General features: G+C 64.2%; 50 protein-coding genes and 9 tRNA genes (1 of these 59 running past the window's edge). 45 read left to right on the top strand and 14 right to left on the bottom strand.

Translation table 11 applies throughout. The features are described from left to right. Positions 1-796: calcium-binding protein (locus tag ACYVGK_RS10635; RefSeq protein WP_460733497.1), on the top strand; the 796-nt coding region annotated here is incomplete at its 5' end. Between the two features lie 103 nt (positions 797-899). Here ACYVGK_RS10635 and ACYVGK_RS10640 read toward each other — a convergent pair. Next, positions 900-1961 (bottom strand): LysR family transcriptional regulator, encoded by a 1062-nt coding sequence (locus tag ACYVGK_RS10640; protein ID WP_460733499.1) that lies wholly within the window; start codon positions 1959-1961, stop codon positions 900-902. Positions 1962-2173: 212 nt separating this feature from the next. Here ACYVGK_RS10640 and ACYVGK_RS10645 point away from each other — a divergent pair, with 212 nt between their 5' ends. From ACYVGK_RS10645 to ACYVGK_RS10730, 18 genes are all read left to right on the top strand, one after another. Then, entirely contained in the window at positions 2174-2443 is a 270-nt protein-coding gene (locus ACYVGK_RS10645; protein ID WP_460733501.1) for a hypothetical protein, read from the top strand. Then, positions 2440-3369 (top strand): SDR family NAD(P)-dependent oxidoreductase, encoded by a 930-nt coding sequence (locus ACYVGK_RS10650; RefSeq protein ID WP_460733503.1) that lies wholly within the window; start codon positions 2440-2442, stop codon positions 3367-3369. Before ACYVGK_RS10645 ends, ACYVGK_RS10650 begins: the two co-directional genes overlap by 4 nt. Next, complete coding sequence (locus tag ACYVGK_RS10655) at positions 3366-4577, top strand: efflux RND transporter periplasmic adaptor subunit (RefSeq protein ID WP_460733505.1); 1212 nt, start codon at positions 3366-3368, stop codon at positions 4575-4577. Before ACYVGK_RS10650 ends, ACYVGK_RS10655 begins: the two co-directional genes overlap by 4 nt. A 307-nt stretch (positions 4578-4884) precedes the next feature. Then, the gene (locus tag ACYVGK_RS10660; protein ID WP_460733508.1) at positions 4885-8070 is read left to right on the top strand and encodes an efflux RND transporter permease subunit; all 3186 of its coding nucleotides are present in this window, start codon (positions 4885-4887) and stop codon (positions 8068-8070) included. A gap of 83 nt (positions 8071-8153) precedes the next feature. After that, positions 8154-8891, top strand: coding sequence for an SDR family oxidoreductase (locus ACYVGK_RS10665; RefSeq protein ID WP_460733510.1), 738 nt, complete (start codon positions 8154-8156; stop codon positions 8889-8891). A 2-nt stretch (positions 8892-8893) separates the two neighbouring features. Continuing rightward, complete coding sequence (locus tag ACYVGK_RS10670; protein WP_460733512.1) at positions 8894-10369, top strand: efflux transporter outer membrane subunit; 1476 nt, start codon at positions 8894-8896, stop codon at positions 10367-10369. Between the two features lie 267 nt (positions 10370-10636). Continuing rightward, complete coding sequence (locus ACYVGK_RS10675) at positions 10637-11044, top strand: GFA family protein (protein WP_460733514.1); 408 nt, start codon at positions 10637-10639, stop codon at positions 11042-11044. Positions 11045-11332: 288 nt separating this feature from the next. Next, positions 11333-13234 carry a threonine--tRNA ligase gene (gene thrS / locus ACYVGK_RS10680; RefSeq protein WP_460733516.1) on the top strand — a complete coding sequence of 634 codons (1902 nt, stop codon included), beginning with the start codon at positions 11333-11335 and terminating at the stop codon, positions 13232-13234. Between the two features lie 33 nt (positions 13235-13267). Continuing rightward, the gene (infC, locus tag ACYVGK_RS10685; RefSeq protein ID WP_460734405.1) at positions 13268-13813 is read left to right on the top strand and encodes a translation initiation factor IF-3; all 546 of its coding nucleotides are present in this window, start codon (positions 13268-13270) and stop codon (positions 13811-13813) included. Between the two features lie 98 nt (positions 13814-13911). Next, positions 13912-14973, top strand: coding sequence for a glycoside hydrolase family 99 protein (locus ACYVGK_RS10690; RefSeq protein ID WP_460733518.1), 1062 nt, complete (start codon positions 13912-13914; stop codon positions 14971-14973). A gap of 258 nt (positions 14974-15231) precedes the next feature. Further along, entirely contained in the window at positions 15232-15429 is a 198-nt protein-coding gene (rpmI, locus tag ACYVGK_RS10695) for a 50S ribosomal protein L35 (protein WP_027083463.1), read from the top strand. 12 nt (positions 15430-15441) lie between these two features. Continuing rightward, positions 15442-15801 (top strand): 50S ribosomal protein L20, encoded by a 360-nt coding sequence (rplT, locus tag ACYVGK_RS10700; protein ID WP_460733520.1) that lies wholly within the window; start codon positions 15442-15444, stop codon positions 15799-15801. A gap of 243 nt (positions 15802-16044) precedes the next feature. Then, positions 16045-17040, top strand: a complete 996-nt coding sequence (gene pheS / locus ACYVGK_RS10705) for a phenylalanine--tRNA ligase subunit alpha (RefSeq protein ID WP_460733522.1) — start codon at positions 16045-16047, stop codon at positions 17038-17040. Positions 17041-17205: 165 nt separating this feature from the next. Continuing rightward, complete coding sequence (gene pheT, locus ACYVGK_RS10710) at positions 17206-19593, top strand: phenylalanine--tRNA ligase subunit beta (RefSeq protein ID WP_460733524.1); 2388 nt, start codon at positions 17206-17208, stop codon at positions 19591-19593. A 34-nt stretch (positions 19594-19627) separates the two neighbouring features. Continuing rightward, a complete protein-coding gene (locus tag ACYVGK_RS10715) occupies positions 19628-19930 on the top strand; it encodes an integration host factor subunit alpha (protein WP_460733526.1) in 303 nt (100 codons plus the stop codon). Continuing rightward, on the top strand, positions 19923-20279 hold the full coding sequence (locus ACYVGK_RS10720; RefSeq protein ID WP_460733528.1) for a MerR family transcriptional regulator: 357 nt from the start codon (positions 19923-19925) through the stop codon (positions 20277-20279). The genes ACYVGK_RS10715 and ACYVGK_RS10720 overlap by 8 nt, the downstream gene beginning before the upstream one ends. A 121-nt stretch (positions 20280-20400) precedes the next feature. Further along, positions 20401-20477 (top strand) — tRNA-Pro (locus ACYVGK_RS10725). Positions 20478-20663: 186 nt separating this feature from the next. Next, positions 20664-21668, top strand: coding sequence for a TraB/GumN family protein (locus ACYVGK_RS10730; RefSeq protein WP_460733530.1), 1005 nt, complete (start codon positions 20664-20666; stop codon positions 21666-21668). A gap of 38 nt (positions 21669-21706) precedes the next feature. Here ACYVGK_RS10730 and ppx read toward each other — a convergent pair whose 3' ends face one another. From ppx to ACYVGK_RS10755, 5 genes are all read right to left on the bottom strand, one after another. Further along, positions 21707-23236, bottom strand: coding sequence for an exopolyphosphatase (gene ppx / locus ACYVGK_RS10735; RefSeq protein WP_460733532.1), 1530 nt, complete (start codon positions 23234-23236; stop codon positions 21707-21709). Between the two features lie 150 nt (positions 23237-23386). Then, complete coding sequence (gene ppk1 / locus ACYVGK_RS10740) at positions 23387-25504, bottom strand: polyphosphate kinase 1 (protein ID WP_460733534.1); 2118 nt, start codon at positions 25502-25504, stop codon at positions 23387-23389. After that, positions 25501-26859: a phosphate regulon sensor histidine kinase PhoR gene (gene phoR / locus ACYVGK_RS10745; RefSeq protein WP_460733536.1), complete on the bottom strand. Its 1359-nt coding sequence runs from the start codon at positions 26857-26859 to the stop codon at positions 25501-25503. The genes ppk1 and phoR overlap by 4 nt, the downstream gene beginning before the upstream one ends. A gap of 179 nt (positions 26860-27038) precedes the next feature. Then, on the bottom strand, positions 27039-27746 hold the full coding sequence (gene phoB / locus ACYVGK_RS10750) for a phosphate regulon transcriptional regulator PhoB (protein WP_460733538.1): 708 nt from the start codon (positions 27744-27746) through the stop codon (positions 27039-27041). Positions 27747-27851: 105 nt separating this feature from the next. Then, on the bottom strand, positions 27852-29432 hold the full coding sequence (locus ACYVGK_RS10755) for a M48 family metalloprotease (RefSeq protein ID WP_460733540.1): 1581 nt from the start codon (positions 29430-29432) through the stop codon (positions 27852-27854). Positions 29433-29647: 215 nt separating this feature from the next. On the opposite strand from ACYVGK_RS10755, the gene grxC reads away from it, so the two are divergent. The 4 genes from grxC (at position 29648) to ACYVGK_RS10775 (ending at position 33032) form a co-directional block, all read left to right on the top strand. Then, the gene (grxC, locus tag ACYVGK_RS10760) at positions 29648-29917 is read left to right on the top strand and encodes a glutaredoxin 3 (protein ID WP_460733542.1); all 270 of its coding nucleotides are present in this window, start codon (positions 29648-29650) and stop codon (positions 29915-29917) included. Then, the gene (locus tag ACYVGK_RS10765) at positions 29914-30321 is read left to right on the top strand and encodes a carboxymuconolactone decarboxylase family protein (RefSeq protein ID WP_460733544.1); all 408 of its coding nucleotides are present in this window, start codon (positions 29914-29916) and stop codon (positions 30319-30321) included. Before grxC ends, ACYVGK_RS10765 begins: the two co-directional genes overlap by 4 nt. Positions 30322-30507: 186 nt before the next feature. After that, positions 30508-31512: an isocitrate dehydrogenase gene (locus ACYVGK_RS10770; protein WP_460733546.1), complete on the top strand. Its 1005-nt coding sequence runs from the start codon at positions 30508-30510 to the stop codon at positions 31510-31512. A 161-nt stretch (positions 31513-31673) separates the two neighbouring features. Further along, positions 31674-33032: a Na+/H+ antiporter NhaC family protein gene (locus tag ACYVGK_RS10775; protein ID WP_460733548.1), complete on the top strand. Its 1359-nt coding sequence runs from the start codon at positions 31674-31676 to the stop codon at positions 33030-33032. A 59-nt stretch (positions 33033-33091) separates the two neighbouring features. Here ACYVGK_RS10775 and ACYVGK_RS10780 read toward each other — a convergent pair whose 3' ends face one another. Further along, complete coding sequence (locus ACYVGK_RS10780; RefSeq protein ID WP_460733550.1) at positions 33092-33856, bottom strand: Bax inhibitor-1/YccA family protein; 765 nt, start codon at positions 33854-33856, stop codon at positions 33092-33094. Positions 33857-33998: 142 nt separating this feature from the next. Here ACYVGK_RS10780 and ACYVGK_RS10785 point away from each other — a divergent pair. The 14 genes from ACYVGK_RS10785 (at position 33999) to ACYVGK_RS10850 (ending at position 45271) form a co-directional block, all read left to right on the top strand. Further along, positions 33999-34075, top strand: a tRNA-Pro gene (locus ACYVGK_RS10785). A gap of 67 nt (positions 34076-34142) precedes the next feature. After that, positions 34143-34219 (top strand) — tRNA-Arg (locus ACYVGK_RS10790). A 25-nt stretch (positions 34220-34244) separates the two neighbouring features. Continuing rightward, positions 34245-34321: transfer RNA gene (locus ACYVGK_RS10795), tRNA-His, on the top strand. Positions 34322-34385: 64 nt separating this feature from the next. Next, positions 34386-34461 (top strand) — tRNA-Lys (locus tag ACYVGK_RS10800). A 132-nt stretch (positions 34462-34593) separates the two neighbouring features. After that, positions 34594-34678 (top strand) — tRNA-Leu (locus ACYVGK_RS10805). Between the two features lie 547 nt (positions 34679-35225). After that, positions 35226-36521 (top strand): trigger factor, encoded by a 1296-nt coding sequence (gene tig, locus ACYVGK_RS10810; RefSeq protein ID WP_460733552.1) that lies wholly within the window; start codon positions 35226-35228, stop codon positions 36519-36521. Positions 36522-36715: 194 nt separating this feature from the next. Then, positions 36716-37342 carry an ATP-dependent Clp endopeptidase proteolytic subunit ClpP gene (gene clpP / locus ACYVGK_RS10815; RefSeq protein WP_460733554.1) on the top strand — a complete coding sequence of 209 codons (627 nt, stop codon included), beginning with the start codon at positions 36716-36718 and terminating at the stop codon, positions 37340-37342. 165 nt (positions 37343-37507) lie between these two features. Further along, on the top strand, positions 37508-38791 hold the full coding sequence (clpX, locus tag ACYVGK_RS10820) for an ATP-dependent Clp protease ATP-binding subunit ClpX (protein WP_460733556.1): 1284 nt from the start codon (positions 37508-37510) through the stop codon (positions 38789-38791). A 361-nt stretch (positions 38792-39152) separates the two neighbouring features. After that, a complete protein-coding gene (gene lon, locus ACYVGK_RS10825; RefSeq protein WP_460733558.1) occupies positions 39153-41591 on the top strand; it encodes an endopeptidase La in 2439 nt (812 codons plus the stop codon). Between the two features lie 228 nt (positions 41592-41819). Next, entirely contained in the window at positions 41820-42092 is a 273-nt protein-coding gene (locus ACYVGK_RS10830) for an HU family DNA-binding protein (RefSeq protein ID WP_460713922.1), read from the top strand. Between the two features lie 160 nt (positions 42093-42252). Beyond that, positions 42253-42327, top strand: a tRNA-Val gene (locus ACYVGK_RS10835). A gap of 68 nt (positions 42328-42395) precedes the next feature. Further along, positions 42396-42472: transfer RNA gene (locus ACYVGK_RS10840), tRNA-Asp, on the top strand. A gap of 179 nt (positions 42473-42651) precedes the next feature. Next, on the top strand, positions 42652-44625 hold the full coding sequence (locus ACYVGK_RS10845; protein WP_460733560.1) for a peptidylprolyl isomerase: 1974 nt from the start codon (positions 42652-42654) through the stop codon (positions 44623-44625). Between the two features lie 175 nt (positions 44626-44800). Beyond that, positions 44801-45271 carry a hypothetical protein gene (locus ACYVGK_RS10850; RefSeq protein ID WP_460733562.1) on the top strand — a complete coding sequence of 157 codons (471 nt, stop codon included), beginning with the start codon at positions 44801-44803 and terminating at the stop codon, positions 45269-45271. A 101-nt stretch (positions 45272-45372) separates the two neighbouring features. Here the strand turns inward: ACYVGK_RS10850 and ACYVGK_RS10855 are convergent, their stop codons facing one another. The 3 genes from ACYVGK_RS10855 to gloB form a co-directional block, all read right to left on the bottom strand. Further along, complete coding sequence (locus ACYVGK_RS10855; RefSeq protein WP_460733564.1) at positions 45373-46170, bottom strand: enoyl-ACP reductase FabI; 798 nt, start codon at positions 46168-46170, stop codon at positions 45373-45375. A gap of 150 nt (positions 46171-46320) precedes the next feature. Next, positions 46321-47526 carry a lytic transglycosylase domain-containing protein gene (locus tag ACYVGK_RS10860; RefSeq protein ID WP_460733566.1) on the bottom strand — a complete coding sequence of 402 codons (1206 nt, stop codon included), beginning with the start codon at positions 47524-47526 and terminating at the stop codon, positions 46321-46323. Further along, positions 47523-48287: a hydroxyacylglutathione hydrolase gene (gene gloB / locus ACYVGK_RS10865; protein WP_460733568.1), complete on the bottom strand. Its 765-nt coding sequence runs from the start codon at positions 48285-48287 to the stop codon at positions 47523-47525. Before gloB ends, ACYVGK_RS10860 begins: the two co-directional genes overlap by 4 nt. Positions 48288-48326: 39 nt before the next feature. On the opposite strand from gloB, the gene ACYVGK_RS10870 reads away from it, so the two are divergent. The 3 genes from ACYVGK_RS10870 to dnaQ are packed head-to-tail and all read left to right on the top strand — an operon-like array spanning position 48327 to position 50323. Next, complete coding sequence (locus ACYVGK_RS10870) at positions 48327-49073, top strand: methyltransferase domain-containing protein (protein WP_460733570.1); 747 nt, start codon at positions 48327-48329, stop codon at positions 49071-49073. Further along, complete coding sequence (rnhA, locus tag ACYVGK_RS10875) at positions 49070-49534, top strand: ribonuclease HI (RefSeq protein WP_460733572.1); 465 nt, start codon at positions 49070-49072, stop codon at positions 49532-49534. Before ACYVGK_RS10870 ends, rnhA begins: the two co-directional genes overlap by 4 nt. A 48-nt stretch (positions 49535-49582) precedes the next feature. Next, entirely contained in the window at positions 49583-50323 is a 741-nt protein-coding gene (gene dnaQ / locus ACYVGK_RS10880) for a DNA polymerase III subunit epsilon (RefSeq protein WP_460733574.1), read from the top strand. Positions 50324-50333: 10 nt separating this feature from the next. Here the strand turns inward: dnaQ and ACYVGK_RS10885 are convergent, their stop codons facing one another. Together ACYVGK_RS10885 and ACYVGK_RS10890 are read right to left on the bottom strand one after the other, a co-directional pair. Beyond that, a complete protein-coding gene (locus ACYVGK_RS10885) occupies positions 50334-51038 on the bottom strand; it encodes a PP2C family protein-serine/threonine phosphatase (protein ID WP_460733576.1) in 705 nt (234 codons plus the stop codon). A gap of 146 nt (positions 51039-51184) precedes the next feature. Then, positions 51185-51275, bottom strand: a tRNA-Ser gene (locus tag ACYVGK_RS10890). Between the two features lie 147 nt (positions 51276-51422). Here ACYVGK_RS10890 and ACYVGK_RS10895 point away from each other — a divergent pair. Next, positions 51423-51830: a DUF6165 family protein gene (locus ACYVGK_RS10895; RefSeq protein ID WP_460733578.1), complete on the top strand. Its 408-nt coding sequence runs from the start codon at positions 51423-51425 to the stop codon at positions 51828-51830. A 7-nt stretch (positions 51831-51837) separates the two neighbouring features. On the opposite strand, the gene ACYVGK_RS10900 is transcribed toward ACYVGK_RS10895, so the two are convergent. Next, the gene (locus ACYVGK_RS10900; RefSeq protein WP_460733580.1) at positions 51838-52287 is read right to left on the bottom strand and encodes a nuclear transport factor 2 family protein; all 450 of its coding nucleotides are present in this window, start codon (positions 52285-52287) and stop codon (positions 51838-51840) included. 13 nt (positions 52288-52300) lie between these two features. After that, positions 52301-53359, bottom strand: coding sequence for a glycosyltransferase family 9 protein (locus tag ACYVGK_RS10905; RefSeq protein WP_460733582.1), 1059 nt, complete (start codon positions 53357-53359; stop codon positions 52301-52303). Positions 53360-53380: 21 nt separating this feature from the next. Here ACYVGK_RS10905 and ACYVGK_RS10910 point away from each other — a divergent pair, with 21 nt between their 5' ends. The 4 genes in view from ACYVGK_RS10910 to moaC are tightly spaced (at most 38 nt apart) and all read left to right on the top strand, a layout consistent with a single transcriptional unit that may run on beyond the window. Beyond that, entirely contained in the window at positions 53381-54130 is a 750-nt protein-coding gene (locus ACYVGK_RS10910) for a 3-deoxy-D-manno-octulosonic acid kinase (protein WP_460733584.1), read from the top strand. Then, a complete protein-coding gene (locus tag ACYVGK_RS10915) occupies positions 54130-54885 on the top strand; it encodes an MBL fold metallo-hydrolase (protein ID WP_460733586.1) in 756 nt (251 codons plus the stop codon). The genes ACYVGK_RS10910 and ACYVGK_RS10915 overlap by 1 nt, the downstream gene beginning before the upstream one ends. 26 nt (positions 54886-54911) lie before the next feature. Next, positions 54912-55913, top strand: a complete 1002-nt coding sequence (moaA, locus tag ACYVGK_RS10920) for a GTP 3',8-cyclase MoaA (protein WP_460734407.1) — start codon at positions 54912-54914, stop codon at positions 55911-55913. Positions 55914-55951: 38 nt separating this feature from the next. Continuing rightward, on the top strand, positions 55952-56312 hold the 5' portion of the coding sequence (moaC, locus tag ACYVGK_RS10925; protein ID WP_460733588.1) for a cyclic pyranopterin monophosphate synthase MoaC. The gene runs 131 nt beyond the window's last position; only the first 361 of its 492 coding nucleotides appear in the window; the start codon lies at positions 55952-55954; the stop codon falls past the right edge of the window.

Here is a 56312-nt window from a genome sequence, read left to right on the forward strand (position 1 = left end):
CAACGACCTGGTGCTGACGCTGGCCAATGGCACGGACAAGGTGACGGTGAAGAACTGGTTCACCGGTCAGGAGAACTGGCTGGAAGAGGTGGTGTTCGCCGACGGCACGGTGTGGACGGGTTTCGATGTCACCTACAACCGTGCGCTGGCCGGGACCAATGCGAACGACACGCTGGCGACCGTATACGGTACCGACGGCGTGCTGCACGGCGGCAACGGTAACGACACGCTGACCGGCAACAATGGCAATGACACGCTGTACGGCGATGCCGGCAACGACGTGCTGAATGGCGGCACCGGCATCAACCTGCTGTACGGTGGCGCCGGCGACGACACCTTGACCGCGGACTACTACGGCGGCGTGGGCAACTCGTTCGAAGGTGGCACCGGCAACGACACGATCACCGGCACGTGGTACGCGGACAAATACGTGTTCAACCTGGGCGATGGCCAGGACGTGATCACCGATAACGGCTACGTCTCGACCTCGACGACCTACAAGGACGTCCTGCAATTCGGCACTGGCATCACCAAGGACGATCTCTGGTTCCACCGCGTCGGCAACGACATGGTGTTGTCCGCGATCAATGGAACGGATGCGGTGACGGTGAAGGACTGGTACGTCAGTGCGGAGCGGAAGATCGAGAGCACCGTGTTTGCCAACGGAACGACTCTGACCTCGAGTCAGGTCGAAGCCCTCGTGGATGCCATGGCGAGCTATTCGCCTCCGGCTTCCCAGTCCAGCCATGGCAGTGTCAACGAGAGCTCCATGCTGACGCTGAGCCAACCCGCCTGACCGGCGACGCCCTGGGCCGATGCATTGTCGGCCTAGGGCAACTCTTCCAATCGGACAACGGCGCGATCCTCGGATCGCGCCGTTTGTTTTTGGCGCGGATCGTTCAGACCAGTTCCAGGTCTTCTTCCTCGCGGTCGTCAGCGTCGTTCGTCGCCGCGACGGCGGCGCGCTTCTTCTTCGTCCGCTCCCCGGTGGCTTCGCGGGTCCGTTCCTGCTGCAGCTCCTGCTGACGCTTGAAGATCGGGCACAGCTCTTCCATGTAGTTGGCGTCGAAGTTCAGGCGCTCGACCAGGAAGTCCACGAACGCGCGCACCTTGGGTGATTGCGTCATGCCGCGCGGGAACACCGCGTTGAATTCGTACTCCGGCCCAGTCCAGCCGGCAAGCACGCGCTGCACGAAGCCGTGCTCTGCAAGCGGCTTCATCATCACGTCCGCGGCCAACATCAGGCCTTCGCCACACAGCAACGCGCCCTTGATCGCGCCGTAGTCGTTGGCGACGAAGACGGGATCGATGCGGTAGTCGGCGGAACGCTCGCCATCGCTCAGCGTCCAGGCGAAACCGTTGCCGTTGCGCCGCGCCTTGTGCATCGCCAGCGTGGAGTGATGCACGAGGTCGTCGGGATGCAGCGGCTCGCCATGGCGCTTGATGTATTCGGGGCTGGCGAAGATCTGGGTGCGGAATGTCGCGAGGCGGCGCGCAACGAGGTTGGAGTCGGGCAGGTTGCCGACGCGCAGGGCGACGTCGATTTCCTTGTCGATCAGATCCAGTGGTTCGTTGCTGAGCAGCATTTCCACGCGCACTTCAGGATGACGTGTGCGGAATTCGCCCAGCAACGGCGCGATCTTGTCGATGCCGAGCGAGTAGGGCGCGGTGAAACGCAGCCAGCCGCGCGGGCCGCTCTGCAGCTGGCCTACGGCGCTCTCGGCTTCGTCCAGTTCGCGCGCGATGCGCTGGCAGTGTTCGAAGTAGATGTTGCCGGCTTCGGTCAGGCCGAGCTTGCGCGTGGTGCGATGCAGGAGCTGCGCGCCCAGGCGCGTTTCGAGTTCCTGCACCTTGCGGCTGACCGTGGTCTTGGGAAGGCGCAGCGAGCGCGCCGCGGAAATGAAGCTGCCGTGTTCGACCACCTTGACGAAGATCAGGGTGTCGTTGAGATCGCGGTTCATGGATGGGGCCTGCTAAGGCCTTGAATGGGCGCTGCTGCACTCCCGCGGGAAGGGTGAGGCTGCCGCAGGTGCGTCCATGGAAGGCGGGTGGGGAAGGAAACGCCTTGAACTACCGATTGGACCGATTTCGGGACAATTATTCCCTTAATCAACGGCTAATCAAGTGCCATCCACGGGACTAATGTGCACGCCAGTCCCCCGGTGTTGCAGCCATGTTGTCCTCGCCCCGCGCACGATTCGCCTACGTACTGACCATGCTGGCAGCTTTCGCCGGCGTGCTTGGGCTGGCCGTAATCGCCCTCAAGCAGGCCATTTCCGCCGGAACGGCCGAGGGTTTGATGATGGCCGGGGTCCTGGCGGTGGTCGTTGGCCTGCCGCTCGCCTTGGTGCTGCTGCCTGTGGCCAGCTGGGTGCAGCAGCGCGCCCATCGTTACATCATCGTCCCGAATACGGGAGAAAACGTCCCGGGAGCGGAACAATGAAACCCGCGGTCCTGATTCTTGGCGCAACTGGGACAGTCGGTCGCGGAATCGTCCAGGCCGTCGTCGAAGCCGGCTGGCCGGTGGTGGCCGTGGCACGGGAAGCGAAGGCCCTCGAGCAACTGCGGCTCCAGTACCCCCAAGCCCAGCTGCGGACTCTGGTGGGCTCCGTGGCCGACGACACGAATGCAGCGGCCCTCGTGACCGAGCTGCGCAAGCTCACGCTGCCTTTCCTGGGGGTGGTTGCCGCGCTCGGTACGGGTAGCGAACGCGGGCGCTTGATGGACCAGGATTCCTCGCGACTACGCGACAGTTTTGACGAGGCCGTGGTGCCGCACCTGGTAGCCGCACGCCATTTGCTTCCATGGCTTGCTGAAACCGGGCGCAACTGCGGCTATGTCGTGATCGGTGGGCCCGGTGGCCGTTACCCCTGGGCGGGGTACGGCCACCGTTCGATCGCGGCTGCCGCGTTGCAGATGCTCGCACGGGTGTTGCACAGCGAAGCCCGGCAATTCTCGGTGCGCCTGCAGCTACTGGAGGTCGAATCTCCGGTGCGCACCGACGCCAACGAGAAGCACGCGTGCCAGCAATGGCCCTGCGTCAGTCATATCGGTCGCAAGGCATTGGGCCTGCTGAAACACCGCAACGACGCGCACTGCACCGAAGCCGTCGTCGATTACCGCAGTGAGGCTTGTACCGGGCAATCCGAATCCAGCGAAGCCGCTCTGCAATCCGAACGGCCGGTCGAATTCACCCCCACTCATTCGTCGCCTTCAGCAGAAGACGAATCTGCAGGCGCGACACCGCAAGAAATGGATAGCGACGCCTCGCTGCTGCCAGCACGCTGTCTGCAGGACGTCCGCAAGCTGCTCGACGCCTTTACTCCATCCAAAAACGCCACGAAGAAGAAGCAGGAGCGCACCAAATGAGCCGCAGGAAATTCTCCCGTTCAGGACTGTTCCGGCCAGCAGCCGGATTGACATGGCTGGCCCTCGCGGCCGGCGTCACCATCGTTCTCGCGCTGGTCGGCTGCGGCAGCCAGGCCGCGCCCAATGCCGGCATGCCGCCCCCGCCGGAAGTCAGCGTCGCCAACGTGCTGTCCAAGCCTGTGCACCAGTGGGACGAATTCACCGGCCGCGTAGCGGCGGTGGAAACCGTCGAGCTGCGGCCGCGCGTCAGTGGTTACGTGCAACGCGTGGCGTATGCGGAAGGAGAGGAGGTCCATAAGGGCGACCTGCTCTTCGTGATCGATCCACGCCCGTACCGTGCCGCGTTGGACCGGGCGCAGGCCGAACTCGAACGTGCCCGTGCCGACTCTCGCCTGGCCCAGGCGCAGGACGCCCGTGCGCAGACGCTGATCGAAGCCAAGGCGATCTCGCGCGAGGAGTTCGAACAGCGTAAGGCGAACACGTCCGGCACGAACGCTTCCGTTCGTGCTGCCGAAGCTGCCGTCGCCGCCGCGCAACTCGATCTGCAGTTCACCCAGGTGCGTTCGCCGATCGAAGGTCGCGCCGGCCGTGCGCTGGTGACCGAAGGCAATCTTGCCCAGGCCGACAGCACGCTGCTGACCACGGTGGTGTCGCAGGATCCGATGTACGTCTACTTCGAAAGCGACGAGCAGAGCTTCCTGCGTTATGCCGAACTCGCGCGTAAGGGCGAGCGCAGCGACACCAGGAACCCAGTGCGCGTGGGCCTGGCCAGCGAAACCGGCTATCCGCACGAAGGCACGGTCGATTTCGTCGACAACCAGGTGGATCCCAAGACCGGCACCATTCGCGCACGCGCCGTGTTGAAGAACCCCGATCGTCAGTTCACCCCGGGTTTGTTCGCCCGCGTGCAGCTGCAGGGCAGTGGCCGGTTCAACGCGCTACTGATCGACGACAAGGCCGTGCTCACCGACCAGGATCGCAAGTACGTCTACGTGCTTGGGCCGAAGAACGCAGCAGTGCGCAAGGACGTGGTGCTCGGTCGCAACATCGATGGTCTGCGCGTAGTCCAGTCGGGTCTGACACAGGCCGACAAGGTGATCGTGCACGGCGTGCAGAAGGTGTTCTTCCCGGGCATGCCGGTGGCGCCGAAGCTGATCGCGATGGGTGCTCCGCCGTCGTCGCCCGCAGGTGCCGCTGGCGCGAAGTAAGTGCTGTCGGGGTCAGTCATCGGTTTCGACTGACTCGTAGTTCGCAGGCCGCCGATCCTCCCCGCGGATCTTTCCCCTGAGATCCAATCCCTCCCCCTGCGCGGGGAGGGTCGGGCCGGCCATTTGCTTTAGCTCCCTCCCTTTCGCCGAAGGCGAAGGGGAGGGTTGGGGAGGGTGCTTTTGCTGTTGCTGTTGAGTTCGATGAAGAGCAACAGCAAAAGCACCCCCTCCCGACCTCCCCCTGTGCTGCGCACAAGGGGAGGGGCAAAGCCCTTCATTCCTGCTTTGCAGTCCAAAAGGAATCCACATGGACTTCTCCAAATTCTTCATCGACCGGCCAATCTTCGCCGCGGTGTTGTCGATCGTGATCTTCGCCGCCGGCCTGATCGCGATCCCGCTGCTGCCGATCGGCGAATACCCGGAAGTGGTGCCGCCCTCGGTGGTGGTGTACACGGTCTATCCGGGCGCCAATCCCAAGGTCATCGCCGAAACCGTCGCCACGCCGCTGGAGGAATCGATCCGCGGTGTCGAAGGCATGATGTACATGAAGTCGGTCGCCAGCTCCGATGGCTCGCTACTGACCACGGTGACCTTCAACGCCGACGTCGACCCCGACGAGGCGACCGTGCGCGTGCAGAACCGCGTAAGCCAGGCGCTCGCGCGACTGCCTGAGGATGTGCGCCGGCAGGGCGTCACCACGCAGAAGACGTCGCCCGTGTTCCTGATGGTCGTGCATCTGACCTCGCCCAACGGCAAATACGACACCCTGTACCTGCGCAACTACCTGCGCCTGCACGTCAAGGACCAGTTGGCGAGCATTCCCGGGGTGGGCGATGCACGGGCGTTCGGCGGTGGCGATTACGCGATGCGCGTCTGGCTCGATCCGGACAAGGTCGCCTCACGCGGCCTTACAGCCGGTGACGTGGTGAATGCGATCCGCGAGCAGAACATGCAGGTGTCCGCCGGTCAGCTCGGTGCCGAACCGATGCCGAACGGCAGCGACTTCCTGACGCTGATCAATGCCAAGGGCCGGCTGAGCACGACCGAGGAATTCGGCAATGTCGTGATCAAGTCCGGCGCGGAAGGCGAAGTCGTGCGCCTGTCGGACGTGGCCCGCATCGAACTGGCCGCGGGCGACTACAGCATGCGCGCCCGTCTCGACGGCGAGAACGCGGCGGCGATCGGCATCTTCCAGGCCCCGGGCGCCAACGCGCTACAGATCCGTGACGAAGTCATCCGTCGCATGGATGAAATGTCCAAAAGCTTCCCGCCGGGCATGGAATACAAGTCGGTCTACGACACCACGATCTTCGTTCGCGATTCGATCAAGGCCGTCGTGACCACGCTGCTGGAAGCGACCTTGCTGGTCGTGCTGGTGGTCATTCTGTTCCTGCAGACCTGGCGCGCTTCGGTCATTCCGCTGATCGCGGTACCCGTGTCGGTCATCGGTACCTTTGCGGCGCTGTACCTGCTCGGCTTCTCGATCAACACGCTGACGCTGTTCGGTCTGGTGCTGGCGATCGGCATCGTGGTGGATGACGCGATCGTGGTGGTGGAGAACGTCGAGCGCCATATCGAAGACGGTGCCACACCGTTGCATGCCGCGCATCTGGCGATGAAGGAAGTTTCCGGCCCGATCATCGCGATTGCGCTGGTGCTGTGCGCGGTGTTCGTACCGATGGCATTTCTGTCGGGCGTGACCGGTCAGTTCTACAAGCAGTTCGCGGTGACCATCGCGATCTCGACGGTGATCTCGGCGATCAACTCGCTGACGCTGTCGCCGGCATTGGCTGCGCGCCTGCTCAAGCCGCATGGCGCGGCCAAGGATGCGCCGTCGCGTCTGATCGATCGCCTGTTCGGCTGGATCTTCCGTCCGTTCAACCGCTTCTTCACCAAGAATGCCGAGCGTTACCAGCATGGCGTGTCGAAGGCGCTGGGCCGTCGCGGTGCCGTGTTCGTGGTCTACGCGGTCTTGTTGCTGGCCACGGGGCTGATGTTCCAGATCGTGCCGAAGGGCTTCATCCCGGTGCAGGACAAGTCCTACATCATCGCGGGCATCAAGATGCCGGAAGGTTCCTCGATCGAGCGTACGGATGCAGCGCTGAAGAAGATCGGCCAGATCGCGATGAGCATCGAAGGCACGCAGAACGACGTCGCCTTCCCGGGCTTCAATCCGCTGCAGTTCATCAACACGCCCAACTACGGCGTGACCTTCATCAACCTCAAGCCTTTCGGCCAGCGTCATCGCACTGCGAAGGAGATCAGCGATGAGCTCAACATGAAGATCCAGGGCGTCCAGGAAGGTTTCGCGTTCGCGCTGATGCCGCCGCCGATCCAGGGTCTTGGTAATGGTTCGGGCTATTCGTTCTTCATCGAGGACCGCGGCAATCTCGGCTACGGCGCATTGCAGAGCGCGGTGCAGGCCTTCCAGGGCGCGGGTTCGCAGACGCCGGGTCTCGGCTTCCCGAACAGCAGCTACCAGGCCAACGTGCCGCAGCTCGATGCCGAAGTGGATCGCGTCAAGGCCAAGGCCCAGGGCGTGCCGCTGACGGAATTGTTCGGCACGTTGCAGACCTACCTGGGCTCGGCCTACGTCAACGACTTCAACATGTTCGGCCGCACCTGGCAGGTGATCGCGCAGGCCGATGGCCAGTACCGCGACAGCGTCGAAGACATCGCCAACCTGCGTACCCGCAACGTCAACGGCGAGATGGTGCCGATCGGCAGCATGGTGAAGGTTACCCAGACCTTCGGTCCTGACCCGGTGATCCGCTACAACGGCTATCCGGCGGCCGATATCCTCGGCGAAGCCGACCCGCGTGTGCTGTCGTCCGCGCAGGCGATGGAGAAGCTGGAGGAGCTGTCGAAGCAGGTATTGCCGAATGGCATGGGCATCGAATGGACCGATCTGAGCTATCAGCAGTCGTCGCAGGGTAATGCCGCGCTGGTGGTGTTCCCGCTAGCGGTACTGCTGGCATTCCTGGTGCTGGCCGCGCTGTACGAAAGCTGGACGCTGCCGCTTGCGGTGATCCTGATCGTGCCGATCGTGATGCTGTCCGCGCTGCTCGGCGTGTGGCTGACCGGCGACAACAACGTCTTCGTGCAAGTCGGCTTGGTGGTGCTGATGGGCCTGGCGTGCAAGAACGCGATCCTGATCGTCGAGTTCGCCCGTGAGCTGGAAATGCAGGGCAAGGGCATCGTCGAAGCGGCGCTGGAAGCCTGCCGCCTGCGTCTGCGCCCGATCGTGATGACTTCGATCGCGTTCATCGCCGGCACCGTGCCGCTGGTGCTGTCGCATGGCGCCGGTGCGGAAGTCCGCTCGGTCACCGGCATCACCGTGTTCTCCGGAATGCTCGGCGTGACGCTGTTCGGTCTGTTCCTCACCCCGGTGTTCTACGTCGCGCTGCGCAAGCTCGCCGGCAAGGAACTGGTGCGTCACGACGAACCGAAGTCGCTGGCGGCCCATTCGATCACCGCATCGTCCGTGCTGTAACAGACAAACCCGTCGGGCGGGCTCCGGCCCGCTTCGCGGAAATTCACGGCGGGCCTCGGCCCGCCCTAAGCAGGAATTCCCCCATGTCTTCCCAGAACGTTTCCAAGATTGCCCTCGTCACCGGCGCCACCCGCGGTATCGGTCTTGAAACTGTGCGTCAGCTCGCTAGCAATGGCGTGCACGTGCTGCTCGCCGGCCGCGATCGCGCCAAGGCGGTCGAAGCCTCGCTGAAGCTGCAATCGGAAGGATTGTCGGTCGAAGCCATCGCGCTCGACGTCACCCGCCCCGAAACGATCCTTGCCGCCGCGAAGGAAGTCGCGAACAAGCACGGAAAGCTCGACATCCTCGTCAACAACGCCGGTGTCTTTCGCGACGACGTACAGCTCAAGCCCTCGGAACAATCGCTCGACACCTGGCGCGAAACCTTCGACACCAACGTGTTCGGCGTGATTGCGACCACGCAGACCTTCCTGCCGCTGCTCAAGCTCGCGCCGTCCGCCCGTATCGTCAACGTATCGAGCCTGCTCGGCTCGGTCGCTGCCAATGCCGATCCGGCGTCGCCGATCTATGACTTCAAGGTGCCGGCCTACAACGTCTCCAAGAGTGCGGTGAACGCGTGGACCGTGCAGCTCGCGCACGAACTGCGCGACACCAACATCAAGGTCAATGCCGTGCACCCGGGTTCGGTCAAGACCGACATGAACTCGCAGGGCGAGATCGAAGTCGCCGACGGCGCCAAGACCAGCGTGCGCATGGCCCTGCTCGATGACGCCGGCCCGAACGGCGGCTTCGTCTACTTCGAGGACACGCTGCCATGGTGAACATGCCGTTGAAGTTCCGTTCGCTGGTCATCGGTATCGCCTCGGCGATGCTGGCGGCATGCGCGGTCGGACCGGATTTCGTCCGGCCCGACATGCCGGTGCCGGAACAGTTCACGCAGGTGGCGGCTTCATCGGTCGAAGGCGGTGCGACCGCGGCCCAGAGCGGCAGCTTCGTACTCACTACCGACAGCGAGTTCTGGCGTGGCTTCAATGATCCGTTGCTGACGCGGCTGGTCGAGGACGCGCTGAAGGCAAATCACGATCTGCGTATCGCACTGGCGAACTACGATCGCGCCAATGCGCTGCTGCGTGGCGCGAAGTTCGACTATTTCCCCACGATTACCGGTCATGCCGAAGCGTCGGACGGACGGGCCAGTACCGACCAGGCGCCGGGCGTGTCCCGTGCCGACCGCGACGCCGAGAGCTACAGCGCCAACGCTCAGGTGTCGTGGGAGCTGGATCTGTTCGGTCGCGTGCGCCGTGGCGTGGAAGCCTCGCGCGCGGGAGCGGCGGCGTCGGCGGCCGACCTGCAGGCGATGCAGGTGACGATCGTTGGCGAGGTCGCGCGCAGTTATGTTGATCTGCGGGGCCTGCAGGAACGGCTGCGCGTCGCACGTGAGAACTCGGACAACCAGCAGGAAACGCTACGGTTGGTCGACGCCCGCTTCAACGCGGGGCGCGGCACCGAGTTTGATACGTCGCGCGCACGTGCGCAGCTGGAAGCCACGCGTTCACGCGTGCCAGCGTTGGAGGCGCAAGTTGCGGTGACGATGCATCGCATCGCCGTGTTGACCGGCCGCACGCCGGATGCGCTGGTCGCCGAGCTGGAACCGCAGCAAGCCTTGCCGCCGCTGCCGGCGCGGATCGACCCGGCGGCACCGGGTGATCTGCTTCGCCAACGCCCGGATGTCGCAGCGGCGGAGCAGCGCCTGCATGCGGCGACGGCGCGGATCGGTGTAGCTACGGCCGATCTGTTCCCGCGCTTCACCCTGGGTGGATTGATCGGTTCGCAGGCGGTCGACAGCAGTGCGCTGTTCGAACGTGACAGCGAGACGCGGCTGGTGGCGCTGGGCATCGACTGGTCGTTCCTCGACATCGGCCGGGTGCGTGCGCGCATCAAGGCTGCGGATGCGGACGCTGAGGGTGAGCTGGCGCGATACGAGCAAACCGTGTTGCTGGCACTGGAAGACACCGAGAACGCGCTGGTGCGTCATGCGCGTGCGCGTGTGGAAGACCAGCACCTGGAGCAGGCGGCGCTCGACAGTGCGAAGGCTGCGCAGCTGGCACGCGTGCGGTTCGAGGCGGGTGCGGCGGATCTTTTCGAAGTGCTCGATGCCGAACGCACGCAGTTGCAGGCGCAGGATGCGTTTGCCGACGGTCGCACGCGCAGCGTCAACAGCGCGGTTGCGTTGTACAAGGCGCTCGCGGGTGGTTGGCCTGAGCGGATGCCGGAGCGGAAGAAGGTGGCGGGGCGGTAGACCTGCCCGCGAGCGGGCTTGTCCTTCTCCCCGCAAGGCGGGGAGAAGGTGCCCAACGGGCGGATGAGGGGCGCTGTTGCTTCGCCTACGCCCCCTCACCCTGCGTTGCTTCGCAACGCTGTCCCTCGCTGAGCCCCCGGCCCTTGCGCGTAGCGCAAGGGCGTTCAGTCAGGCGTGCGCCAGTGGCGCACAAACGCCCGCCTTCACCCCGCAAGCGGGGCGAGGGGCGAGAATCGCGATGGCTAGCGACGACCAATGGAGAGAAACATGCACACCGGAAGCTGTCTTTGCGGCAGCGTGCGTTACGAAATCCGCGGCGACATCGGCGCCGGCTTCTATTGCCATTGCACCCGCTGCCGCAAAGCAGGCGGTTCGGCCTTCGCATCGAATTCGGTCGTCGAGATCCAAGACTTCGTCGTGACGGCAGGCGCGGACACGCTGAAGACCTTCACCGCCGAATCCGGCCTGCACCGCTCGTTCTGCGGCAACTGCGGCTCGCCGATCATCAGCCGTCGCGAGGGCGTCCCACAGGTGCGTGTGCGCCTGGGCACCCTTGATACGCCCTTGGGGCAAGGGCCCCACGCGCATATCTACGTGGACTCGAAGGCGGACTGGTGGGAGATCCACGACGAACTCCCGCAGCACGCGGAAGCGCCCCCGAGACCCGGGAAATAGGGCTCGGAGCTTGTGGCCGGGGGCAGGCGAGTTGACTTGCCCCGCACCGTCGCCAACCATTAGCGCCTGTCGCGGCTTCCGTCGCGGCGCTTCTCGACACAGGATCCAGGTGGCCCGCGCCAAACCCGCCGGCCGAGCGTGCGACATGAGCACTACCACCGCCCATTGCTGAAACGCTCCGAGGTCCCGTTGAACGGCGCCCTCGTGGCGCCGTTTTCGTTTCTGGGGTTTCCGAGCCCGGAAGCAGCGCCTCGATCCCACTTTCCGAATTACCGAATCCGCTTCCCTATGATCGCCATCACGCTCCCCGACGGCAGCCGCCGTGAGTTCGACAATCCCGTGACGGTCGGCGATGTCGCCGCCTCCATCGGCGCCGGCCTGGCCAAGGCCGCGCTCGCCGGCCGCGTCGACGGCCGCCTGGTCGACACCAGCTTCCGCATCGACCAGGACGCCGCGCTCGAAATCGTCACCGACAAGAGCCCCGATGCCCTCGACGTGCTGCGCCACTCCACCGCGCATCTACTGGCACAGGCCGTGCAGCGCCTGTTCCCGGGCGCGCAGGTCACCATCGGCCCGGTGATCGACAACGGCTTCTATTACGACTTCGCCTACGAGCGCCCGTTCACGCCGGAAGACTTGCCGGCGATCGAGGCGGAAATGCAGAAGATCGTGAAGGAAGCGCTACCCGTCGCGCGCAGCGTGAAGTCGCGCGATGACGCGGTCGCCTTCTTCAAGGGCATGGGCGAGGCCTACAAGGCCGAGATCATCGAATCGATCCCGGCCAACGAAGACCTGTCGCTCTACAGCCAGGGCGAATTCACCGACCTGTGCCGCGGCCCGCACGTGCCGAGCACCGACAAGCTGCGCGCGTTCAAGCTGATGAAGGTCGCCGGCGCCTACTGGCGCGGCGATTCCAACAACCAGATGCTCAGCCGCATCTACGGCACGGCCTGGATCAACGACAAGGACCTCAAGGCCTACCTGACCCAGCTGGAAGAAGCCGAGAAGCGCGACCACCGCAAGATCGCCAAGCAGCAGGACCTGTTCCACCTGCAGGAAGAGGGCCCCGGCCTGATCTTCTGGCATCCCAAGGGCTGGTCGATCTGGCAGGTCGTCGAGCAGTACATGCGCAAGGTCTACCGCGACAGCGGCTACCAGGAAGTGCGCTGCCCGCAGATCCTTGACGTGTCGCTGTGGCAGAAGTCCGGCCACTGGGACAACTACAAGGACAACATGTTCTTCACCGAGTCGGAGAAGCGCACGTATGCGCTGAAGCCGATGAACTGCCCGGGCCATGTCCAGGTATTCAACCAGGGCCTGCATAGCTACCGCGACCTGCCGATCCGCTACGGTGAATTCGGTGCCTGCCATCGCAACGAGCCCTCGGGCGCGCTGCACGGCATCCTGCGCGTGCGCGGCTTTACCCAGGACGATGGCCACATCTTCTGCACCGAGGACCAGATCGAGGCCGAAGTCCGCGCCTTCCACCAGCAGGCGCTGGCGGTCTACGACGCATTCGGCTTCAGCGACATCCAGATCAAGATCGCCCTGCGCCCCGAGTCGCGCCTCGGCGACGACACCACCTGGGACAAGGCCGAGAACGCCCTGCGTTCGGCCCTGCGCGCCGCCGGCGTGGAGTGGGAGGAGCTGCCGGGCGAGGGTGCCTTCTACGGGCCGAAGATCGAATACCACCTCAAGGACGCCATCGGCCGTACCTGGCAGCTGGGCACGATGCAGGTCGATTTCATGATGCCGGGCCGCCTGGGCGCCGAATATGTCGACGAACACAGCCAGAAGCGGCATCCGGTGATGTTGCACCGGGCCATCGTGGGCTCGATGGAGCGCTTCATCGGCATTCTGATCGAGCACCATGCCGGCCAGTTCCCCTCCTGGCTGGCTCCGGTCCAGGCGGTGGTCATGAATATCACCGACGCCCAGGGCGATTACGTCGAGGAAGTTCGGAAAACCCTTACGAATCAAGGCTTCCGGGTCCAGTCGGATTTGCGGAACGAAAAGATCGGCTATAAGATTCGCGAGCACACGCTGCAGCGCCTGCCGTACCTGCTGGTGGTCGGAGACCGCGAAAAGGAAAATGGCCTGGTCGCTGTGCGTACGCGGGGAGGGGAAGATCTCGGTTCGATGTCCGTCGCCGATTTCGCCTCGCGTTTGCGCAGTGAGAGCGTTCAGTAGTGTTTGAACCCCGGTCGCCAGAGGGCGGCCGGCATTCTTCTTCTTGGAGATTGCAACATCAGTACCCCCGAAAAGCCCAATCGAAAGAACAACGAAATCCGTGTACCGCGCGTACGCGTGATCGGCAGTGATGGCGAGATGATCGGCGTGCTTACGCGCGACGAAGCCCTGCGCATGGCCGAGGACGAAGACCTCGATCTCGTGGAAATCCAGCCGAACGCCGATCCGCCGGTCTGCAAGATCATGGATTTCGGCAAGTTCAAGTTCGAGATGCAGAAGAAGGCGAACGAGGCCAAGAAGAAGCAGAAGCAGGTCGAGATCAAGGAACTCAAGTTCCGGCCGGTCACCGACGAAGGTGACTACCAGATCAAGATGCGCAACATCCGTCGCTTCCTCGAGGAAGGCGACAAGGTCAAGATCAACATCCGCTTCCGTGGTCGCGAAATGAGCCACCAGGAACTGGGTCGCGAGATGGCCGCGCGCATCGAGGCCGACCTGGGCGACGAGATCGTGATCGAGTCGCGTCCGCGCCTGGAAGGGCGGCAGATGGTCATGATGATCGCGCCGAAGAAGAAGTAAGGATCAACTTGATCCAGCACGCGCCCGCTTTCGGCTCAGCCGATGGCGGGCGTTTTGCTTTGGGCGGGTGGCGCGACTGGGCGCGACAAGTCGGCTTGGTGTTATTGCTTGCTCTGTTGCCGACCATCGCGCAGGCGGCTGCGCTGAATTACCGCGCGATCGCGTTCTACTACAATTGGTATGGCGACGTGGCGCACGACGGCGCACAGTTGCACTGGGCCCACGACGTCCTGCGCAAGAACGATCGCGATACGACCACGCGGCGGATCCCGGGCGGTGGCGACATCGCCGCCAACTTCTATCCGCAACTGGGCGAATACAGCAGCGCCGATCCGGCCGTGGTCGAGCGGCACATGGCGATGATCGCGCGCGCCCGCATCGGCGTGATCGCAGTGACCTGGCTGGGCGCGGACGATCCCAGTTTTCGCAGCGTCGATACGATTCTCGCTGCCGCCAACCGGCATCACATCAAGGTCTGTTTCCAGATCGAGCCAAGAGTGCGCAAGACCGCGCGCAGCACGGCCGAGGCTATTGGCGAACTGATCGGGCGCTACGGTTCGAATCCCGCCTTTTACCGCAATCCGGACAGCGGGCGGCCGCTGTTCTTCGTCTACGACTCCTACGTCATTCCTGCGCAGGAGTGGGCCGAGGTGCTGGGGAAGCCGGGGGCGCACAGCATCCGCGGCACGCCGTTCGACGCCGACGTGCTGGGGCTGTGGGTGGGGCCGGGCGAACACGCCTTCTTTGAGACCTCCGGCTTCGACGGCATCTACACCTACTTCGCCAGTCGCGGCTTCAGCTGGGGCAGCACGCCCGAGCACTGGCCGGAACTCCAGCGCTGGGCGGCGGAGCGGGGCAAGTTGTTCGTGCCTTCGGTCGGACCCGGCTACATCGATACCCGGGTCCGGCCCTGGAACGCGAAGAACACCAAGGACCGAGGGGCGGGGAGCTACTACGACGGGATGTTCGAAGCCGCCATTGCCAGTGGCGCCCCTTTCGTCGGGGTTACCTCGTTCAACGAGTGGCACGAGGGCACCCAGATCGAGCCGGCCGTGCCGACCCGTTCGGCCGCCTTTCCCTACCTGGACTATGGCCCCCGGGCGCCGGATTACTACCTGAAGCGGACTGCGTACTGGCTGCGTCGCTTCCACCAGCCCTGACGGGGCAGGGCGTCGGGATTGGGCAAGACCCTGATTTGCATGGGAATCCCGTCTCCCGCATAATGCGCGGCCCGGTTCGCCGGGTTTGCAGTACGCAGTATCACGGAACCTGTCGGGATCCCTTGCGGATCAACGACTTACAAGCCGGCACGGGCAGGACGGAAAGACCGGGCTTTTTGGGGTCTTGGCGACGAAGTCGCAAAGACAACCAAAAAGTCGGCGCCCAGGCCAGTCATCGAAATCCGAAAGGACATCGCAATGCCCAAGATTAAGACCAATCGGGCGGCGGCCAAGCGCTTCCGGAAGACCGCTTCCGGCAAGTACAAGTGCGGCCACGCCAACAAGAGCCACATCCTCACCAAGAAGGCGACCAAGCGGAAGCGCAACCTGCGGCAGACGAACCATGTTCGTGCCGAGGACGCAGGCCGTCTGGATCGCATGCTTCCGTATTTGTGAGGAGAATAGAAAATGGCACGAGTTAAGCGTGGTGTAACGGCACGAGCCCGTCACAAGAAAATCCTGAAGGCTGCCAAGGGCTACTACAACGCCCGTCGCAAGGTCTTCCGCGTCGCCAAGCAGGCGGTCACCAAGGCACTGCAGTACGCCTACATTGGCCGCAAGCAGAAGAAGCGCAATTTCCGTTCGCTGTGGATCACCCGTATCAATGCGGCTGCCCGCATCAACGGCATGAGCTACAGCCGATTTATCAACGGCCTGCTGAAGGCCGGCATCACCCTTGACCGCAAGGTGCTGGCGGACATCGCCGTGCACGACGCGAAGGGTTTTGCGGCGCTGGCAGAGAAGGCGAAGAGCGCACTCGCAGCGTAAGTTGATCGGCCGACCCCGCACCGCGGACCGTCGGACGTACAACGCAATACACGCATGGGGAAGGGCGCAAGTCCTTCCCCATGTTTCGTTTTGGGACTGTTGTTTTTGCCGTCATCCCGGCGAACGCCGGGATCCAGCTTTTGGGTTTGCGCTCACGAGCGTGGTTCGAGCCAGGGCAAGAGCAGAGGCAACAGCTGGATCCCGGCATTCGCCGGGATGACGACTTGAAGGTTTGAGGTTCGAATGAGTGGAATCGAATCACTGACGCAGCAGGCGCTGAGCGACATCGCCTCGGCGGAAACGCCTGACGCCATCGAATCGCTGCGCGTCGCACTTCTCGGCAAGAGCGGCAGCGTCACCGCCCAGCTCAAGCAGCTGGGCGCACTGCCGCCCGACCAGCGCAAGACCGCTGGCGAAGCGATCAATCAGGCGCGCGACGTGCTCACCACCGCGCTGCACGAACGAAAGACGGTGCTGGAAGACAGTGCGCTCGATGCGCGTCTCGCCTCCGAATCCATCGACGTCACCCTGCCGGGCATCGACGCCGTGCGGGGCGGCCTGCATCCGGTCAGCCGCACGATGGAGCGCATCGCCGACATCTTCGGTCGCCTCGGCTTCGAGCTGAGCAACGGTCCGGAAATCGAGGACGACTGGCACAACTTCGAAGCGCTGAACTTCCCGCCGCACCATCCGGCGCGTGCGATGCACGACACCTTCTACTTCGGCGACGGCCGCCTGCTGCGCACGCATACCTCGGGTGTGCAGGTGCGCTACATGCTTGGGAACAAGCCGCCGCTGCGCATGATCGCGCTGGGCAAGGTGTATCGCTCCGACAGCGACCAGACCCACACGCCGATGTTCCACCAGTGCGAAGGCCTGCTGGTCGACGAGCACGCGAGCTTCGCCGACCTCAAGGGCACACTGGCCGAATTCGTGCGCGCGTTCTTCGAGCGCGACTTCGAAATGCGTTTCCGTCCGAGCTACTTCCCCTTCACCGAGCCATCGGCCGAAGTCGACATCGCCTGGCAGCAGCCTGACGGTTCGACGCGCTGGCTGGAGGTTCTCGGCTGCGGCATGGTCCATCCGAACGTGCTGCGCAATGTCGGCATCGATCCGGAGAAGTACACCGGTTATGCCTTCGGCCTCGGCGTGGAGCGCTTCGCGATGCTGCGCTACGGCGTCGATGACCTGCGCAGCTTCTTCGAGAACGACGTGCGGTTTCTGAAGCAGTTCGCGTAATCCGATTTCGTCATTCCAGCGGCTTCCAGCAGCGAAGCTGATCAAGCTGGAACCCATTTTGACTTCGTGTCAGCTGCGGAGTCGCCGGGTTTCAGCGGAGTGGCAAGTCAAAATGGATCCCGGCTTGCGCCGGGATGACGAAGCAAAATCGAGACTGTTTCGACAATGAAATTCTCCGAAAACTGGCTGCGCCACCACGTCCCCACGACTGCCACGCGCGACGAACTCGCCGCGACGCTGACCGCGATCGGGCTGGAAGTCGAAGACATGACCGTGCTCGGCGAATCGCTCGACGGTGTGGTCGTCGCGCAGATCATCAGCGCGGAAAAGCATCCCGAAGCCGACCGCCTGCAGGTCTGTCAAGTCGACACCGGCAACGGCACCGTGCAGATCGTGTGCGGTGCGCCCAACGCGCGCGCCGGCCTGAAGGCGCCGCTCGCTACCGTCGGTGCGAACCTGCCGGGCGGCATGGCGATCAAGGCCGCGAAGCTGCGTGGCGTCGAATCCTTCGGCATGTTGTGCTCGGCGAAGGAATTGGGTGTCGATCCGGATGCATCGGGCCTGCTCGAACTGCCGGCCGATGCGCCGGTCGGCGCAAAGCTCGTCGACTTCCTCGGTCTGCCCGATGCCACGATCGAGCTGAAGCTCACGCCCAATCGCGCTGACTGCTTCAGCGTGCGCGGCATCGCCTTTGACGTCGCCGCTGCCCTTGGCAGTGAGGTCAAGCCGCTGGAAGCCACCGCCGTGCCGGCGCGCAGCGACAGCGTCATTGACGTCGAACTCGAGGCGGGCGCCAAGGTGCCGCGCTTCGCCGGTCGCGTGATTGAAGGCATCGATCCGTCCGTCGCGACGCCTTCGTGGATGGCCGAGCGCCTGCGCCGCAGTGGCGTGCGCCCGATCAGTTTCCTGGTCGACGTCACCCAGTACGTGATGCTCGAACTCGGGCAGCCGATGCACGCGTTCGACAAGGACACGCTGGAAGGCGCGATCGTGGTGCGTCCCGCGCGGGCGGGCGAAGAGCTCAAGCTGCTCGACGGCCGCAGCGTGGCACTCGATGACGACTTCCTGGTGGTTTCCGATAGTCGCGGCGGCAAGGCCGCACGCGCAGCCGCGCTCGGTGGAATAATGGGTGGTTTCGACACCCGTGTGACTGACCAGACGCGCAACGTATTCCTGGAAGCCGCGCACTGGATTCCCTCGGCCATCATTGGCCGCAGCCGCAAGCTGGGCATGCACACCGACGCTGGGCACCGCTTCGAGCGCGGCGTCGATCCGGAACTGCCGCCGATCGCGATCGAATACGCGACGAAGCTGATCATCGAAATCGCCGGTGGTGTGCCGGGCCCGCTAATCGACGTGGTCCGCGACGGCGACATGCCCAAGCCGCAGACCGTCGGCCTACGCCGCGAGCGTCTCGCGCGCGTGCTCGGCGTGCGCGTGGCCGATGCGGAAGTAGAGCGCATCCTGCGTGCGCTGGGTCTGGGCGTGGAAGCCACGGGCGAGGGCTGGAGCGTGAGCGCGCCGACGCGCCGCTTCGATCTGGCGATCGAGGAGGATCTCATCGAGGAAATCGCCCGCATCTTCGGCTATGACCGCATTCCCACGACGCTACCGGCGGGTGCCGCGCGCCTGATCGCACCATCGGAAACCAGCATCGATGAGGCCACGGCGCGTCGACAGCTCGCCGCGCGCGATTATCTGGAAGCGGTGAACTACGCCTTCGTCGATGCCGACCTGCTGGCGAAGTGGGGCGTGACCGACGGTGCGGTGCCGCTAGCGAATCCGCTGAGTGCGGAGCTGGGTGTCATGCGCACCGCGTTGCTGCCCGGCCTGGTCGCTGCGCTCGCGCGCAATGCGGCGCGCCAGCAATCGCGTGTGCGCCTGTTCGAACTGGGCAATGCCTTTGCCGCCAATGGCGCGGGATCGCCGCTGGAAACCCAGCGCATCGCCGCGGCCGCCTGTGGTCCGGCGGGTACCGAACAGTGGTCGGGCAAGTCGCAGCCGATCGGCTTCCACGACCTCAAGGGCGATCTCGAAAGTCTCGCCGCGGCCGCCGGCGCACAGCTCGAATACCGCGCCTCGCAGCCGGCCTGGGGCCATCCGGGACGTTCCGCCGACATCTACCGCGACGGCGTGAAGCTTGGCTGGATCGGCCAGCTGCACCCGCGCCTGCAGCGCACCCTGGACATCGATGCCGAAGTGATGGCGTTCGAGCTGGACCTTGCCGGCCTGCTGGCGCGCGCAATTCCGAAGGCCGGTTCGCTGTCGCGCTACCCGTCCGTCCGCCGCGACCTTGCGTTCGTCGTTGCCGAAGCTACCCCCTGGGCGGCCGTCTCGGCGACCGTGAGACAGGCTGCAGGCCCGTCGTTGCGGGACCTGCTGCTGTTCGACCGCTATGCCGGCAAGGGCGTGGAAACCGGATTCAAGAGTCTGGCTATGGGCTTGATTCTGCAGGAAGAATCCCGCACCCTGACTGAGCGCGACGTGGATGCGGCAGTGGCAGCGGTGACCGCCGCGCTGCAGCAGGAACACGGCGCAGCGATTCGCGGTTAAGGCGGGCAGTTGAGGCAGGCAAGGGGCAGGACTGATGGCATTGACCAAGGCTGAAATGGCCGAGCGGTTGTTCGACGAAGTCGGGCTGAACAAGCGCGAGGCCAAGGAATTCGTCGACGCGTTCTTCGACGCGCTGCGCGAAGCCCTTGAACATGGCCGCCAGGTCAAGCTGTCCGGCTTCGGCAATTTCGACCTGCGCCGCAAGAACCAGCGCCCCGGTCGCAACCCCAAGACGGGCGAGGAGATTCCGATCTCTGCCCGTACCGTGGTGACCTTCCGCACCGGCCAGAAGCTGAAGGAGCGCGTCGAGGCTTACTCGGGAGCGCAACATGCTTGATCCCGGCAGCAACCGCGAACTCCCGCCGATCCCCGCCAAGCGTTACTTCACGATCGGCGAAGTCAGTGAGCTGTGCGAGGTCAAGCCGCATGTGCTGCGCTATTGGGAAACCGAATTCCCGATGCTCAGCCCGGTCAAGCGTCGAGGCAATCGTCGCTATTACCAGCGCCATGAAGTGCTGATGGTCCGCCAGATTCGTGGCCTGCTGTACGAACAGGGCTACACCATCGGTGGCGCGCGTCTGCGCCTGGAAGGCGAATCGGCGAAGGAAGAGTCCGCCCTGAGTTCGCAGATCATCCGGCAGGTCAGAATGGAGCTTGAGGAAGTGTTGCAACTGCTGAGGCGCTAGGCCCCGGTTGTTTGCCGTTCCCACGCGCTGCGGCGCGTTCGAGTTTCCTGCAAACCTACTGGATCGCGGCGCGGCAGCGGGTATACTTGCCGCCCCGCTTCATCCAGTACCAGCAGTTTTTCGGGGTATAGCGCAGCCTGGTAGCGCATCTGCCTGGGGGGCAGAGGGTCGTCGGTTCGAATCCGGCTACCCCGACCAATTCGTTTGAACACAACGCCCGGCCTGTGCCGGGCGTTGTCGTTTCAGCTGAACCAAGTCCGATATGTCTTCAGTCATGAGTTCGGTTTGCACGCTCATCCGCGGCTGGCTGATGTCACGATTGCGTGAACTCGGGCGACGTCGCGATGTCGGAGATGCCCGGAAGACAAGCGAAGGAGAGTAGGGATGCGTTGGAATGTATTGGCTGTCGCGCTGTTGGCATGCAGCTTCGCGGCCCCCGTCATGGCAAAGGGCGCTGCAGCTGCTGCGAGCATGCCGATCCGCGACGAGGCCCCGGTCGTGGTGACCGGTGCGCTGCCCGGACCAGGCATGTGGAAGGTTTCGCGCAATGGTCACGAGATGCAGATCCTTGGCACGGTCTCGCCATTGCCCAAGGGATTGGAGTGGATTCCCCGCGATGTCGAGAAGGCGCTCGCGCAATCAGCCGAAGTCGTTTTCTTGCCGTCCTACGTCGTCGACGCGGACGTGGGCTTTTTCGGCAAGATCGCGCTGCTGCCCTCGCTGATCGGCGTCCGCAAGAACCCCGATGACGCGATGCTCAAGGACGTGGTGCCCGCGGAATCGTACGCGCGTTGGCTGATGCTCAAGCAGCGCTATATCGGCCACGACAACGGCGTCGAAAAGATGCGCCCGATCTTCGCCGCGTTCGAGCTTTACCAGGCGGCGATCGAGGACAGCGGCCTCAGCGGCAAGCGCGTCGTGTCGCCGGTGATCGATGCGGCGATCAAGGAGCACAAGATCAAGCGCACCCAGCCGGAGATCAAGGTCAAGGTCAAGGATCCCAAGAAGATGCTGAAGGAGTTCCGCGGGGAACAACTCAGTGACTTGGCGTGCTTCGACAAGATGCTGCAGAACCTCGAAACCGACGTCGGCCGCATGGTCGAGCGTGGCAACGCCTGGGCTGTGGGCGATGTCGATACGCTGCGGGCTCTGCCGCTGGGCGATCAATACCAGGCGTGCCAGGACGCGCTGATGCAGGCGTCGGTGGCGCAGAAGAATGGTATTGGCAATGCCGAGGCCGAAGTGCGCACTGCGTGGCTGGCGGCTGCCGAAACCGCGATTGCGAACAACACCAGCAGTTTCGCGGTATTGCCGATGTCCGAGCTGTTGAAGCCTGATGGCTACCTGGCGGCACTACAGGCGAAGGGCTACACCGTCGAGGCACCCTGACGGCGGGCACGGCGGACGCAGTGAGCGTCCGCCGTGAGTCATGCCGCGATGATTTCGAGCTGGATGCCGAGCCCGGCCATGTCGTCGGGCTCGCCCTGCAGATCCGCCTTTACCAGCGGACGCGCTTCCAGCCATTTCTTCGACACGGTTAGGGTCAGACGGCTGCCGTCGGCCTTGAGGTCCAGGCGCGGGATCTCGCCGTTCTCGTGCGAGCGGTGCAGCAATACCGCGAGCCGCAGCAGCGCCGCGCTGCGACGGGCGGCGGATTGCAGGCGGTCGGGGAGGGCATCGAAGGCCGCTTTCGGTACACCGCGCCGATGCGTGCGGATCAATGCGGCCAAGAAGCGCTGCTGCTGCTGTGAGAAGCCGGCGATATCGGAATTCTCGACCACGTAGGAACCGTGCACGTGGTACTGGCTGTGCGCGATCACCAGGCCCAGTTCGTGCAGACGTGCTGCACGCGTGAGCATCAGGCGATCGTCGGGATCCAGCGCCCAGTCCCTGGCCACCTGATCGAACAGGTGCTTCAGCGAGTTCTCCACCCGCGCCGCCTGCTTCTTGTCGATCGCGTAGCGCACCATCAGCGCTTCGACCGAGGAATCGCGCGGATCGTGCTCACCGCCGCGACCGAGCATGTCGTACAGGATGCCTTCCCGCATCGCGGCCTTGCTCACGGCCATGCGCTGCAAGTTGAGTGCAGCGAACGCGGCTTCGAGCACCAGCACGCCGCCGGCGATCACCGGCCGGCGTTCCGCGGAGAGGCTGGGCAGGTCGATGTCATCGATATGGTCGGCCTGCAACAGACGGTCGCGCACCTGCGGCAGTGCTTCGGCGGTGACCGCGCCCTTGGTGAGCTTCATCGCCGCGCAGATTTCGCCAATGGCCTTGTTGGTGCCCGACGAACCGATCACCTCGTGCCAGCCCAGCGCGCGGTAAGTGCCGGTGAATTGCTGGAATTCCGCGGTGACTTCGGTCAGCGCATCGCGCCACTTCTTCTTCGACAGCTTGCCGCTGGGGAAGAAGCGGCGGGTGCTCGCGACGCAGCCCAACTGCAGGCTTTCGCGTTCGATCGCCTCGAAGCCGGCGCCGATGATGCATTCGGTCGAGCCGCCACCGATGTCGATGACCAGGCGCAGTTCGCCGGGCTTCGACGGTTGCGCATGGGCGACACCCAGGTAAACCAGGCGTGCCTCCTCACGGCCCGAGACGACTTCGATCGCATGACCGAGCGCGGCTTCCGCCGGGACCAGGAACGACTGCGGCTGCGCCAGGCTGCGTACGGTATTGGTCGCGATGGCGCGAATGCGCTGCGGCGCGATGTCCTTCACCCGCTGCCCGAAACGGGCCAGGCAATCGATCGCGCGCTGGCGCACGACCGGGTCGAGGCCACCCTTTCCGTCAAGGCCTTCGGCGAGGCGGACGGTCTCGCGCAGGCGGTCGACGATGCGCAACTGCCCGAGCAGGTAGCGCGCGACCACCATGTGGAAACTGTTGGAGCCGAGATCGACGGCCGCGAGCATGTCACCGTCTTCGAGGGGAAGGCGGGTGCTCGGGTAGAGGTCATTCATGTGCACATGATCCCATTTTCGACGCGGTCCGCCCACCGCGAACCAGACGTGCGACAGGGCCAGGGCCGCGCGCGCGGCCGGTGATAACGAGGTGCGGTCTGGAAGTCACCGGTAACGGATCCTTGCTCCGTACCGGCTCCCTGACTCACGTCAGCCGCAAATCTTCGCCAACAACGCCGCCTGCGCCGAATGCGCCGCCGCGCCGTCAGGCTGCCGCCGCTCGTAACCGCCGTCGGCGTGCAGTTCCCACGCACTCACGTTGTCAGCCAGGTAGTTCGCCAACGCTTCATCGAATACACGTTGTGACAGGTCATGGGCGAGCACGGGGAACGCCGTCTCCACGCGTCGCAACAGGTTGCGTTCCAGCCAGTCCGCGCTGGAGCAGAACAGATCGGGCGTCCCATCGTTGGCGAACCAGTACACGCGATGGTGCTCGAGGAAACGACCAACAATCGAGCGCACGCGGATGTTTTCCGATACGCCGGGTATGCCCGGGCGCAGAGTGCAGGCGCCACGCACGATGAGGTCGATCTGCACGCCCGCCAGCGAAGCCTGGTAAAGCGCACGAACCACCTGCGGCTCGTTCAAGGCATTCATCTTGGCGACGATGCGCGCGGGCTTGCCGGCCTTCGCATGCTTCGTCTCGCGATCGATGCGCTTGAGCACGCCTGCGTGCAGCGTGAAGGGCGATTGCAGCAGACGCTTGAGCTTTACCGCCGGGGCGAGACCGGAGATCTGCTGGAAGATCTGATGCACGTCGCTGCCGATGTCCGGATCGGCGGTGAGCAGGCCGAAGTCGGTGTACACGCGCGCCGTGCCGCTATGGTAGTTGCCCGTTCCCATGTGCACGTAACGACGCAGCTTGCGGCCTTCGCGGCGCACGATCAGCAGCATCTTCGCGTGGGTCTTGTAGCCGACAACGCCGTACACGACCTGTACGCCGGCATCCTGCAGTCGATCGGCGAGGCCGAGATTGGCTTCTTCATCGAAGCGGGCGCGCAGCTCGACCACCACCGTGACGTCCTTGCCGTTGCGTGCGGCCTGGACGAGATGATCGACGATCTGCGATTCCTTGCCGGTACGGTACAGGGTCTGCTTGATCGCGAGGACGTTGGGATCTTCCGCAGCCTGCTTGATCAGCTCGAGCACCGGTGCGAAGGAATCGAAGGGGTGGTGCAGGAGCACGTCGCGCTCGCCGACCATGTCGAACATGTTTTCCAAGCCAGCCAGTACGCGCGGCTGGAACGGCGGGAATTTCAGTTCCGGCCGCTGCACCAGGTCGTAGACCTGGATGACGCGATTGAGGTTGACCGGGCCATTGATCCGGTAGACCGCATTCTCCGGCAGATCGAAGTTCTCCAGCAGCGTGCGCACGATCGGCATCGGGCACTGCTCGGCGATCTCCAGGCGCACCGCGCGCAGGTAGCCTCGGCCGGCGAGCTCGTCACGCAGCGCCAGAGCGATGTTGTCGACTTCTTCCTCGTCGACGATCAGCTCGGAATTGCGGGTGACGCGGAACTGGTAGGCGCCTTCGACCTTCATGCCTGGGAACAGTTCGTCGACGAAGGCCGACAGCACCGCGGACAGGAACACGAAGTCGTTCGGACCGCCCGACACGTCTTCTGGCAGCTGGATGATGCGAGGCAGCGAACGCGGCGCGCGTACGATCGCCAGATGCCCGGCGCGGCCGAAGGCATCGCGGCCCTTGAGCACGACCACGATGTTCAGCGACTTGTTGAGGATCTTGGGGAACGGGTGCGCTGGATCGAGGCCGAGCGGCGACAGCACCGGCATGATCTCTTCGCGGAAGTAGTTGCGCAGCCACTCGGTCTGTTTGTCGCTCCAGTGATCCCTATGCAGCACGCGCACGCCGGCATCGTCCAGCGTCGGGCGCAGCAGCTGGTTCCAGCACTCGTATTGCGCGGCGACGAGCTCGGCGGCGCGTTCGTGGATGCGCGCGAGCACTGCAGCCGGCGAGAGGCCATCGGCGCCCGGCGTCAGGCCGAGGTCCTGCGCATGGCGCAGCGAGCCGGCGCGGATCTCGAAGAACTCGTCGAGGTTGGTGCAGGAGATGCACAGGTAGCGCAGGCGTTCGAGCAGCGGAATGCCCGGATCCTGCGCCTGCGCTAGCACGCGGAAATTGAAATCGAGCTGCGAGAGTTCGCGGTTGAAGTACAGCGATGGGTCACGCAGGCGGTCGCCTTCCTGGCCGGCTTCGTAGCTGGCAGCGTTTGCCGCAGTGGCGACGAGGTCGGCAGGAGCTTTCATGGGAGGGCAATATCCAGGGGTTCGCGCGGGCGCACGCGTTCGGCGCCGAAGTGACAGGAGAAGGTACTACCACGGCCGACTTCGCTGGTGATTTCCAGACGGGCCTGGTGCAGGTTCAGCACGTGCTTGACGATCGACAGGCCCAGGCCGGTGCCGCCGCTTTCGCGCGAACGACTGTTCGATACGCGGTAGAAGCGTTCGGTGATGCGCGGCAGATGGGTGGCGGGAATGCCATAGCCGGTGTCGGCGACTTCGAGAACTACGCCGACGTGCTTGGCCAGTACGCCGCTGCTGAGGCGCTCGGGGCGGTCGTTACGGAAGCGGATGGTGATGTGCCCGCCGGCAGGTGTGTAGCGGATCGCATTGCTCACCAGGTTGGAGAATGCGCTGTGCAGCTCCTTGTTGGAACCGAACAGGTCCACGCCCGTGCTGTCTTCGACATTGATTTCGTGCCGGTTCTGGCTCAGTGCGAGCGCCTCGCGACGCAGCGTGTTCAACATGCTCGACATGGCGACGATTTCCTCGTTCGCCAGATGATCGGCCGATTCCAGTCGCGACAGCGTCAGCAGGTCCTCGACCAGCTGGGTCATGCGCTGCGACTGGCGCTGCATCTCGGCGAGCATCGGTGCCCAATCGGGATGTTCGGTCGGGTCCAGCATGTCGAGATAGCCGTGCACGACGGTCAACGGCGTACGCAACTCGTGTGAAACATTGGCGACGAAGTCACGCCGCATCTGCTCCAGCTGCAACAGCCGGGTGACATCGCGTGCGACCAGCAGCCATAGGTTTTCGGAATACGGGATCAGGCGCAGGCTGAGCGTGACCGTGGAATTCCATGGCGAAGTCACGTCCAGCGGTTCGGCATTACGGCCGGCTGCAAGCCAGTGCGCCAGCTGCAGCGGCTGCAGGCGGTTGGCGATCGACGCGCCGATGTCGTGCGGGTATTCCAGGTGAAGCAGGCTGTGCGCGGCTTCGTTGAACCATTGGATGCGCTGGCTGTTGCGCTCTACCACGACGATCGCGTCGGGCAATGCGGCCGCGGCGGCGCGATAGGCGCGCAGCATCTCGATCAGTCGACGCTTGCGGGCGCGCATTTCCTGCTGCCCACGGAAGAGCAGGCGGTCGAGCTCGTTCCAGGTGCCCTCGCCCAGTGGTGGGGTGTGCCGTTGCCGGGCGGTAAGGCGCATCAACAGTTTGCGCAGGCGCCAGTAGTGCCACGCGACCACGCCGAGCGCGGCGAAGGTCAGTACTTGCCAGGGGTGCTGGATCAGCAGGCCGATGAGCGCCGCTGCTGCCAGGATCAGGATGAGCTGACCCAGGGTACGGAACCAGGCAGAGCGGGCGCGGGGTGGCATAGGCGGAGTTTAGTTGTTGCGGGTCGGTCGATGGTTGACAGGGCGATCAGTTCAAACAGGTCTGTCGAAGCGATCGCTGCGAATGGACCTGTCCTGTCTTCGCCCGGATGACGGCGGGTCCTTCGCCGTCGCCGGAACTCGCCGACCTGTTGTCGCCAAACCAGCGACGTAGCCGGTACTCAGGCTTCCACTGCTGCCGAGAACCGGTAGCCGGCGCCACGTACGGTCTGCACCATGCCGTCGAGCTGGTGCGGTTCCAGGGTCTTGCGCAGTCGGCGGATGTGCACGTCGACGGTGCGCTCTTCGACATAGACGCTGCCCCCCCACACATGGTCGAGCAGCTGGGTGCGCGAATACACGCGCTCCGGGTGGGTCATGAAGAAGTGCAGCAGCCGGTATTCGGTCGGACCGATCTGCACCGGCTGCTCGCTGCCATCGGTGTGGGCGAAGACACGGTGCGCGGCGCCATCGATGCGCAGCGGGCCGACGCCGACGCTGCCGTCTTCGTCGTCCTCGCGCGAGCGGCGCAGCACGGCGCGGATGCGGGCGAGCAGTTCGCGGGCCGAGAAGGGCTTGACGACATAGTCGTCGACACCGGCTTCCAAGCCACCCACGCGATCGTTCTCCTCGCCGCGGGCGGTGAGCATGATGATGGGAACTTCGCGGGTGAGCTGTTCCTTGCGCCAGCGGCGCGCGAGCTCAAGGCCGCTGGTGCCCGGGAGCATCCAGTCGAGCAGGATCAGGTCGGGAACCCGGTCGGCGATGGCGGCTTGCGCCTCGCGGGCGTCGCCCGCGTGGACGGGGTCGTATTCGCCCTTGCGCAGGGCGAAGGACACCATGTCACGGATCGCGGGTTCGTCTTCAACGATGAGGATGCGCTTCTGCACGGGGCACCGGTCGGGGGAAAGGGCGGGGAAGCCTGAAGCCGCGCCAGTACACTACCGTTTTGTGACCGCTCCATGACACGCCACAGGGCGTCGTGACGATGTCATCTAGTTACGGTGCAGGTCCTCGTCGCGGATACCCTGGCGTTTTAGCTCCAGCACGGTCGGCGTGATCGCGGCGATGCGGGCATCGATGCGGGCGCGGGCGTAGTAGTCGAGATCCGACCGCCGCTTCAGCGTGTTGAGCTGGACCAGAGCCTGCTCGGCGCGGCCATTCAGGTACGCGGCTTCCGCATAGGCTTCGCCGGCACGGACCGGATCGCCGGCGATCTCGCTGGCGCGGGCGAAGACCTGCTGGAACTCGGGATCCTCGCTGGACTGGCCCAGCAACGGCCGGAGCACCGCCTGGGCGCGCTTGCCTGCCAGCGGCGTATTGCGCTCCGCGAGCACGCGCGCGTAGGTGAGCGCGGCCGCGCGATTCTGGGGCATGGACTTAAGAACCGACTCGAACCGCGCATCCGCGGCATCGGCCTTGCCGGAGCGGGCTTCGGCCTCGCCCATGGCTAGCGTCAGCCACAGATCGCCCGGATGCTTATCCAGCAGCTCCGCCAGCGCGGCGGCGGCAGCGGATCCCTGGTTAGCGCGCAGCTTGGCGACGGCCAATCCATAACGCTGGGCTTCATTGAGCGGTTTGGCCTTGGCCAGTCGTTCGTATTCGTGCATCGCATCGCTGGGACTGTCGGCGCTGAGCACACGCAGGCGCTCGCGCGCATAGTCGAACTGCCCGGTGCTTCCGTGCGTCATCGCGGTTCCGATCTTGAGCCCTCCGGGCAGCAGCGGATTGTCGCTTTGCAGATCGGGAGCATCGAAGCGCGAAGGCGCCCGCGCCATTTTTTCGGCCAGGGCCTTGGCTTCGCTGATGCGGGTCGTGGTGACGGGATGCGTCATCAGGTAGCCCGGCGTCTCGCCGTAATATCCCGCGCGGTTGGCACGCGATCGTGAGTTCAAGGTGCTGAAGAAGCCGGCCATCGCCGTAGTGTCGTAATGGCTGCGCGACAGCGTCTGGATGCCGATGCGATCGGCTTCGGCCTCGTTGGAGCGGGTGTAGTCGATCTGGCGCTGGACCATCAGGCCTTGCGCGGAAACGACCGCGGCCTGGATCGCATCGTCCGCCGAATTGCCGCCTGCGGCCTGTGCCGCGACGACTGCACCAAGCATCGCCAGCAGGATCGGTACGCTGTCGCGTTGCGCGCGTTCGACCGCGCGCAGCACGTGCTGCTGGGTGACGTGGGCGATCTCATGGGAAAGCACGGCGGCGACTTCGTCCTCGCGCTCGGCCGCGAGCACCAGGCCCGTATTCACGCCGACGTAGCCGCCCAGCGTGGCAAACGCGTTGATCTGGCGTTCGCGCAGCATGAAAAACGTGAAGGCCTGCTGGGGCTTGTCGCTGTTGGCCACGAGCCGGGTTCCCAGCGTGTCCAGCCAGCTCGCGATCAGTGGGTCGTCCAGCGTGTAGTCGTAGTGGCGCAGCTGGGCCAGCATCATCGCGCCGTATTCCTGCTGCTTGCGTGGGGTGAGCAGTTCGCCGGCGGAGGAACCGATGTCGGGCAGGCGCGATTCCTGCGCGTTGGCGCAGAGAGTTCCCAAGGCAAAGACGACAGCGGCGGAAAGCAGGGTGATGCGGCGCAAGCAGGAATCCTCGTGGCTACCGGCCGGGGCAGGATGGGGGCAGGGGCGCCCGGCGGTGTGAATCATGGGTTAATCGAAGGGCGCTCGTTTGTAGCGACTGGTTTCCTTCACGCAAGTCACCGTTCCGCTGGCAAGGTGGATGCAGGCTGGAAAATGGTCAGCCCGGAGCCCATATTTCGACCGTCATTTGATCAGCAAGTTTCCAGGAGACGGTCTTGAGCGATACCTCGCGCATTCTCATCTACACCACGGCGGTCTGCCCCTACTGCGTAGCCGCCAAGAATTTTCTCAAGAGCAAGGGCCAGTCGTGGACGGAAGTCCGCGTCGATACCGACCCGGCCGAGCGCGAGAAGATGATCGCCCTGACCAGGCGCACCAGCGTGCCGCAGATCTTCATCGGCGACACGCATGTGGGCGGCTACGACGACATGATCGCGCTGCATCGCGCCGGTGGACTCGAGCCCTTGCTGGAGAGCGTGGCATGAGCGCGGGCAACGAGAAGGACGCGCAAGGCAAGGATCGGGTTGCCGAATTCACCGCGTTCCGCAAGCGGATGAACGAGCGCATCCTCGCCGAACCCAACCAGGTAGTCCGTCGCTTCTTCGCCCTCGACACCCAGACCTACCAGGCCGGCGCGCTCGACGTGAAGACCAAGGAGTTGCTGGGTCTGGTGGCCTCGCTGGTCCTGCGTTGCGACGACTGCATCAGTTACCACGTGGCCCAGTGCAAGGAAGCGGGTGTGAACCGCGACGAGATGTTCGAGACCTTCTCGGTCGGCCTGGTGGTTGGCGGCTCGATCGTGATCCCTCACCTACGCCGGGCGGTGGATTTCCTCGATCAGCTGGAGAACGGCGCGGCGGCAGCGCCTGGGGAACATGATCACGGCTGAGGGGCGGGCCGGATCGCCAGATAGCGCAAAATCCCGGCCGGATAGCCGCTTTTCCCGGCGTTGAGCGGGGCGTTCCGGTGTTAGGGGACTGTCAAAGAACCCCGCGGCGCGGCATAATTTTTGGTTCTAAGTCTCCCTCCCGGCGCCACGCCCTCGAGCGTGGCGTCCGCCTGTCTGGAAATCTCAATGACGACGATTACTGTCATCCGCGGCGACGGCATCGGCCCGGAAATCATGGACGCCACCCTGCATGTGCTGGATTCGATGCAGCTTGGCCTGCAGTACGAATTCGCCGACGCCGGCCTGGTCGCGCTCGAAAAGCACGGCGAGCTGCTGCCCACGGCGACCATGGATTCCATCCGCAAGAACCGCGTCGCACTGAAGTCGCCGCTGACCACGCCGGTGGGTGAAGGCTTCTCGTCGATCAATGTCGAGCTGCGCAAGCGTTTCGACCTGTACGCGAACGTGCGTCCGGCCAAGTCGTTCCCGAACACCAAGTCGCGCTTCCCGAGCGGCGTGGACCTGATCACGGTCCGCGAGAACACCGAAGGCGCCTACATCGGTGAAGGCCAGTCGCTGTCCGAGGACGGCGAGACCGCGCTGCTGACCCAGAAGGTCACGCGCCGCGGTTCCGAGCGCATCGTCCGCTACGCCTTCGAGCTGGCCCGCAAGACCGGTCGCAAAAAGGTCACCGTGGTGCACAAGGCCAACATCCTGAAGTCGACCTCGGGCCTGTTCCTCAAGACTGCGCGTGCAGTGGCGGCGGAATATCCCGACATCCAGTGCAACGAGATGATCGTCGACAACACCTGCATGCAGCTGGTGATGAAGCCGGAGCAGTTCGACATCATCGTCACCACCAACCTGTTCGGCGACATCATTTCCGATCTTTGCGCCGGTTTGGTCGGTGGCCTGGGTCTCGCTCCGGGGGCCAACATCGGTACCGACGCGGCGATCTTCGAGGCCGTGCACGGTTCGGCACCCGACATCGCCGGCAAGGGCATCGCCAATCCGTGCGCGCTGCTGCTGGGTGCGGCGCAGATGCTCGACCACCTGGGCATGGTCGACAAGGCCGAGCGCCTGCGCGCGGCGATCATTGCCACGCTGGAAGCCAAGGATTCGCTGACCCCGGACCTGGGCGGCGAGGGCAACACCCTGAGCTTCGCCAAGGCGATCGCCAGCCGGATCTGATCTCCCGGCCGTTTTGGACCAGAACGGGGCGCCTGTGGCGCCCCGTTTTCGTTTCGGGCGCCCTTATGCCAGCGCAGTCGCGGGGTATTCCAAATCGGCAGTCGACAGGGCAGATGCTGCGCTGCAATATGAGTTAAATATTTCTTCATCCGGATGAAAAGATGAATAACTCGGCGGGCGCCGCGAATACTGCTCCCAGCGCCCTGGCTCTCACCCCTCTATTGCTGTTCCTTGCGCTGTTCTTCGGGGCCGGGCTGTATTTCACCGCGCACGGCGAAGCCATGGGCTTCTATCAGTTGCGCGCACCCGTAGCGATCCTGCCGGCCTTGGCGCTGGCCGCTTTGATCGCCTGGCGCCGTGGGCTGAAGCCACTGGAAACGCTGCTGCAGGGAATGGGCGATTCCAATGTGTCGCTGATGTGCCTGATCTTCCTGCTGGCGGGCGGCTTCGTTGAAGTCTCCAAAGCGATCGGCGCAGTGGATGCGATCGTTTCGCTGGGCATCGGCAATGTGCATCCGGCGCTCCTGCTGCCGGCGTTGTTCGTGGTGGCAGGTTTCATCTCGCTATCGCTGGGTACTTCGATGGGCACCATCGCAGCTGTGGCGCCTATTGCCCTGGGCGTCAGCGATGCATCGGGTCTGGATCGCACGCTTGTGCTCGGCGCCGTTATCGGCGGAGCGACATTCGGCGACAACCTTTCGGTGATTTCCGACACGGCCATCGTTGCCAGCCGCACCCAGGGGTGCACGATGCGCGCGAAGTTCCGCGAGAACTTCAAGCTGGCGCTGCCCGCCGCAATCCTGACCTTGCTGGTGCTGGGTTTCGCGGGCGACACCGCACCGGTACAACCGTTGGCGCCGGCGTCTCCGTGGCTGGTTCTTCCGTATCTGGTTGTGCTGGTCCTGGCCTTGTTGGGGCTCGATGTGATCCTTGTGCTGGGCCTGGGGCTGGTCCTGTCGGGAGTGATTGGTGCCTTCCTGGCCGATGACTTCGGCCTGGCGGCTTACGCCGCGCATGTGTGGGGCGGTTTCGAATCCATGGTCGAAATCACGCTGCTGTCCCTGCTTGTCGGCGGGCTGGGCGCTCTGATGAAGGCCACCGGCGGGCTCGCGTGGCTTGCGCAGACCATCGGTCGCTTCGCGCGCGGGCACAAGAGTCGGCGTGTGGGTGAAATAAGCATTGCTGCGCTGTCGGCGACCACGGATGCATTCACCGCCAACAACACCGTGGCCATTCTGATCAGCGGCAATCTCGCCCGGGACATCGCCATCGAACATGGCGCGTCGCCGGCGCGTGCAGCAAGCGTGCTCGATGTCTTCGCTTGCGTCACGCAGGGGCTGTTGCCCTATGGCGCCCAGATCCTGCTCGCAGCGTCGCTGGGTTCGGTGTCGCCGCTTGCGCTCGCGGGTAGCGTGCACTACGCATGGCTGCTGGGTGCGGTAGCGATCGGCTTCATGCTGTGGCCGTCGCGGGAGTCGGTGCAGGTGGTGCAGGCCGAAGCACTGCCCGCCGAGTCATGACGCTGGCATGAAAAAAGGGCGCCTAAGGCGCCCTTTTTCGTATTACGGAGAAAACCGAGTCAATTGCGCGACTGCAGTTTCGACAGCAGGCGCAGGAACTCGATGTACAGCCACACCAGCGTGACCATGAGGCCGAATGCGCCGTACCACTCCATGTACTTCGGCGCACCCTGCTCGACGCCCGATTCGATGAAGTCGAAATCCAGCACCAGGTTCAGGGCCGCGATCACAACGACGAACAGGCTGAAGCCGATGCCGACGATGCCCGACTCGTGAATCATCGGGATGTTGATGTTGAAGAAGCCCAGGACCATCGTTGCGAGATAGACCAGGGCGATGCCGCCGGTCGCAGCGACCACGCCAAGCTTGAAATTCTCCGTCGCCTTGATCAGGCCGGAACGGTAAGCGAACAGCAGCGCGAACAGGGTGCCGAACGTCAGCAGCACCGCCTGGAGCACGATGCCCTCGTAGCGGTGGTTGTACATGGCCGAGATCGAGCCGAGGAAGAAGCCCTCGACGATCGCGTACAGGGGAGCGGTGACCGGGGCCCATTCCTTCTTGAAGATGGTCGCCAGCGCGAACACCAGGCCGCCGATGGCGCCACCCAGCATGTACGGCATGGCACCGATCGGGCCTTCCGGCGTGAATTCGATCTGGTTCCAGGCGAATGCCGCGGTAAGGATTGCGAGCAGCAGGAGCAGGCCCGTCTTGTTGACCGTGCCGTTCAGCGTCATGGCGGAACCGGCGCCCCGTACTACGGAGCCGGTGCCAAGGTCGAGAAAGGTGGATTCCTTGAGGGCCGGATTGCCGCTGCGCGCGATCATGGGGTTTGTTCCGTGTTCCGTTTGGCGAAGAGGCGAGCATACACAACGCCTCGATATCGCCTCTCGTGATTGACACTTCGGGAATGTGCGACCAAAATGTGCGGCCTTTCGCAGCGTTGGTGCGCAACGAAAGTACCGGCTTCGGGGTATAGCTCAGCCTGGTAGAGCGCCAGCTTTGGGAGCTGGATGTCGTGGGTTCGAATCCCTCTGCCCCGACCATCCGATCCTTTGTTTGGTTCGGCAGGAAGAAAGGTTGAAATCGCGGGTCGGCTAAGATGCGAATCTGGCGCCTGTAGCTCAACCGGATAGAGCACCGGCCTTCTAAGCCGGTGGTTGTGGGTTCGAGTCCCGCCGGGCGCGCCAAATTGCAGTGAAAAAATGTTTTACGGTGGCTGTAGCTCAGTTGGTTAGAGTACTGGATTGTGATTCCAGATGTCGGGGGTTCGAGTCCCCTCAGCCACCCCAGTTTTTGCGAAATTGGTTTGCCAAACAGAAACAGTTTGCTTACAATTCCGCTCCTTGTTGTTCGGGGCCGTTAGCTCAGTTGGTAGAGCAGTTGACTCTTAATCAATAGGTCCAAGGTTCGAATCCTTGACGGCCCACCAAACCCCGAAACGCCCGGCCTAGCCGGGCGTTTTCTTTTTTGTCCACTGCGCCATGCTGGTCGCGGCGGCATCCGCCCATAAGCGGAAGTATTTGCGGGAACACGCGATCCCCCGGCTAGAATTGTGTTCGATGCGAAAGTGGCGGAATTGGTAGACGCCCTGGATTTAGGTTCCAGTGCCGCAAGGCGTGCGGGTTCGAGTCCCGCCTTTCGCACCAGGCCGCGGTAAAAACCGGCGGCGTGGAGAGCCAGAGCGAGCCCTCGCGAGCGATAGCGGTAAATCGCCGGCGCTTAGTTTTCCAGTCGCGCTGCGGCGCGTTTGGCGCCAGCACAGCCTTAATTTCCCGCGGCGCGGTGATCGAGCCGTCGCGAGTGGCGGCGATGAATTGCCGGCGGGTTGCTTTCGTCGCGCGCTGCGGCTCGTTTTGCATCCTTACAGCCCTGATTTCCCGCGGCGCGGTTCCAGCGCCAAGGCGTGGGGAGCGCCCCGCCTTTCACGGGGCGCAGTGGGCCAATCTCCCCCCAGGTTCGATCCGTGCTGGCCGGCGCGCCGCCTTGCCCAGGACCGGCGCCGTCCTTTCGCTGGGCGGTCCCAGTTCTCACGGTCCAAGGGCAGCGCCCAGCTGGCACCGCGCCCCGTAATCGGCCAAACTAGCAAGTTCCGCTGGCGGCCCATTTCAGGTGCCTTGCCGGTGCCCAAACCCTCCAACCAGTCTTCAAACACGGCCCGCGGACACGACCGCGCGGCAGCAGGAGTCGTCAGCAATGCAAGCTTCGGTCGAAACCCTGGGCAACCTCGAACGCCGCGTCACCTTCAGCCTCCCGGCCGATCGCCTGGAGAGCGTGGTGGACGGCCGCCTGCGCGAAATCGCGCGCGGCGCCAAGATCAAGGGCTTCCGCCCGGGCAAGGTGCCGCAGAAGGTGATCGAACAGCGCTTCGGCCAGCAGGTCCGCGCCGAGGCCCTCGACGCGCTGCTGCGTGAAGGCTTCGGCAATGCCGTGCGCGAGCATTCGCTGCAGATCGCCGGCAACCCGCGCATCGAGCCAAAGGACGGCGATGAGCTGGCCTACGTGGCTACGTTCGAAGTCGTGCCGGACTTCGGCGACATCGACGTCGCGAAGCTGAACGTCATCCGCAACACCGCCGAAGTCGCCGATGCCGACATCGACGCGATGATCGAGAACCTGCGCCTGCAGCGTCGCACCTGGAATCCGGTCGATCGCGCGGCGAAGGACGGCGATGCCGTCGAGATCGAAACCTGGTCGCAGGCCGGCGAAGAACGCATTCCGGCTGAAGGCGTTGAGCGCGGTGCCAGCATCCTCGGCTCGGGCAACATGTTCGCGGCGATCGAGTCCGCCCTGGAAGGCATGAAGGCCGGTGAGGAAAAGACCGTCGACGTCGAATTCCCCGCTGATTGGCGCGTGCCGCAGTTCGCTGGTCGCACGGTGCAGGTGCACCTGACTGCCACCAAGGTGTCGGAGCCGGTGCTGCCGGAAGTCGATGCCGACTTCATCAAGAGCTTCGGCATCAAGAGCGGCGATCTGGACCAGTTCCGCGCCGATATCCGCAGCAACCTGGAGCGTGAGCTCAAGGGCGCGCTGATGAACCGTTTGCGCCGTGAAGTGGGCGAACAGCTAATTGCCGCTTACACCCACGTCGAAATGCCGCCGCGCCTGGTCGAGGCTGAAGCCCGCAACATGGCCTTCCAGGCCGTCGAGCAGGCCCGTCGTCAGGGTCAGTACATTCCGGAAGTGCCGGCGGATGCCTATCAGGGCTTCATGGACTCGGCACGCAAGCGCGTGCTGGTTGGCCTGTTCGTGGGCGAAATCGCCCGCAACAACGAGCTGCGCCTCGATCCGCGTCGCGTGACCGAGACCCTGAAGCTGATCGCCTCGACCTACGAGGAGCCGCAGCAGGTCATCGAGCTGTACCGCAACGACCAGCAGCTGATGGCCGGTCTGCAGTCGCGCGTGATGGAAGAACAGGTGATCGACTGGATCGCCGAACGCGCCCAGCACACCGAACAGCCGCTGTCGTTCAGCGAGGCGATTCGCCAGTAATCCGTCCAGGCGCGCCGCGAATAACGCGGTGTTGCCGGACCTGCGGGCGCGGCTCCGGCCGCGCCCGTTTCGTTTTCGGCCTCACGGCGATTGCATCTCTCCCGCTGGATCGAAAACGATCGTCATCCGCCACTTGCGTCGGGGCCGCATAGGCCCCAATTTGCTGACATCAGATACCTACAGGTGCCTTCCACATGGACAACCAGACCCGAGCCCTGAACCTCGTCCCGATGGTGGTCGAACAGACCAGTCGCGGCGAGCGCGCGTACGACATCTATTCGCGCCTGCTGAAGGAGCGGGTGATCTTCCTGGTCGGCCCGATCGATGATCATGTGGCCAACGTGATCGTCGCGCAGATGCTGTTCCTCGAAGCCGAGAACCCGGAAAAGGACATCAGTCTGTACATCAACTCCCCGGGCGGCATCGTCACGGCGGGCATGGCGATCTACGACACCATGCAGTACATCAAACCGGACGTGAGCACGATCTGCGTCGGCCAGGCCGCCTCGATGGGCGCCCTGCTGCTGGCCGCGGGTGCCAAGGGCAAGCGTTATGCGCTGCCGAATTCGCGCGTGATGATCCACCAGCCGCTGGGTGGGTTCCAGGGCCAGGCCACGGATATCGACATCCATGCACGTGAAATCCTGACCCTGCGCCAGCGCCTGAATGAAGTGCTGTCCAAGCACACGGGCCAGGCACTGGAAACCATCGCCCGCGACACCGAGCGCGACAACTTCAAGAGTGCCGAGGCCGCCCGCGAATACGGTCTGGTCGATCAGGTGCTGGAGCGTCGCCAGGACGAGTCGGTCCAGGCCGGTTGAAGTGGGCGAGCAGGGCAGGCGAGCCCCCAGGCTGACGGCCGGTCATTCGAAATTATTGATTTCGCACACAAATCAGCATGAAATCCGGGCTGCAGGCGGCCCGGAACGCTGTGGTATTCTCGGGCCGCCGGTCGACCGGCAGCCAGTAACGTGCAAGGCAGGGGCATGAGCGACGAACGACAAGGCCGTGGAGACAGCAACAAGATCCTTTATTGCTCGTTCTGCGGCAAAAGCCAGCACGAAGTACGCAAGCTGATCGCAGGCCCCAGCGTCTTCATCTGCGACGAATGCGTAGAGCTGTGCAACGACATCATCCGCGAAGAGCTTGAGGAAAAGGCGCAGTCGGCCCGCAGTCATCTGCCGAAGCCGCGCGAGATCCTCGAAGTCCTCGACCAGTACGTGATCGGCCAATCGCGCGCGAAGAAGACGCTCGCGGTCGCCGTCTACAACCACTACAAGCGCATCGAGAGCCGGCAGAAGAACGACGACGTCGAGTTGGCGAAGTCGAACATTCTGTTGGTCGGTCCGACCGGCTCGGGCAAGACGCTGCTGGCCGAAACGCTGGCGCGCCTGCTCAATGTGCCGTTCACCATGGCCGATGCCACCACGCTGACCGAAGCCGGCTACGTCGGCGAGGACGTGGAAAACATCATCCAGAAGCTGCTGCAGAAGTGTGACTACGACGTCGAGAAGGCGCAGCAAGGCATCGTCTACATCGACGAGATCGACAAGATCTCGCGCAAGTCCGACAACCCGTCGATCACCCGCGACGTGTCGGGCGAAGGCGTGCAGCAGGCGCTGCTGAAGCTGATCGAAGGCACCATTGCCAGCGTCCCCCCTCAGGGCGGCCGCAAGCATCCGCAGCAGGAATTCCTGCAGGTCGATACCCGCAACATTCTGTTCGTCGTCGGCGGCGCGTTCGCTGGCCTGGACAAGATCATCCAGCAGCGCAGCACTGAAGCCGGCGGGATTGGTTTCGGCGCCAAGGTGAAGAGCACCACGCGCAAGACCGATGCCAGCAAGCTGCTGGCGGACGTCGAGCCGGAAGATCTGATCAAGTTCGGCCTGATTCCGGAATTCGTGGGCCGTCTGCCGGTGGTCGCGACCCTGGAAGAGTTGGACGAAGCTGCTCTCGTCACGATCCTTACCGAGCCGAAGAACGCCATCACCAAGCAGTTCAAGAAGCTGTTCGACATGGAGGGTGTGGAACTGGAGTTCCGCCCCGACGCGCTGACGGCCATCGCCAAGAAGGCGCTCAAGCGCAAGACCGGCGCCCGCGGCCTGCGCACCATCGTGGAGAGCGTCCTGCTAGACACCATGTACGACCTGCCGTCGCTGGAGAACGTCAGCAAGGTGGTCGTCGACGAGTCGGTGGTCGAGCACAAATCAGACCCGTATCTGATCTACCAGACCCCCCCGGCGCCACCGAAGGTAGCCTCAGCAGAGTGAATGAAAGGGCGGCTCAGGCCGCCCTTTCCTGTTGTGGCCCTCGCCTTCGCGTACGTGGCCTTCGACAGCACGCCGACTGGCTAGGGCGGGCATTACCGAACTCACAAAGTAGCTACCGTACGGAGCCCGGCACCTTCCGGGGCACCGCTGTCCCGAGGGCTCGCATTGCCAGGCCCTTTTCTTCGATCCGACGGATGGCGGGCGGTTTCGGTGGCCGCAAGCCGATGATTTCTCGCGTTTTTCTTATGTAAAACACAATCGGTGAACAGGATCGCTTGCATCCTTCCGGCCCGAGCCCCATAACCGTGCGAAATGCACGGTCCATTTGTCGTGCCAGTCCGCCCGATTCACAGGAGCTCCCATGACCGTCTCTTCCGACCGCGAAACGATGAACCTGCCCGTGCTGCCGTTACGGGATGTCGTCGTCTTTCCGCACATGGTGATTCCGCTCTTCGTCGGCCGCGACAAGTCCATTCGCGCGCTCGATCTGGCGATGGAATCCGACAAGCGCATTCTGTTGGTCGCCCAGCGCTCCGCCGAAACCGACGATCCGACCGGCAAGGATCTCTACGAGACCGGCACGCTGGCACATGTACTCCAGTTGCTGAAGTTGCCCGACGGCACCATCAAGGTACTGGTCGAAGGCATGTCGCGAGTCGTCGTTGATCAGGTCGGTGAGGCCAACAACGCGCTAGCGGGTCGGGCGCAGGTGGTCGATCCGGACATCGATCGCGATGAGCGCGAGCTCGATGCCATCACGCGTTCGCTGATGGGGTTGTTCGAGCAGTACGTGAAGACCAATCGCAAGCTGCCGCCCGAGCTGATGCAAACGCTCTCCGGCATCGACGAGCCTGGCCGCCTTGCCGACACGATCGCCGCGCACTTGGGCGTTCGCCTGAGCGACAAGCAGAAACTGTTGGAGACGCATGCCATCGGTGCGCGCCTCGAGCAACTGGTGGGCCTGGTGGATGGCGAGATCGATGTGCAGCAGCTGGAAAAGCGCATCCGCGGCCGCGTGAAGTCGCAGATGGAGAAGAGTCAGCGCGAGTACTACCTCAACGAGCAGATGAAGGCGATCCAGAAGGAGCTCGGCGAGATCGATGAAGCGCCCAACGACATCGACGAGCTGACCCGCAAGATCGCCGAAGCCGGCATGCCCAAGCCGGTGGAAACCAAGGCGCGCAACGAGCTCAACAAGCTCAAGCAGATGTCGCCGATGTCGGCCGAAGCCGCGGTCGTGCGCAATTACCTGGAGTGGCTGCTCGGCGTGCCGTGGAAGAAGCGCACCAAGATCCGCAAGGATCTCAAGGTTGCGCAGGATGTGCTCGACGCCGATCACTTCGGTCTGGAGAAGGTCAAGGAACGCATCCTCGAATATCTTGCCGTGCAGTCGCGAGTGACCAAGATGAAGGGCGCGATCCTGTGCCTCGTCGGTCCGCCGGGCGTGGGCAAGACATCGCTGGGCCAGTCGATCGCCAAGTCGACCAACCGCAAGTTCGTGCGCATGTCACTGGGCGGCGTGCGTGACGAAGCCGAGATCCGTGGCCATCGCCGTACCTACGTCGGTTCAATGCCGGGCCGCATCGTGCAGAACCTCAACAAGGTCGGCAGTAAGAATCCGCTGTTCGTGCTCGACGAGATCGACAAGATGTCGATGGATTTCCGTGGCGATCCGTCCTCGGCATTGCTCGAGGTACTCGACCCCGAGCAGAACACAGCCTTCAACGACCATTACCTGGAAGTCGATCTGGACTTGTCCGAAGTGATGTTCGTGGCAACGTCGAACTCGCTGAACATTCCCGGTCCGTTGCTCGATCGCATGGAAGTGATCCGGATTCCGGGCTATACCGAGGAAGAGAAGCTCAACATCGCCATGCGCTATCTGCTGCCCAAGCAGATCAAGGCGAATGGCCTCAAGCCCGAAGAGATCAAGATCGCCGAGGACGCTGTCCAGGACATCGTGCGTTACTACACGCGTGAATCAGGCGTGCGCAACCTGGAGCGCGAGGTTTCCAAGGTCTGCCGCAAGGTCGTGAAGGAAATCGCGCTGGCCGGTCCAGCGAAAGCGAAGAAGGGTGGCAAGCCGAAAGCAATCAGCATCACCTCGAAGAACCTCGACAAGTACCTGGGCGTGCGCCGTTTCGATTTCGGTCGCATCGAGGAACAGAACGAAGTCGGCCTGGTCACCGGCCTGGCATGGACCGAAGTCGGCGGCGATCTGCTGCAGGTCGAAGCTACGCTCGTGCCTGGCAAGGGTCAGTTGCTCCTCACCGGACAGCTGGGCGACGTGATGAAGGAATCCGCTTCGGCGGCGCTGTCGGTCGTGCGTGCGCGCACGGACCGGTTGGGCATCGATCTCGATTTCCTGCAAAAGCACGACATCCATGTGCATGTGCCTGAAGGCGCCACGCCGAAGGACGGCCCGAGCGCTGGTATCGCGATGGCCACGGCATTGGTGTCGATGTTGACCAAGAATCCGGTCAAGGCCGACGTGGCGATGACGGGCGAAATTACTTTGCGCGGCAAGGTGCTCGGGATCGGCGGCCTGAAGGAGAAGCTGCTGGCGGCGCTACGTGGCGGTATCCGCACGGTAGTGATTCCGGATGAAAACAAGAAGGATCTCGCCGACCTGCCCAAGGCGGTCACGCAAGGGATGAAGATCATTCCGGCGAAGTGGATCGACGAAGTCCTCGATATCGCGCTGGAGCGGCCGGTCACGCCGACTCCGGCCATTCCGCCGGGCGAGTTGCCGGTCCCCGATGGTGTGCAGTCGGCGGCCCAGGTAGACGTCAAGCACTAACCTCGCTTGCGTTTTGCAGCAAACGCTGCAAGCCCTGAAAGCCGCGTCATTGCTGGCTTTCAGGGTTGCGGTATCGACAATAGCGCTGGTATAACGCTGCCAGCCGCGTTGCTGCTGCAGTCAGCGCAATCATGCGGTCCACTCGATCGGGGAGCAGCTTCGCAAGTCAGAGGCCTGCCCGGTTATCAGTACACTGCGGCAAATCTGCCGCACATGGAGTCCATACGAATGAACAAGGGCGAATTTGTTAGCGCCGTCGCCGACGCTGCCGAACTTTCCAAGGCCGACGCCGCCAAGGCCGTCGACGCCGCCATCAGCGTCATCACCAAGGCGCTGAAGAAGGGCGATGCCGTCACTCTCGTTGGCTTCGGTACCTTCCAGGTGCGTGAGCGCGCCGCACGCGAAGGTCGCAACCCGAAGACCGGCGAAACGATCAAGATCAAGAAGTCGAAGAATCCGTCGTTCAAGGCCGGCAAGGCACTGAAGGACGCGGTCAACTGATCCGAGCGGTTACGTCGATACAGAAGAAGCCCGGCAATTGCCGGGCTTTTTTGTTTTTGACTTCATTCAATTTCAGCAACGTGGCCAGCGCGCGCATGTGTGCCGTTTGTCACGGGAAGTGTCGTCCCGTCCTATCCGATGAGGTATGATGCGCGCCCCTGGGTGCTTAGCTCAGCGGTAGAGCGTCTCCTTTACACGGAGAGGGTCGGGGGTTCGAAACCCTCAGCACCCACCAGATCAAAAAAATTGCAGTTCGGGTGTTGCACGAAACGAATCCGACCTGTATTATTTTTGGCTCAGCGCGGAGTGGTAGTTCAGTCGGTTAGAATGCTGGCCTGTCACGCCGGAGGTCGCGGGTTCGAGTCCCGTCCACTCCGCCATTTATTCCCAGAACGCCCGCAGAAATGCGGGCGTTCTGCTTTGTGCGTTCCGGCGCGGCGTAGTCCTTCCAGGTGCCGCGCCGTGAGTCCGATTTCCGAGCAGGCGTGCTGGTGCTCGACGGCGGGTCGAAACCCGCCATACACTGCGCGGCTACGTTATTGCCCTTACCGGTTACCCAATGCTGCAAGCCATTCGCGAAAAGACCTCGGGCTGGATCGCCACGGTGATCCTTGGCTTCCTTGCGCTGCTGCTGGTTCCGTTCGGGATCAGTCAGTACGAAGTTCAGCGCAACGATGACTTCGCCGCGCGCATCGATGCGCCGCCATCGTGGTGGCCGTCGGCTCCCTCGTGGTGGCCGGCATCGGCGCTGTGGGATCACGAAGTGATCAGCCGCGACGACTTCCGTACCGCCTTTGAGAACACGCGCCAGCAGGCGCGCGCGCGGCAGGGCGAAGCTTTCGACGCGAAGCAGTTCGAGAGCGCGGAGAACAAGCTCCGCATCCTCGATCAGCTGGTGAACCAGCGTGTACAGAAGCTGGCGGCACGCAACGCAGGCGTCAGCGTCAGCGATGCGATGGTGCAGAAGCAGATCATGGACATCCCCGCGTTCCAGGTCGACGGGAAGTTCGACTACGAACGCTACCGCCTGGCGCTGTCGTCGCAGTTTCCGCCGCGGACCGAGAAGCAGTTCGAAGGCCTGGTGCGCCAGTCGCTGGAAGAGTCGCTGGTCGGCACCGCCATCGGCGGCAGCAGCTTCTACACCACGGCTGAAACTGACCGTCTGCTCAAGTTGATGTACGAGACGCGCGACGCGAGCCTGCTGATCCTGCCGCCTCCGGCCGCCGATACCGCGCCGGTCAGCGATGCGGAAATCAAGAAGTGGTACGACACGCACTCCGCTGCCTATCGCGCGCCGGAAACCGTCTCGCTCGAATATGTCGAAATCAACGCCGCTGACCTGACTGTTCCGACGCCGGACGAAGCTGCCCTGCGTGCGCGTTACGAGCAGGAAGGCAAGCAGTTCACTGCGCAGGAGCAGCGCCTGGCTTCGCACATCCTGATCCAGGTGGACGCGAAGGCCGATGCGGCCGCACAGAAGGCAGCGGAAGCCAAGGCGCGCCAGATCTATGCGCAGGCCACGGCGCCGGGCGCCGACTTCGCCGCGCTTGCGCGTGCCAACAGCGACGATCCGGGCTCGAAGGCCAGCGGCGGCGACCTTGGTTGGAATGCCAAGGGCGTGATGGCTCCTGAATTCGACAAGGTGATGTTTTCGCTTAAGGCCGGCGAGATCAGCGAACCGGTCAAGACCAGCTACGGTTGGCACATCATCCAGCTGCGTGAGATCAAGAGCGCGCAGCAGCAGGATTTCGCTGCGGTGCGCGATCAGTTGTTGCGCCAAGAGAGCGATGCCGCGCGCGAGCACGCCTACAACGACCTCAGCGGCAAGCTGTTCGACCAGGTGTTGAAGAACCCCACGTCGCTCGGCCCCGCGGCTCGCGAGTTGAACCTGCCGGTGCAGACGCTCGGTCCGGTGGCCCGCAATGCCAACGAAGGTGTCCTCGCATCCGCCGCAGTGAAGCGCCAGGCATTCGACGAAGCGCGGATCGCCGACGGCACGGTCAGCGAGCCCATCGAGATCGCTCCCAACCACAGCGTGCTGCTGCGCGTGACGGCACACACCCCGGAGCGCGCGCAGTCTCTTGCGGTGGTGCGTGATCAGGTCATCGCGGCTATCCATGCGGATCGCACCAGCAAGGCCGCCGCGAAGGACGCTGAGGCATTGCTTGCCCGCCTGCGCGCAGGTGAGACGTTGGCACAGGTCGCGGCTTCGAAGAGCCTGCCGCCGCCGAATGTGATGCCGGGCTTGCAGCGCGGCATGCCGGTGCCGGATCCGGCAGTGACCGAGGCGATCTTCGCGGCTGCCGTTCCCGCCGAGGGCAAGGTGACGCCTGGCAAGGCAGCGATGTCGGGTACCGCAGTCCTGTTCACCGTCGACAAGGTGAAGCCCGGCGATGTGGCCGCCATGCCCGCGATGCAGCGTGATCGCATGCGTCAGCAGCTGGGAGATGTCGCCGCCGACGAAGAGCTTCAGGGGATGGTGAAGTCGCTGCGCAAGAAGATGAACGTCAAGATCGTCGAACAGAATCTCTGATCCACGCACCGATCCAGATCGACGAAAAGGCCCGGCATTGCCGGGCCTTTTCTTTTTCGCAGCTTTGGCACACGCGCGCAATTGGTCTGCTGGATTCGCGCGGGAGTGGCTCTCGAATCGAGCGGTGTCCGGAACCTATCGTCACCCTCGGGAATTGTCCCGAAGGGAGAACAGCATGAAGACGAAGTCGTTCCGTCGTAACAAGGTCCTCGCCGCCATCACCGGGGCAGCGCTGCTCGCCGCATTCGCACCGTCGGCATTCGCGCAGGAAGCGGTTGGCTGCGCGCGCCAGTTCGAAGTCGCACAGCGGACCGATATGGAATCCTTCCGCGATTTCGATAAGGAAACCTGGCTGGCCGGCCATGACGATCGTGCAGTGACCGTGTTCGCCAGCGGTGGCCGGCGGATCGGCATTGACGCCATCGAACGCGCGATGGCCGGGCATTTCGCCAATCGCGAGGCGGTCTGGTCATGGACCGAGCTGTATCGAGTCGTGGATGGTTGCCATTCGGCGGTCATCCTGTACGACACGGTATATGCGATCCCGCGCATCGGCTTCCGTCAGCATGCGCTGACGAGCGTTACCTATACGCACGATGGCAACAAGTGGTTGTCGATCGCGGACCAGGGCACGCTGCTGCCCTGATGGGCGATTCGTGGGCCGGCTGTCGCCGGCCCACGATGCTCACCGATTAGGTAAGCCTGGATCCCGATGCGGCAGCATGGATGCGCCGCAGGTACGGACGATTATTCGGCGCTATCCAGGCCGGTCATGCCGAGGATGTTGTAGCCGGAATCGACATAGGTGACTTCGCCGGTCACGCCGGAGGCGAGGTCAGAGCACAGGAACGCGGCGACATTGCCGACCTGTTCGATCGTCACCGTGCGACGCAGCGGCGCGTTCTCTTCGACATGGCCGAGGATCTTGCGGAAGCCCGCAATGCCCGCGGCGGCCAGGGTCTTGATCGGACCGGCGGAGATCGCGTTGACGCGTGTGCCTTCCGGACCGAGGTTGTAGGCGAGGTAACGAACGGTCGCTTCCAGGCTGGCCTTGGCAACGCCCATCACGTTGTAGCCGGCCAGCGCACGTTCGGCGCCGAGATAGCTGAGCGTGAGGATCGAACCGTTGCGGCCCTGCATCTGCGGGCGCGCCGCCTTGGCGATCGCGGCGAGCGAATAGGCGGAGATGTCGTGCGCGATGGCGAAGTTCTCACGGGTCAGGCCGTCGAGGAACTGGCCGGCGATGGCTTCGCGCGGGGCATAGGCGATGGCGTGGACGAGGATGTCGAAGCCGTCGGTCCAATGCTTGCCGAGCTCATCGAAGCAGGCGGCGATCTGTTCGTCGCTGGCAACGTCGAGCGGAATCACGATGTTGCTGCCGAATTCTTCGGCGGCCTTCTCGACGCGCGACTTGAGCTTTTCGGTCTGATAGGTAAAGGCCAGCTGCGCGCCTTCGCGATGCATGGCTTCGGCGATGCCGCTGGCGATGGAACGCTCGCTGGCGATGCCGGTGATGAGTGCGCGCTTGCCTTGCAGGAAACCCATGAACTCGTCCTCGTGGTTGGCCGCGTGGGGGCGGCTGAGCAAAGGCTCTAGTGTAGCGGAGGGGGGCGGGAAGCCGGCGAGCTTGGATCGCGGCATTCGTTCCAGCAGCCGCGATGCGTCGAGCGCAGGCGCGGCGGCGTCCTTTCTCGCTCAGGGCGTGGGGGCTGCCGCCGGCAGAGTCTCGCTCGCAGCGAGCTCGGCATCGATCAGGAGCACCCTGCCAGGCCGCAGCACCTCGTTGGGCTTCAAGCCGTTGCGTTCCAGCAGGTCGGCGACACGGATGTCGTAGCGGGCCGCGATCTTCCACGGGCTGTCGCCGCGCGAGACCGTGTGGCGGCGGCCGGCAGTCGACGCCGGGTACGAGGCGCTCATCGCACTGTCGGGGTTCGCGCTCATCGTTGCCATGGAGCTGGAAGTCGCGGCCGTGCCGCCCATCGCATCGGGCGCTGCGTCGTCGGGCGTCTGCACGGCGGCAACCGCCAGCACGCGCGCCGGCCTGTCGCCGGTGCGGGTGATGTGGCCGCCTGCAAAGGCCGGATTGAGTCGCTGTAGTTGCGTGGCGTCCTGGCCGTTCCGGCGGGCCCAGGCGGCGATATCGGTGGCGTTTGCCGGCAGTGCCACCGCCTGCAACAGCGGCACCGGGCGGTCCAACGCATGTAGCCACTCTTCGCGGTCGTCGGCTTGTTCCAGCAGGCACGAGAGGGCATGAAGCTTGCGCACATATGCCTGGGTGATCGGCGAGAGGCCGGGCAAGGCCTCGGGGTTGGCGTTGCGTGCAGTCTGGCCGCCGCGTTTGAGTGCTCCGAGCACGCGATATTCACCGGCGTTGTAGGCCATCACCGCCAATCGCCAGTCGCCCGCGAACATTCCATACAGCGTCTTCAGGTAACGCACCGCGGCCGTCGTGGAATCCACCGGCGACAGGCGGCCGTCGTAACCCGCACGCATCGGCACCTTATGGTTGCGTGCGGTCACCGCGATCATCTGCCACAGTCCGGCCGGGCCCTGGGCACTGCGCGCCCCGGGCTTGTAGCCGCTTTCGACGAACGGGATCAGCGCGAACTCGGTCGGCAGATTGGCTTCACGCAGGGCATCCACCACATAGCCGAAAAGCGGCAGCACATCGTCATTGCTGCCCGCCAGTTGCTTCGGCGCATGGGCGAAGTGGGCCCGCCAGCGCGCGCTGGACTCGGCCTTGCACTCCGGATCGGCCAGGCCGTCACGGAAGCGCTCGTAGATCTCGCGGCCGTTGCGGGTGCCCGGCGGCGAAGCGTCGGCCTTGCCTTCTTCGGCGTTCGCGCACGCCGGAACCGCCAGCAGCAGGGCCAGCGCGAGTGCCACGAGGCGCGCGCTCATGACGCGAATCCGTCCTTCCAGCGCCGCAGTTCGGCGAAGGCTTCGACACTATCGGCCGGCTCGTAGCCGAGCCGCGCACGTAACGTCTGGCGGACCTCGGGCGCGTCCGCCCGCAGGAAGGGATTGGCGGCCAGCTCATCGGCCAGCGTGCTGGGAAGGGTGGGCTGTCCACGATCGCGCATGGTCCGTGCCTCCTCGGAGCGACGCCGTAGCGCCAGGTTGCCGGGTTCTACCACGCTGGCAAAACGGCTGTTGTTAACCGTGTACTCGTGTCCGCAGCAGATCCGGGTTTCGTGCGGAAGCGATGTCAGTTTTGTGAGCGAAGCCCACATCTGCGCAGGGGTGCCCTCGAACAGCCGGCCGCAGCCCAGGCTGAACAAGGTGTCGCCGCAGAACACTACGCCATGCCCGTGAAAGGCAATGTGGGTGAGGGTATGGCCTGGGATTTCCAGCACGTCGAAGCGCCAGGGACCAGCTTCCACCACGTCGCCTTGGCCGACCCCGTGGCTGCTAAACGGGATGCGTTCATCTTTTGGCGCTATTACCGGCAGATCGGGCCATGTTTCCAGTAGTTTCGCCGTCCCGCCGATATGGTCGGCGTGATGATGGGTCAGTAGGACCGCCGCAGGTTCGCGGCCGTCGCGGAGAAACTCGAGGACCGGACCGGCTTCGCCCGGGTCGACGATCAGCACACGGCCGGTGTCGTCGGTCATCGTCCAGATGTAGTTGTCGGCGAAAGCGGGCAGGGGATGCAGGCGCATGCGGTGAACTCCGGGCGGCGATCCCGCACAATCCCGACCATGCCCCCGGTTATCGCCAACCGTCAATCCGAAGGTTCCCTGGCCTGGTTCGGCAGCGAAGCGGGGCAGGGGCTGCTGGCGGTGGAAGCCGCCGCAATGGCGCGCGTGCTTGCCTCGATCCCGGCCCTGCCGTGGTGCTGGATGGGCGTTGCCGGCTCGGCGCCCCCCGAATCCCAAGGCGGGCGTGGTGTGTTGCTGAGGCGCAACGGAAGCCGCTTCGACGAGCCCTGTTTCGATGGCGCCGTGCGCTGCAGCCTGCCGCTCCCGTTCGCGAATGAAACCTTCGGAGCCGTGCTGCTTCAACACACCCTGGACGACGGCTGCGACGTCGAAGGGTTGCTGGGGGAGTGCGAACGCGTCCTCGCACCAGGCGGCACGCTCTGGTTGGCCGCACTCAACGCATGGAGCCCGTATCGCGCGCGTTGGGCACGCACTGGACTGCATGCCCGCGTGACCGGCGCCTGGCAGGCATCGTTGCGGCGTGCGGGCTTTGCGCTGGATTCGGTCAGCCTGCAATGGCTTGGGCCCCGCTGGCGCATGGATCGCGGCGATGTCGGCGTCGGCATGAACGACTGGTTGCGCGCGGGAATCGCGCTCAGTGTCAACAAGCGTGTGCATGCGCTTGCGCCGCCGACGGCGCGAGCCAGCTTCCGCCTGCAGGGCGCAGCCCATTCGCGCGTGTCGTGGCGTTTCGAAGCGCTGCGATCCGAGCAACTGCGACGGCAGGCAGCCATAATTCGCAAATGACTCAAGAAAATCGAAAGACGGTCGAGGTCCACACCGATGGCGCCTGCCTCGGTAATCCTGGACCCGGCGGCTGGGCCGCGCTATTGCGTTACGGCCGCCACGAACGCGAACTGGTCGGTGGCGAAGCCAATACGACCAACAACCGCATGGAGCTAATGGCGGCGATTTCCGGGCTGGAGGCGTTGTCGGAAGCATGCGAAGTCACTCTGGTGACTGACTCGCAATACGTGCGCCAGGGCATCACCGAATGGATGCCGGGCTGGGTGCGTCGCGGTTGGAAAACCGCCGGCGGGGATCCGGTCAAGAACCGTGACCTGTGGGAACGGTTGCACGCGGCCGCCGCCCGTCATCGCATCGAGTGGAAGTGGGTGAAGGGGCATTCCGGCGATCCGGACAACGAGCGTGTCGACACGCTGGCGCGCAATCAGGCCGTGCGGTTCAAGCATTACGCCCCCGTCTAGTAACGACGATCGTCAGTTTCCATCCCCTTCACCAGTACCGGATTCCTAATGCGCCAGATCATCCTCGACACCGAAACCACCGGCCTGAGCTGGGCCAGCGGCAACCGCGTGGTGGAAATCGGCTGTGTCGAGATGATGGAGCGCCGCCCGACTGGCCGCACGTTCCACTGTTATCTCAATCCGGAGCGTGAGTTCGAAGCGGGCGCGCAGGAAGTCACGGGCCTGACCCTGGAATTCCTGGCCGACAAGCCGCTGTTCGCGGCGATCGCCGACGAGTTCCTCGCCTTCATCGAAGGCGCGGAGCTGGTGATCCACAACGCGGCGTTCGACGTCGGCTTCCTCGACAACGAGCTGCGTCTGGCTGGCCCGCAGTACGGCGCGCTTGCCGATCGCTGCACCGTCGAGGACACGCTGCTGCTTGCCCGTCAGCGTTTCCCGGGGCAGCGCAACTCGCTGGACGCGCTGTGCAAACGCTTCGACGTTGACAACACGCATCGCCAGTTGCACGGCGCGTTGCTCGACGCCCAACTGCTGGCCGAGGTCTACATCGGGCTGACCTCGGGGCAGAGCGAGATCGGTTTCGAGGCCAGTGCCGAAGCCACGGGCGAAGCGGCAGTCGCATTCGACGTCGACGTTCATGCACCGCGCCCGCGCGTAGTGGTCGCGGAAGAAGACCTCATGGCGCACGAAAGCCGACTCGCGCAGTTGCGCAAGAAAGCGGGCAAGGCGGTGTGGGATCTGTGGGCCGAAGCCGATGCAGCTGTGCAGGCGGAAGCGTTGCCCGCCTGATTTTGAAGCGTCAGTGGCTGCGCACCAGCACCACGGTCACATTGTCCGAACCGCCGCCATCCAACGCTGCCGCGACCAGTTCGTCCACGCACTCCTGCGCGCTGCCATCGTTGTGCGAGAGCACACCGGCGATGCCGCGATCGTCGACTTCCTCGGTCAGGCCGTCGCTACACAGCAGCAGTTGCATGCCCGGACGGAGCTCGCCGGTCATGGTTTCGACATTGAGATTGCGCGGATCGGTCACGCCCAGCGCCTGGGTCACGACATTGCGATGCGGATGGCTACGCGCCTGTTCATGGGTGATCGCGCCCGTGGCGATCAGTTCCTGCACATAGCTATGGTCCTGCGATAGTTGGACCAGATTGTTGTCGCGCCACAGATAGACGCGGCTGTCGCCGACCCAGGCTACTTCGAAGCGATTGCCGTTCACGCGCGCGGCGACGACCGTCGTGCCCATCGGCAGCGCGTCGTGGCGACGGCGCGAGATCCGGATGATTTCCTCGTCGGCAATGCGGATCGCCGTGGCAAGCGGCGTGCCATCGCGGACTTCGCGGACGATGGTTTCGCGGGCGAGCGCGCTGGCGACTTCGCCATATTCATGACCGCCCATACCGTCGGCGATCAGCCAGAGCCCCAGCTCGCTGTCTCCGTAGTACGTGTCCTCGTTGAGTTCCCGACGCAGGCCGACATGCGTCAGGTGTCCGAATTCGATCATTGGAGAAACCGGCGGGGGATGGGGGCTTCGCAAAGGGAAACGCGATAATCGTGGCGGACCGGCCGCGAAAGCAAGGCTCGCGACCGCCGCGCCCGGGTGCCGGAAAAACAAAACGCCCCGGCGAAGCGGGGCGTTTTGTCTGCAACTGGCGGAGAGGGAGGGATTCGAACCCTCGGTACGCTATAAACGTACGCCTGATTTCGAGTCAGGTACATTCAACCACTCTGCCACCTCTCCTGAAGTGGGCCGCGAATGATACGTGGCCCGGGTGGTCGTGGGCAAGTTTTCCGGTGAGGCGGCTAAACTGTCGGCTTCGCAGGCCGGGCTCCCAGCCCGGTTCACCTTCCGCCGCGGCGTGCAGCCCGGCCTCAATGGCTTCCCGACATGTCCGAAATCCTGGTCCCGGTCTCTTTTGGCGAACTTCTCGACAAGATCGCCATCCTCCAGATCAAGTCCGAACGCATGACCGACGAGGCCAAACTGGCCAACGTCCGCAATGAACTCTCGGCGCTGGAAAAGACCTGGATGGCGCACCCGGCCGCCGGCAAGGACATCATCCAGCTGCGCGCGGCGCTGAAGGCCGTCAACGAGCGCCTGTGGGTGATCGAGGACGACATCCGCATCAAGGAGAAGGCGCAGGAATTCGATGCCGAATTCATCCGCCTTGCCCGCAGCGTCTACTTCGAGAACGACGAACGCGCTCGCATCAAGAAGGACATCAACCTCGCACTGGGTTCTGCGTACGTCGAGGAGAAGTCCTACCAGGACTACAAGACGGGCGCGGCGCCGTAAGACCGGATCAGTTATCCGTTTCCAGCTGCGGGTTGCCGTCCAGGTACTTGAGCTTGAAGCGGAACAGCGTGATCCGCCACGTGCCGTCCATCCGCGCCAGCGCGAAGTCGTAGCTGCCGACGAAGGCGCGCACGTTGCGCCCGCTGGCGGTGGGCCGGTAGTGCGTGGCGGTGCCGTAGCAGAACGCTTCGGCCGCATCGCCGTCCACGCTGATACGCAGGTTGCCGACCTGATGATGCACGGCCTGGATGGTCCGCAGACCGGCTTCCCACATCGAGGCGAGCGTAGGGCCGTCGATCTCCGACGGCTCGCCGCCGGTGAGCGAGGTCATGTCCACCAGGAGCCGCGGTGCCAGCGCCAGGCGCACCGCCGCCCAGTCGCGATCGTCGGTGGCGATGAAAAGCTGATGGATGACGTCGCCGATGGCGTCCTTGTCGAGCAGGGTTTCCAGATTCATTTCGTTCCTTGTTTCATGCCTGATAGTCGGTGACATAGCGCTCGAACGCAGCGATACCGTCCTCGACGGTCACCAGGTCCATCACGCCTTCGTGTTCGATCTTGGTGCCCCATTTCAGCTGCGATGCGGGCTTCCCCAGATATTTGCGTGCAGCGTCGTCGTAGCGGTCGGCGCAATAGCGTCGATCCGAATACGGGCCGCTGCGCGCGGGATTGCTCGCGGCATGCAGGCCCAACACCCTGGTACCCATCGCGTTGGCGATATGCATGGGGCCGGAGTCCGGAGTCATCAGCAAGTCAGCGCGCTCGAGCAGGGCAGGCAGCTGCTTGAGGGTGTCCTTGCCGACCAGGTCCAGCGCGGATGACTTCATCGAGGCCAGGATGGCATCGCTGGTCTCGCGCTCGAGCTGGCTGCGGCCGCCACACAGCACCACGCGCCAGCCGCGCGAAACGGCATGGTCGGCCACAGCTGCATAGCGCTCGGCGCGCCAGTTGCGCAGGGCATGGCTGGAGCAGGGTGAAATCATCAGCGTGGGCCTACCGTCGTCGATCCACTGCGCATGCGCCCATTCGCGGGCCGCATCCGGAACCGGCAGATCCCAGCGCACTTGCGTCTGCTTGAGGCCCAGGGGCTCGCAGAAGCTGCCGATCGCGTCGAGCACGTGGATGCCGGGGCGATCGGGAATGCGTTCGTTGATGAAGAGCCCGTGCAGGTCCTTGGAGCGCGAGCGGTCGTAGCCAACGCGGCGTCGCGCCGGAACAAAACCGGACAGCAGGTTGGCGCGGGCGGCAACCTGCATCTGCAGGAGCACATCGAATCGACCGTCGGGTGCCCGCTCGCGCAGCTGCCCGCGCAGCGCACGCATGCCTGCGAGACCAGACTTCTTGTCGTATTCAACGAACTCCACGCCCGGCAGGCCATCCAGCAACCGGTGTTCGCCCTTGCCGATGATCCAGGTGAGCGCCAGCTGTGGCCAGGCGGCCTGCAGGGTCCGCACCAGAGGTAAGACGTGGGTCACGTCGCCCAATGCGGACAGCCGCAACAGGCAGATAGACAGGGGTGTTTGCGGCATGGGTCTTGCTAGACTCGTGGAATGACCGGCTATGACGCTGCCGAAGGATTGACACCGTTCCGCGATGATCGCGGATACGGCGCGATTCTGTTCGACAACACGCGCGTGCGACAAGCCAAGCCCGACTGGTTTTCCCCGGCATTCTGGAGCGAGCACGCTCGCCCGGTCGCCAGCGGGGGGCGCGGAGGCGCATGGTTCGTCGATGCGCCATTCGGCTCCTGCGTGCTGCGCCGCTACCTCCGCGGCGGTTTCGCGGCGCATTTCAGCCGCGATCGCTACTGGTGGCGTGGTGCCAACCGTACCCGCAGCTTTGCCGAATTCCGCCTGACCCGCGACATGGCGGCGAAGGGTGTGCCGGTGCCGAAGCCGATCGCGGCGTATTACCGGCGAGAAGGCCAGTTCTACAGCGCCGCCATCCTGATCGAACGCATTGACGACGTGCGCACGCTGGCCGACCGTGCCGCCGTGGCAGGCGATGGCGCCCCGTGGGAAGAAGCGGGGCGCCTGATCGCGCGCATTCATCGCGCCGGACTGGACCACGCGGATCTCAATGCGCATAACCTGCTGTTCGATCCCACCGGGCGTGGTTGGGTGATCGATCTCGACCGCGGCGAGCAGCGCATCCCCGCCACCGGGTGGCGCGAGGGCAACCTTTCGCGGCTGAAGCGTTCGCTGTTGAAACTTCGTGGAGCGCGCCCCATCGAGGACGTGGAACGGGACTACGCCCGTTTGCGCGCGGCCTACGACCGCGTCTGGGCACGAGGCACCTGATGAGCTGGAGTTTGCGACTGCAGGGCGTGGGCAATGCGTCCGCGGTTGAGCTGGGGTCGGCGATGGCCACGATCGAGCGCGACGGCGCTCCATGGCTGACGATCGACTGCGGCAATGAAGGCCTCAGCCACTATCTGCAGCACTACGGCGCGGCCCCGCGCGCGCTGTTCATCACGCACACGCATCTCGACCACGTTGGCGGCTTCGAGCGGCTGTTCGTGTCGAGTTATTTCGACGAGGCACGTCGCGGCAAAGTCCGCGTGTACGTACCGGCAGCCCTGGTGCCGTTGCTGCACCAGCGCGTCGGCGATTATCCGAACCCATTGGCCGAAGGCGGCGCGAATTTCTGGGATGCGTTCCAGGTGATTCCGGTCGGTGCCGCGTTCTGGCACGACGGCGTGCGCCTGGAAGTGTTCGCCACGCGCCATCACTGGCCGGAAACCGCCTTCGGCCTGCGCCTGCAGGGCAGTGTGGTGTGGACCGGCGATACGCGTCCCATCCCCGAACAACTGGCGAAATACGCCAGCGACGGCGAACTGATCGCCCACGACTGCGCGCTGCACGGCAATCCTTCGCACAGCGGTATCGACGATCTCGAGCGCGAATACTCCGCTGAGCTGCTGTCGCGCTGCATGCTGTATCACTACGCCAGTCGCGAGGAGGGCGAAATCCTCGCCGCTCGCGGCCATCGCGTGGCCAATGCCGGTGGGGTCGTTGCGCTCGCAGAGCCGACCGCGCCGCGAGCCGAGTCGTGAACGTGGTGCCGGAAGCCGCCCATGCGATGGCGGACGTGCGTGACACCTTGGGTCGTCCGCTGCGCGACCTGCGCCTGTCGGTGATAGAAGCCTGCAATTTTCGTTGCCCCTACTGCATGCCGGCGGAAAAGGTGCCGGACGACTACGGTTTCGATGCTGCCTCGCGACTGTCGTTCGATGAGATCGAAACGCTGGTACGTGGCTTCGTTCGCATCGGCGTCAGCAAGCTGCGCATCACCGGGGGCGAGCCCTTGCTGCGAAAGCGACTGCCGGACTTGATCGAGCGTCTGGCCGTCATCGACGGACTCACCGACATCGCGCTTACCACCAATGGCTCGCTGCTCGCCGGGCAAGCCCGTGCGCTGCGCGATGCGGGATTGCATCGGCTCACCGTGAGCCTGGATGCGCTGGAACCGGACCTATTCCGTTCCCTGTCTGGTGGCAGGGGTGAAGTGGGTGCCGTGCTCGATGGGATCAGGGCGGCATCCGCAGTCGGCTTCGCTCCGATCAAGCTCAACTGCGTCGTGCAGCGTGGCGTCAACGAGGACGAAGTACTGCCGCTGGTGGAATTCGCGCGCGCCCACGGTCACATCATGCGCTTCATCGAATACATGGACGTGGGTACCTGTAATGGCTGGCGCCGCGAGCGCGTGGTGCCTTCGGTCGAATTGCGCGACAGGATCCACGCGCGCTGGCCGTTGCAGCCCTTGAATGCGCAGTACCGTGGCGAGGTGGCCTCGCGTTATGCCTTCGCCGATGGTGAAGGGGAAATCGGTTTTGTCAGTTCCGTCAGCGAACCGTTCTGCGGCGATTGTCATCGTGCGCGCGTGTCTGCCGATGGGCAGCTGTACACCTGCCTGTTTGCCGGAAAGGGACACGATCTGCGCCCCTGGCTGGCGACGGGCGAAGTGGGGCTGGCGCAACATGTCGCGGCGCAATGGTCGCGGCGCTCCGACCGCTACAGCGAGCTGCGCGGCAGCGCCAAGGCCTCCCACAAGCACGTGGAAATGTTCCTCGTCGGCGGGTAGAGGCCTGCCGGCGTTGGCCGCGATATTCTTGGCCCGCAATGAAGAAGACCACTTCGAAACTTACCCACCTCGACCCCCAGGGGCGACCCGCGATGGTCGATGTCTCCGGTAAAGCCGTGACGGCGCGCGAAGCCATCGCCGAATGCCGCGTGCGCTTTCCGCAAGACGTGGCCGTGCAGCTGCGCGGCAGCGGGCTGAAGAGCGCCAAGGGCGGGATCGTGGAAACCGCGATCATCGCCGGCACGATGGCGGTCAAGCGGACGCACGAATTGATTCCGTTCTGTCATCCGTTGCCCATCGACGGCTGCCGCATCGCCATCGAATGGAGCGGTGAGCGCGATCTACTTATCGAGTGTGCCGTGAAGACGACCCATCGCACCGGCGTGGAGATGGAAGCCC

Source organism: Lysobacter tyrosinilyticus (assembly GCF_054779815.1).

Coding starts and splice junctions, on each gene's coding strand:
- ACYVGK_RS10640 (WP_460733499.1), bottom strand. CDS start 1,961: ATGAACCGCGATCTCAACGACACCCTGATCTTCGTCAAGGTGGTCGAA.
- ACYVGK_RS10645 (WP_460733501.1), top strand. CDS start 2,174: ATGTTGTCCTCGCCCCGCGCACGATTCGCCTACGTACTGACCATGCTG.
- ACYVGK_RS10650 (WP_460733503.1), top strand. CDS start 2,440: ATGAAACCCGCGGTCCTGATTCTTGGCGCAACTGGGACAGTCGGTCGC.
- ACYVGK_RS10655 (WP_460733505.1), top strand. CDS start 3,366: ATGAGCCGCAGGAAATTCTCCCGTTCAGGACTGTTCCGGCCAGCAGCC.
- ACYVGK_RS10660 (WP_460733508.1), top strand. CDS start 4,885: ATGGACTTCTCCAAATTCTTCATCGACCGGCCAATCTTCGCCGCGGTG.
- ACYVGK_RS10665 (WP_460733510.1), top strand. CDS start 8,154: ATGTCTTCCCAGAACGTTTCCAAGATTGCCCTCGTCACCGGCGCCACC.
- ACYVGK_RS10670 (WP_460733512.1), top strand. CDS start 8,894: ATGCCGTTGAAGTTCCGTTCGCTGGTCATCGGTATCGCCTCGGCGATG.
- ACYVGK_RS10675 (WP_460733514.1), top strand. CDS start 10,637: ATGCACACCGGAAGCTGTCTTTGCGGCAGCGTGCGTTACGAAATCCGC.
- thrS (WP_460733516.1), top strand. CDS start 11,333: ATGATCGCCATCACGCTCCCCGACGGCAGCCGCCGTGAGTTCGACAAT.
- rpmI (WP_027083463.1), top strand. CDS start 15,232: ATGCCCAAGATTAAGACCAATCGGGCGGCGGCCAAGCGCTTCCGGAAG.
- rplT (WP_460733520.1), top strand. CDS start 15,442: ATGGCACGAGTTAAGCGTGGTGTAACGGCACGAGCCCGTCACAAGAAA.
- pheS (WP_460733522.1), top strand. CDS start 16,045: ATGAGTGGAATCGAATCACTGACGCAGCAGGCGCTGAGCGACATCGCC.
- pheT (WP_460733524.1), top strand. CDS start 17,206: ATGAAATTCTCCGAAAACTGGCTGCGCCACCACGTCCCCACGACTGCC.
- ACYVGK_RS10715 (WP_460733526.1), top strand. CDS start 19,628: ATGGCATTGACCAAGGCTGAAATGGCCGAGCGGTTGTTCGACGAAGTC.
- ACYVGK_RS10720 (WP_460733528.1), top strand. CDS start 19,923: ATGCTTGATCCCGGCAGCAACCGCGAACTCCCGCCGATCCCCGCCAAG.
- ACYVGK_RS10730 (WP_460733530.1), top strand. CDS start 20,664: ATGCGTTGGAATGTATTGGCTGTCGCGCTGTTGGCATGCAGCTTCGCG.
- ppx (WP_460733532.1), bottom strand. CDS start 23,236: ATGAATGACCTCTACCCGAGCACCCGCCTTCCCCTCGAAGACGGTGAC.
- ppk1 (WP_460733534.1), bottom strand. CDS start 25,504: ATGAAAGCTCCTGCCGACCTCGTCGCCACTGCGGCAAACGCTGCCAGC.
- phoR (WP_460733536.1), bottom strand. CDS start 26,859: ATGCCACCCCGCGCCCGCTCTGCCTGGTTCCGTACCCTGGGTCAGCTC.
- ACYVGK_RS10765 (WP_460733544.1), top strand. CDS start 29,914: ATGAGCGCGGGCAACGAGAAGGACGCGCAAGGCAAGGATCGGGTTGCC.
- ACYVGK_RS10770 (WP_460733546.1), top strand. CDS start 30,508: ATGACGACGATTACTGTCATCCGCGGCGACGGCATCGGCCCGGAAATC.
- ACYVGK_RS10775 (WP_460733548.1), top strand. CDS start 31,674: ATGAATAACTCGGCGGGCGCCGCGAATACTGCTCCCAGCGCCCTGGCT.
- ACYVGK_RS10780 (WP_460733550.1), bottom strand. CDS start 33,856: ATGATCGCGCGCAGCGGCAATCCGGCCCTCAAGGAATCCACCTTTCTC.
- tig (WP_460733552.1), top strand. CDS start 35,226: ATGCAAGCTTCGGTCGAAACCCTGGGCAACCTCGAACGCCGCGTCACC.
- clpP (WP_460733554.1), top strand. CDS start 36,716: ATGGACAACCAGACCCGAGCCCTGAACCTCGTCCCGATGGTGGTCGAA.
- clpX (WP_460733556.1), top strand. CDS start 37,508: ATGAGCGACGAACGACAAGGCCGTGGAGACAGCAACAAGATCCTTTAT.
- lon (WP_460733558.1), top strand. CDS start 39,153: ATGACCGTCTCTTCCGACCGCGAAACGATGAACCTGCCCGTGCTGCCG.
- ACYVGK_RS10830 (WP_460713922.1), top strand. CDS start 41,820: ATGAACAAGGGCGAATTTGTTAGCGCCGTCGCCGACGCTGCCGAACTT.
- ACYVGK_RS10845 (WP_460733560.1), top strand. CDS start 42,652: ATGCTGCAAGCCATTCGCGAAAAGACCTCGGGCTGGATCGCCACGGTG.
- ACYVGK_RS10850 (WP_460733562.1), top strand. CDS start 44,801: ATGAAGACGAAGTCGTTCCGTCGTAACAAGGTCCTCGCCGCCATCACC.
- ACYVGK_RS10855 (WP_460733564.1), bottom strand. CDS start 46,170: ATGGGTTTCCTGCAAGGCAAGCGCGCACTCATCACCGGCATCGCCAGC.
- ACYVGK_RS10860 (WP_460733566.1), bottom strand. CDS start 47,526: ATGAGCGCGCGCCTCGTGGCACTCGCGCTGGCCCTGCTGCTGGCGGTT.
- gloB (WP_460733568.1), bottom strand. CDS start 48,287: ATGCGCCTGCATCCCCTGCCCGCTTTCGCCGACAACTACATCTGGACG.
- ACYVGK_RS10870 (WP_460733570.1), top strand. CDS start 48,327: ATGCCCCCGGTTATCGCCAACCGTCAATCCGAAGGTTCCCTGGCCTGG.
- rnhA (WP_460733572.1), top strand. CDS start 49,070: ATGACTCAAGAAAATCGAAAGACGGTCGAGGTCCACACCGATGGCGCC.
- dnaQ (WP_460733574.1), top strand. CDS start 49,583: ATGCGCCAGATCATCCTCGACACCGAAACCACCGGCCTGAGCTGGGCC.
- ACYVGK_RS10885 (WP_460733576.1), bottom strand. CDS start 51,038: ATGATCGAATTCGGACACCTGACGCATGTCGGCCTGCGTCGGGAACTC.
- ACYVGK_RS10895 (WP_460733578.1), top strand. CDS start 51,423: ATGTCCGAAATCCTGGTCCCGGTCTCTTTTGGCGAACTTCTCGACAAG.
- ACYVGK_RS10900 (WP_460733580.1), bottom strand. CDS start 52,287: ATGAATCTGGAAACCCTGCTCGACAAGGACGCCATCGGCGACGTCATC.
- ACYVGK_RS10905 (WP_460733582.1), bottom strand. CDS start 53,359: ATGCCGCAAACACCCCTGTCTATCTGCCTGTTGCGGCTGTCCGCATTG.
- ACYVGK_RS10910 (WP_460733584.1), top strand. CDS start 53,381: ATGACCGGCTATGACGCTGCCGAAGGATTGACACCGTTCCGCGATGAT.
- ACYVGK_RS10915 (WP_460733586.1), top strand. CDS start 54,130: ATGAGCTGGAGTTTGCGACTGCAGGGCGTGGGCAATGCGTCCGCGGTT.
- moaA (WP_460734407.1), top strand. CDS start 54,912: ATGGCGGACGTGCGTGACACCTTGGGTCGTCCGCTGCGCGACCTGCGC.